Source organism: Acidisarcina sp., assembly GCA_035539175.1.
GTDB lineage: Bacteria > Acidobacteriota > Terriglobia > Terriglobales > Acidobacteriaceae > JANXZS01.
In genome coordinates this window covers 346,029-403,699 of the sequence record DATLIY010000008.1, presented here as the reverse complement: position 1 = coordinate 403,699, position 57,671 = coordinate 346,029, and the positions used below count along the sequence as shown (strand labels likewise).

Sequence of the window (57,671 nt, the reverse complement as noted above, 5' to 3'; positions counted from 1 at the left end):
GTGCCCTTTGGAGGCACTTGTCTAGGTTCGAATCCTAGTCGCCCAGCCAGTATTTCGCCCGGAACGGCGGTAGGGACACGGGCTCAGAGCAGATATCAGGGACGGGAAGTAGCGACCCCGGCCAATTGTTAATCGGAACATCCAACGCAAACCAGCTTGGGGGGTTCTTGTGGCGATAGAAGCAGTGGGAGTAGCAGGAGCGGACGAGGCGGCGGTTTCGCCTTCAACGCAAGAGACGTCGCGCGGCGGAGTCAAGCCGGCGGCAGAGCGCAAGCGAACGGGACGGCTGGGAGACGATAAGCGTTTCAAGCTCTTTTCCGGATCGGCCAATCGGCCGCTTGCCGAGCAGATTGCCAAGCATGTGGGCGTGGCGCTGGGGGAGACCAAGACGCAGCGCTTTGCCGATGGCGAAGTGTATTTCCAACTGCTGGAGAATGTTCGCGGCGTTGACGTTTTTGTTGTGCAGCCAACCTGCTATCCGGTGGATCAGCACCTGGTGGAGTTGCTGATTATGATCGACGCTCTGAAGCGTGCGTCGGCGGCCAGGATCACGGTGGTGGTGCCGTATTACGGATATGCGCGGCAGGATCGGAAGGACCGGCCTCGCGTGGCCATCTCGTCGAAGCTGGTGGCGGATTTGCTGACGACTGCGGGAGCGGACAGGGCTTTGTTTCTGGACCTGCATGCGGCACAGATTCAGGGCTTCTTCAATATTCCGGTAGATCACCTGTTCGCAAGCCCGGTTTTGGTGAGCTACTTCAAGGAATTGAACCTGCCGAATCTGACTGTGGTTTCGCCCGATGCGGGCGGTGTGGAGCGCGCACGGTTTTTCGCGCAGAAGATGGGTGCTCCGCTGGCCATTGTGGACAAGCGGCGCACGGACATCAACGTTACAGAAGTGATGCACGTGATTGGCGATGTGAAGGGGCATACCTGCCTGATCATCGACGACATGGTAGATACGGCAGGCACGCTGGTGAAGACCGTCGATGCGCTGCTGGGGCAGGGAGCTGCCAGTGTTTACGCCTGTGCGTCGCACCCGGTGCTTTCGGGGCCGGCCACGGAGCGAATCGTCAATTCTCGTCTTGAGCAATTGGTGGTGACGAATTCCATCCCTCTGCGGGAAGAGGCGCAGAAGGTCGCAAAGATCAAGGTGCTGTCGGTCGCGGGCCTGTTGGGCGCGGCGATTGAGAGCATCCACATGGAGACCAGCGTCAGCTCTCTCTTCAACTGAGGACTGGTCGCAAATTACCCGGCCGCGGAGGAATTCGCGGCCCGAAAAGGGAGTGGCCTGAGGCCGTGCCCGAAGGATAAGAGAAGATGACAACACCTGAAATCGTTACAGCCACGCCCCGCGAGGGCAAGTTCAACAAGAATGCCGCACGCCGGGTGCGTGTCCAGGGCAAGATTCCCGCCGTCATCTACGGCGCGAAGGAGCCGGCCCAGGCTATTGAGTTGGACCCCAAGCAGATGCAGAAGATTCTCTGGTCGGAGTCCGGCCACAACACGATCTTCGACGTTGAGATCGCCGGCAAGCGCACCAAGGCCATGATCGTGGACTGGCAGTATGAGCCGATCAAGGACAAACTGATCCACATCGACCTGAAGCGCATTGCGATGGATCAGACGATGAAGGTGGAAGTGCCGATTCAGCTGGTAGGCGTACCCGTGGGCGTCAAGGAGCAGGGTGGCATTCTCGATCAGGTTCTGCGCGAACTGGAGATCGAGTGCCTGCCGGGAGATATTCCGGCGCACATCGTCGTCGATGTAACCGGCCTGAAGATGAACGAGGGCATCCGCGTTGCCGATCTGGCGCACGATTCCAAGCTCAAGTTCCTGACCGACGAGGATGCGACCGTGGCTCACGTGGTCGCCATCCGCGAGGAGGTTGCACCTACCGCCGAAGAGACTGCTGCCGCCGCACCTGCCGAGCCCGAAGTTGTGAAGAAGGGCAAGCAGGAGACGGAAGAGGGCGAAGCCGGCAAGGGCGCGAAGAAGTAACCCTTGGCCGACGCTTTCGAAGGGCCGGAGCGGCTGGTTCGCTCCGGCACAGGTCAGAACGGGGATCAAGGCCGGGAGCGTCGCGGTGCGTTTCTGGTGATTGGCCTGGGGAATCCCGGACTGGAATACCAGTTCACGCCGCACAACGCCGGGTTTCTGGCGATTGACCGTATCGCGGAGCGGTGTGGGGTCACGGTCAACAATCGCCGCTGCCGCGCGCTGACGGCGACGGCAAGAATTGCGGGCCAGGAAGTGATTCTGGCTAAGCCTGAGACCTTCATGAACCTGAGCGGCATTGCCGTACAGGCTCTGGTGAAGGAGTTCGATGCTGACCCGCTGCAGGATCTGATCGTGCTCTATGACGATCTGGACCTGCCCCTGGGACGGCTGCAGATGAAGGAGCGCGGCAGTCCCGCCGGGCATAACGGAGCCAGGTCGGTGGCGGGAGCACTCAAGAGCGATGAGTGGCTGCGTCTGAGAATTGGAGTGGGTCCGGATATCACAGCGCCGGAAGCAGCGCGACGCGGCGGCAAGGATTACCTACTGACGCCGATGCGCAAGGCGGACCTGGCGGTGCTGGATGAGGTGCTGGATCGCGTTGCACGTGCCGTGGAAGTGGTGTTGTCGGCAGGCGTAAACGCTGCAATGAACGAGTTCAACCGTCGTGAGCGAAACAGCCCGGCGGAATAGGCAGGAAGAGCGAATGCGGGAGAAGCCCGGATTGGCATAGCAGGCCTGAAGAAGGCCCGCGGAAAAGAGAACAGAATGGATCGTGTTTATGAAGTCATGTTCATCGTTCGTCCCGACATTCAGGACGAAGAGCTGGACAAGGTAGTCGCCGCTCTGGAAGGGACGGTCACCAACGGTGGTGGAGTCCTCAAGTCGACCGAGAAGCTGGGTCGCCGCAAGCTGGCCTACACGGTGCGCAAGTTCAACGATGGCAACTACGTCCTGCTGACGGTGGAAGCTGATGGCAAGCTGATCGCGGAGTTGGAACGCCGCCTCCGCGTTACCGAGCCGGTCATCAAGTTCATCACCGTGCGCATGGACGAAGAGGACAAGCGCCTGGCGAAGGTTCGTGCCATTCGCGCCAGCCATAAGAAACTGAGCGCCCAGCCGGCTGCTCCAGTTGCCGCGCCCGTCCCGGCATCTGCGCCAGCGGCAGAGCCGATCGCACCAGCATCGGAAGTTGCCGCTCCGGCAGCGACCCCGCAGGCGACTCCCGCAACTGCCTAGAGCAGCTGCCGGAGCAGAAGATCCTGAGCGCGGGCAGTCTCCCGTGCCCTGAATTGAGGGTCTTCCCGGGTTTGGAAGACAAGATCGCGGCAGCAGGCTTTCGTGCCTGGCCGCCAAGAAGGAAGAAGAGCAAATGGCAGACGAGAACACTCCAGTAAGTGCGCCCCACAGTCCGGCGCCAGCATCCTCCGGCCCGTCTTCGGGTTCCGGTCAACGCAGCGGTGGTCGTCCCGGCGGTGGTCCCGGTGGCCGCAAGTTTTTCCGCCGCAAGAAGGTCTGCAAGTTCTGCACCGAGAAGATCGACGCGATTCCTTACCGCGATGTTCGCCTGCTGCAGGGCTTTGTAGCGGAGCGCGGAAAGATTGTGCCTCGCCGTCTGACGGGCGTTTGCACCACGCATCAGCGCCGTCTTACGCGAGCCATCAAGCAGGCCAGGAACATCGCCCTGCTGCCATTCGCAGCGCGCTTCTAGGTTTCAAACGGCAGTTGGAGTACTCCCGGTCCCGCGTCTGCGCGTTCCATCGGAGTTCCACTGCCTGCGGGACATTGGCATCCGGCCGCAGGTATGCGCCTGCGCTGACGCTGCAAGCGTTACCGCAATACTTTTTAGGTTTCTGGAGATCGCAATGGAAGTCATTCTGAAAGAAGACGTACTCAATCTCGGCCATCGCGGCGATGTCGTGAAGGTGGCCGACGGTTATGGCAGGAACTTCCTGCTGCCGAAGAAGCTGGCCATGGAAGCGAATGCTGCCAACAAGGCCGTAATCGAACAGATGAAAGCCTCGGCTGTGCGCAAGTCAGCCAAGGAGAAGGCGGAAGCAGAGGCACTTGTGGCCCAGCTTGATGCCGTGTCGCTCGCCTTCGAGCGCAAGGTCGGCGAGAACGAGCATCTCTTCGGTTCGGTTACCTCGGCGGATATCGCGCAACAGTTGGAGAGCAAGGGCTTTGCCATTGACCGCCGCAAGATCCACCTGGAAGAGCCGCTCAAGGCGCTGGGAGAGTTCCATGTTCCCATCAAGCTTCATCGCGAAGTCACCGCTCACCTCAAGGTAAGCGTCGTGCGCGAAGAAGGCGCTGCAGAGTAACGTCGTCCAAAGTCGCCATCAAGGCACTTGAGTGAATGGGGCGGAGGCGATCCGCCTCCTTTCCTACCTATATGGCTCAGGGGGCAATCTCCCGAGCTTCCGCTAGCGCCCCTCGCGCAGACGTGAGGCGAGACGATCCGGCAGGCCCGCACGCAGAATTCGCTGCTGGGCCATTTTTACGTCATAGGGAACGCGATAGAAGCTGACCGTCTTTCTGTCCCCATCGTAGAGAGCGTATGCGGCGCGCCAGTCGTGGTCGCGAGGCTGGCCGACCGAGCCGGGATTCAGCAGATACCGCAGGCCGTTGCGGAGGGGGATTTCGTATTCCTCGGCCTCGTTGCCTCCGTGGTACCGCGGCTCCAGCCGGAACCATTCCTCTTCGCTGGCGGCAAAGCCACCCTGCACATGCGTGTGGCCGAAGAATGTGATGCGGGAGTGCGCCTGCTTCAGAGGGAGCCATGCGTCCCGCAGAGACATGACATATTGATCCTCGTCGAGAACCGAACCATGGACGCAGCTCACCTCGGTTCCCTCCGATACCACGGGGCCCTCGGATAGCTGACGCAGCCAAAGAATGTGTTCGCTGGTGAGTGTGGTGCGCGTCCAGCGCGCAGCCGCCGTGGCGATGGGATTGAAGCCTACCAGAGAATCCAGACCACAGCAGGCACGATCATGGTTTCCCCGCACCATCACGGTGCCTAGACCTCTCACGCGCTCGATTACCTCATTCGGGCTTGCTCCGTATCCGACGACATCTCCAAGGTTCCACACGGTGTCGTGAGCCGGCGCGGAGGCAAGCACTGCTTCCAGCGCATCGAGATTGGCATGAATATCGGAGACGACGAGTGCGCGCATGGGCAGCCAGGGTAACCGGGGAACTCCATCGGATGATCGATCTGAAAAGAGCTCTATTCGACAATCTATCTAGGATTCATCCAGTTGCCAACCCTGCACGCGCTGGCATGCTCCGGGAAGAGGATCAACGCCCGGGATGCTGCCGAACCCAGTGGCCGGGGGCGCACTCCACCACTTTTGCCGAGGCGTCCTCCATCGACGCTGGAAGGGTGGCTAGCGGAAGGTCGCGGCTGGTTTGCATGGTGGGCACCGCGCCGAGCAGGCTCCGCGTATAGGGGTGAGCTGTCTCGCGGAAGATCTGCGATCGAGAGCCCTCTTCCAGCAGGTATCCGTGCCGCATCACCAGCACGCGGTCGGCGATACTTTGCACCACCGCGAGATCGTGCGAGATAAAGATCATCGAGAGGCCGAAGCGGGAGCGCAGGTCGCGCAGCAGCTCCAGAATCTGTGCCTGCACGGTGACGTCCAAAGCGGTAGTCGGCTCGTCGGCAATGAGCAGGCGCGGATGGCTGATGATTGCCATGGCGATGAGGATCCGCTGGCGCTGTCCCCCGGAAAACTGGTGTGGGTAGTCCGCATAGCGCGTCTCCGGCTCGGCGATCGCTACTGCCTCCATCGCCTCCAGCACCTGGCGGCGCACCTCGCGCTGGGCAAGCTCGGGATGGTGTGTGCGCAGCGCCTCGGCAATCTGCTCGCCGATGGTCATTACCGGGTTGAGCGCGGTCATCGGCTCCTGGAAGATCATTGCGATCTGCTGGCCGCGATAGGCGCGTATCTTCTCCTGGCTTAGACCGAGTAACTCATTCCCGTTAAACCGTACGGAACCCTCCACGCGCGCGGCGCTCGCCAGAAGCCCAAGGATCGCCAGCGTCGTTACGGATTTCCCTGAGCCTGACTCGCCCACAATCCCCAGCACGTCTCCTTCGGCAAGAGAGAAGTTGAGGTTGTGGACTACAGGGGATTCGCCGGTTTCTGTGCGAAACCAGATCGAAAGATTCCGAACTTCAAGGATTGCTGCCACGAGGATGATCCTAACGGAAGCGACGCCTTCGCCACAAAGGGAATAAAGATCAACAACGGACTCTGATTCACGCCATCCTAACCTCACCGACAAGAAGCGTTCATCTTCGATGGGCAGACTCGATTGCTAGAGCCACTGTGCCAATTGCAGTTCTTTATCAGATCGACCAGCACCCTCATTTCGGCCAGATCTCTCGGCCGCTGTTGGAACAGCAAGAGCCCTCTTTCGATGCCACCTTCTCTGGAGACCATGATGAAGCGAATACACCTTTCCCTCCTTCTTGCATTTGCGTTGTTGCTATGTATAAGTCCCACGCGGTGGGTGCTTGCACAGGACGCCCGAGGTTCTATCTCCGGAAGCGTTTCAGACATTAGCCAGGCCGTATTGCCGGGGGCTCTGGTTGAACTTCAGCCAATCGGCAAGCGCGTTGTCTCCGATGCCCAGGGGCAGTTCAAGATTTCAGACCTGGCGAGCGGGGAATACACCATCTCCGTATCGTATGTAGGATTCGCGCCGTTCACGACGACTGCAAAGATTGCCGCGGGACAGACGACCTATGTCAACGCCACGCTGCTGATTGCTGAGAAGGCAGATCAGGTGATTGTCTCAGGAGAGCGCCTGCATGGTGAGGCGGAGGCGATCAACATTCAGCGTACGGCGGAAGATATCGTGCAGGTGCTCCCGGCGAAGGTCATCACGAGCCTGCCGAACACCAACGTTGCGGATGCCGTGGGGCGCCTCCCCAGCGTGACGCTCGAGCGCGATGAGGGTGAGGGCAAGTATGTGCAGATTCGCGGTACGGAGCCCCGCCTGAGCAATACGACAATTGACGGGGTTAATGTGCCTTCCCCCGAGGGCAGCGTGCGCAACGTCAAACTGGACGTTCTACCTTCCGGCCTGGTGGATCGAATTGAAGTCAATAAGACCTTGTCTGCCAACCAGGATGGCGACGCCATCGGCGGATCCGTCAATCTTGTGACCAAAACCGCGGGCGAAAGACCGACCTACACCTTCGGTATCCAGGGTGGATACACGCCGATTCAGGATGGCCGCTGGGTTGATGGATTCGATGGGACTGCCGGCAGGCGCTTTGGCGCAACGAAGCGTCTGGGAGCACTGCTGGGATTTACCTACGATCATAACGATCGCGGCATTGACGATCTTGAACCATTGCCAGTGGTGGGACAGGATCCAGTAAGTGGAAAGAACCTCGCCTACTTTGCCACCGAGGACATGCGTACCTATAAGTACTACCGGACTCGCTATGGCTTTGCCGGTGGCCTTGACTACGTGATTCACCCGGGAACAAGCGCGTACGCGCGGGGATTGTTCTCTGATTTTCACGACTATGGCGATACCTGGGTCTATACGCCGAATGCCGGGGCGCTGGTCTCCCAAAACGGCTCCAGCACGCAATTTGATAACACCGGGAACATGCAGTATCGGCATTACATTCGCCGGCCAGATCAACAGATCTTCAGCATTCTCTCCGGTGTAACGCACGAGATCCGGTCCTCTATCCTCACGCTTGAGTTTGCGGGTTCCCGCTCCCATAACATTGGTGGCCAGGACTTTGCGACTTCCAACTTCAATGGACCCAGCAACGTTCAGTTCACGCTGAATGCCAGCGATCCATATCGTCCAAAGTTCAATGCCGTTGATGGCACCAATACGCTCGATCCTACGGCCTATTCAATGGTGGGCTTCAGCGCGCCCAAGTCGCACAGCACCCAACTGAACTTTCAGGGATCCGCGGACCTTGCGCAGCACTACAGCCTGAACTCGCACTATGGCACGCTGGCCGTGGGACTGAAGATCCGGAATGCGCAGAAAACGCAGAGCGAGTCAGATCTTGTCTACTCCAACCCGGATGGAAAATCCTCTATCCTGCTGAGCCAGGGACTGTCAGCGCAGTCGGCTCCAAACTACTATGACAACTCGTATAAATACGGAGCGCTTACCGACTATCGGAAACTGATCCGGCTCTTCCAGGCGAACTCTTCAGAGTTGCCCCTCGACGTCACAGCCAGCCGACTTCACTCTGACCCGGCAACCTACGATGCCAATGAGCGGGTGTATGCGGGCTATGTTATGAATAGCATTTCCTGGAGCAAGTTCCGGCTGCAGGCGGGGTTACGCATCGAAGCTACAGATGCCACCTATACTGCGAACCAGGTAATCCTGAATAACGGGGAATACCAGAGCACGCTTCCGGTCAAGGGAAGTTCGGGTTATATCAACCTGCTGCCAAGCGTGCAGTTGCAATACCAGATCGACCCCAACACCAATCTGCGCGCAAGCTACGGGCGTGGTATCTCACGGCCTAACTTCTCGGATATTGTTCCCTCGCAGCAAATCGATCCGAACACGACGCCCCCCAGCATCGTTGCTGGAAATCCTGGCCTTAGAGCGACGGGAGCGAATAACTTCGACCTGCTGGTAGAACACTTTACTCAGCCGCTCGGCGTGCTTCAGGGTGGATTCTTCTACAAGCAGCTCAACGATCCCATCTATCCCACAACTACGGCGACCACAGTTGGAGGAAAGCCGGGACAACTGAAGCAATCCGTGAATGGTCCCGACGCCTATATCCTTGGCCTTGAACTAGCCTGGGAGCAGAGGCTGTCTCGTTTGCCGGGCCTGCTGGGTGGCTTTGGCGTGTCGGCAAACTACAGCTACACGACGTCAGAGGTTACTTTCCCAAGCTCGTTCAATCGAACCGATCACGCGGCGCTGCAGCGCCAGGCTCCCAATACCTATAACGTCGGCGTGACTTATGACAAAGCGAGATTCTCCATGCGCTTTGGCCTAAGCCATAATGACGAGAATATCTACTCCTATGCTTATGGCGGAGGCGACGCAGCCACGAACAAAGATCCTATTCTTGGGTTGAAGGGACCTGGAGGAGACCAATACCTCTACGCCCACACCCAATACGATCTTCAGGGTAGCTATCGACTCTACAAGGGGCTCCAATTCGTAGCCTCAGGCCTGAATCTCAGTAATGAGGTCTTTGGGTTCTATCAAGGGAGCGGTATTTATCCAATCCAGCGGGAGTACTACCATCCCACAGCCAGCTTCGGTCTCCGCTGGACCTCTACCGCAGAGTAGGATTCTGCGAAGACACTCCAGACACCACGAGCCACTCGCCTGAGTGGCTCGTGGTGTCTATGCCGATGCTTCAACCCGCAGCCCGATGGGGTCTGAAAAAGAAGGTTGTGTGGATTATGGTGGGCCCACCAGGACTTGAACCTGGAACCAACGGATTATGAGTCCGCTGCTCTAACCAATTGAGCTATGGGCCCTTCTTGCGCGAGAAGTTCGCTTCAACAAGCATACCGAATCAGGAGTGCTCTGCAGAAGATCTTCTCTTCATCGCTGCATTCTGACTGGCGTGCTTTTAGTGTTGCACAGGCTTGCTGAAGCCGACAACATGCCTAGTCTGCCGCTCGCCGATGCCTGAGCCAGTCAAGGAGTGAGAGCAGTGTGATGGCAGCGATGATGCCTTGCGAAATCACGCAATAGAGGCACCACACCTGCAGGATATTTCGTTCAATGTATGTCAGGTACAACGCGAAGCCGAGTCCCGGCAAGGATAGCAGGAAGGTCCAGCGCCTGCGCCCGAGAAGCGAAAACAGGGCCAGCGCTGCATAGCCGACCATGCCGATTCCGGCGACGGGGACCTTTGCTATCTCAGCATAGGAACTGTGATTCACCACGCCACAATCCCAATGCTCATTGATGCTGCAGGGTTGCGTCTCATTGGAATAGTGAACGCGGAATGCGAGAAACGAAACGATGATTCCCGCAATGGCCAGGATTGCAATTCCGTAGCGCAAAGTAGCTCTCTCCTGAATTTCCAAAACTTATTACCGGCAGGGTCTGAGGGTATTCATCCCGACCAGCGGTTAATTTCTTCCATGTAGAAGTGGTATAGCCGGGCGTGCTGCTCCTCAATCCATTCTCCGTGGCGCCAGGCCATTCTGTCGAATCAATAGTGGAAGCGGTACCGAACCTCTGCATAGATCTGCCGCGGATCGTTGTAGTGAAATCCGCCGAAGGTAAAGCTGTTATCCAGCAGAACACGGTGATTCGAAAGATTAATTCCGGTTACGGAGACGGTGGCGCGCTCTCCAAAGTTCTTGCCGATGGAGAGGTCCACCGAAGTGTGCTGTGGTAGATAGTTTCCCGGGTATTGCTCATTCGGGTCTCCGTTGAGGAATCCCGATCCATAATTGACATTGATCGAACCAAATCCATTCCATGGCAGCGCGGCATGGAAGCCCACATCCAGGGTGTTGCGCTGGTCGTGATCCACCGGGGTATAGCCAGGCTCGACATCGCATTGCGGCGACGTGACGGGGTAGCAGATCAGTCCTCCAGTGATCGGGCCACGCTGCTTGGCAATCTGGTTGGAGTAGGCAAGATGTGCCTGCCCCAGCCGCCATAGCCGGGGGGATCGAAGAGATAGCTCCCATCCCTGGACGAGTGCACCATCGATCGTCACGGGGAAGTAGATGCTCGATGCCCCAACATTTGAGTGGTCGAGAAACTTGTTGATCCGCGTCTGAAAGTGGTCAGCGTCCAGCAGCCAACCGTAGAGCGGAATCTGCACGCCGAACTGATGCTCTTCATCGTGCTCGCCATGAATGGGCACAAAGGAAGTGTTCTGACTATTGGCGTATTGGATGAGTGGGCCGGAGGTAGTGAGCAAAGGAGGCGGCTGATAGAACCTGCCATAGAAACCGCGAAATACCCAGTTAAGCCTGGGGATCTGAAGCGCCGCACCGACACGCGGGCTTGTCACGCTCTCGGTAAAATCTCCTGAGAAAGTCGATTGGCGAAGACCGCCGATGAGTGTCAGCCACGGTGTCACTTTGAAGTTGTCGGAAAGATACTCTTCAATCACTCCACCAGACACTGAGTTCCGGAGGGCAAAGCTTGGAAAGCTTTGGTCATAAAACACGGAGCCATATTTGTCGTTGTCATGTTGTCCGAATGCATAGAAGCCAGCTTGAAAGGTGTTCCTCTTGATCTGGCTGCTAACAGAGGCCTGAATGCCAGCATAGTTGGACGCACGATCTGAGGTTGTTGCAATCGGAAAGTCGCTGGAACTCGGCTCGTAGTCGGCCTGGTTGTAATGGTAGAAAGGGGACACCTGAAGCAGCGTCGATGCGCTGAACGTATGCAGCCAGGAGAGAGTGACCAGCCCATCTTTTTCATGCTGCACGTCCCGTAATCGATTCGTGTCCGCAGGATTGTAAGGAATCTGAAAGAAGTCCTGGCGAAGCTGTGCTACTAGCCGGAATTGATCGCGGGGAGTGCGGTTATACAGCAACGATACAAAGCCGCCGTAGCCATTGGCGGCATCGTGATAGGTGCGATCGATCGGCGGCGCTAACCCATAGTTGCTTCTGTTGCCGGTTAAGCTTGCGTAGTAGGCAAACTTCTCCGAGTGGCTGCCGAAGTTCAGTTGATCGTTGGTCTGCCAGTAGTTTCCCGCGCTCACTACGAGTTCGGCTTGCCGGTTCCGTTCAAAGCCGGTTCTCGGCACGACGTTCATCACGCCAAAGGTTCGATCGCCGATGTCGGCGTTATAGCTTCCCCGCTGGACTTCAAGATAGTCAATGTCCTTGGGGTCAATCTGCGCTCCCAGATTACTCGCGATATTGGTATTGGGAATCTGTACGCCGTCAATCTGCCAACTGATCTGGTGGCCGCCACGCATGTGGAGCATGTCGTGAGTCATGTAGGCACCGGGAACATAGTCGGTGATCATAGCCAGACTGTTGGTTCGATCCGCGCCCGGCGTTTGGGCGATGTCGGCGCGACCTACCAGAGTGGTGGTCGTCGCGGAATCAATGTTCACTGTCTCCTGTGTCGAAGTGACGGAGACGGACTGCTGCACGCTTTCGAGTTGTAGCGCAAAGTGCAAATAGGGTGCGGTTCCGGAGGCGACCCTAACAGCTTGTCGAATGGTTTGGAATCCCGCCTGTGCAATTGTAATGGTGTACTTGCCGAGAGGCACCGCGGCGATCGAGAAGGAGCCTTCCTCGTCGGTGACGGTGCTCAGGGCGAAGGCAGAGTCCTCCGCGTGCAGCGTAATCTGGGCGCCCTTGATGGGCCTGTGTTGCGGGTCGTGCACAATTCCATTCAGCTTGCCAAAGATATTCGCGTAGGCAAGTGTGCCGTGCAGAAGCGCCGCAAGCAGGCAAAATCGAGCAAGTGTTCGCATCCGGTCTCCTCGTCGTTCCGTGCCGATCTATTTCCTTCTGCCCACGATTCCTCGCCAGGCGCATGATCGCCCGAGCGAATTGTGGTGTGCTGGCAGAGGTTCGAGTGGTTAGAGGAGGTCTGTGGGAGGGCCACGCTTCTGGCGAGAGCGGCTGAAGGAGATGCGACGCTTCGCCTGCGTTTGCGGGGAGGATGCAGGATGGGAAACTACCTGTGCATCGATAGCGGCTGCGACATCGAGTGCGGCAGGTACATGGCTGATGCAGGGCAGAGACCCTGGCCAATAAGGGCACTTTGTGTCCATTGCTGAGACGTTTGTTCCTGCGGCGGCGGATGCCTGCGAGTTTTGCAGCATCTTCATCATGCAATGGTGCTTGCCATTTTTGCGGCAGCAAGCCGGGATCTCGCCTGTGGAGTCTGCTCCCGAAGCAAACAGGGGAAGCATCATCGGAGCAATAAGAAACAGCAGGATCGAGATGGAAATCAGTCGTCTCAGACCGCGATTATAAAGCAGGTGTTGCGAAGTCATCTAACACATAGAACGGCCAGTCAAGGATAGGCATTGCCCGCCGGTTGCAACCGCCTGATTCCACTCCAAATCGAACTTTGGCATGCGTAGCTGAGGGTCTACGTCTCACCCAGCCAGACAAGAATCTGCTTCAGGTCGGTGGGCGAGGAAGAGGTGGTTCCGCGCGGTAAGGTTGGCCCGATAGCTAAAGCCTGATTGTGCCCTTCAAACCAGACGAGGAAGCCGGATTCCTTCGCGCCGGAAAGCCGTTGCTGATTCAGCCATGTGTAGTAGGCGCCCATATCGGCATCCAGCAGCGATCCGGCGGGGTCCAGTTCTCCCGGATGAGACGCGCTGGAGAGCAACTCGTTCATGGGCCTCTGACGTTGCCGGGGAGAAAAGCGCACCAGCAGCGATATGGGTTGAGCCCGCCGCATCACCTCCCGCGCGGCCCACTGCGCAAAGGTTGTGCTGAAGATCTGCGTGCCGGACCCTTCCGTCAGCAGGCTGATTTGGAAGCGGCTGAGAAGTGCTGCGGGGCCCTCCGACGGCAGGCCAAGGTCTTGCGGCTTCATCTGCGCAAGCATGGTGCGCAGAGCTTCCGGTCCGCCGGAGCCGGACTCGATGGTTCGCTGCATACGCGTCAGAAGCGCGTTCCGCGCCGGTTCCAGGCCGCTGTAAGAGACGCAGGTGACATCCGCGTTGGAGTGCAGCGAACTTTCTCCGCCATCGATATACCAGTGGGCGTAGGGTTCCGGATGAGCTGCGGCGCGCGCAGTTATCGCGCTTAGGAGCGTCTGAAGGCCGCGCTCCGCGCTGACCTGCGTGAAGTGTACCCCGCTCGGCCGCAGCTTGCGGAACAGAGGATAGTCCGTTGCATCGACGCCGGAGCCGATCACGACGATTCCCAGCCGCGGGATGGACGGAGATTCCTCCGGGATGGCGGCGTGCCATGCGCCGGCATACTCGTCGGCGGCTGCGCGGAAGCGGTCCATCTGATGAGTCGCCCACAATGATGCAGTCAGGTGCTCAAGGAATTCGCCGGGAGCATTGACCCAGTCAAGCTTCGCAGTTTCCTCCGGCAAGGTGACTGCCGAAAATCCGGCGAGGAGCCGATCGCGTTTCTCTTTTGGCAGCGACCGAAGATATTGGAACTGGTCCTCCAGCTCTTTGCGCTCGCGGGGAAACTTCCAGTCGTAGGCGATAACTTCGTGCAACAGAACCGGTACGAGGACGGCAGGTAGCTGTCGCAACAACTCAACCTGGCTCACGGCCAACTGGCGGGCCTGGGGAGGATAGCTCTTAAAGCTCTCCGGATTGAGGTTGGCAGGCAGCATCTTCAGCAGACCTCCACCAGCGGCTTGCCTTGCGCCAGTCGCGGGGAGAATCCGAAGATCGCTCCCAGCGTAGGCACCAGATCGATGGATTCGACGGGCCTGTCAAGAACAACACCCTGCCGGATACCCGGTCCCAGAACCATCATCCATGTTGTGCGGGAGAGGGGATCGCCGGTGCGATGATGCTGAAATCCATTTCCGCCTGGGTCGGTATCGGCGTCGCGACCGAAGTCCGGCAGGATGAACATCGTGGTCTTGCCTGCATACTCTGGCTCTGATTCGATGGTCTTCCAAATCTCCGCGCAAAGCCGATCCGATCTGCGGATGCCATCGATGTAGAGCGAATATGCGCCGGAGTGCGCAATATCAATATCGTGCAACGTGATCCAGAGAAGGCTTGGTGCGAGTTCGCGCATCAAGCGCCGGGCAATGTACACCGAGAGTTCATCGGGGCTTGCAAGGCTTCGAGCATGAGCGGAGAAATCCGTTACCGAGAGCTTTAGCAGATTCTGGAGCCTTTCCATCTCCACTTCGTTCCCAGCCAGGGCCGGTGTGTTAAAGGGTGCTTCATAGTTATCCCGCAGCAGATGCTCGTAATCGCCTGATTTTTTGGACGACATCGCAGAGGCCAGAAGATGCTTCGGGAGGATGACGCCCGCTCCGAGGCCCGCTCCATATCGCCGATTGTCACTCTCGCCGATACGGTTGAATCCATTGCTTGGAGCTACAACCCATGCATCCGTGGCACGACGGCCTAGATCCTTGCGGAAGTATTCAAAGACGGTTGGGTTATGCGGAGCTACGGCGGCAAAGTTATTGAAGGTCTCATACACGCCGGTAGCGAGGCTGGCAGTTGCAACATAGTGCCCCAGGATGCCGTGGTTCACCATCTGCGCATAGAACGTCGATTGAGGAAAGAGAGTTTGCACAAGATTGGGAATATTCTCCTGGCCCTCGGGCGCAAAGGTCTCCTCGTCGCGCGCTCCTCCGCCAAAGGTAACAACCACGGCCTTCGGATGCTTGCGAGCAATGGCTGCATGCATGGGGGCAAAGCTCGTGATAGCGCTTCCTGCCGCAATGCCAACGGCGCCGCGGAGAAATTCTCTTCGGCTGCACGCGACTTGGCGGGCAACATTGGCTGCGGTCCTGTGGATCTTTGAGTGCATATCTCTGCTCAATGCATGGTCACCAGGAACGTGGTGACTTCTTTGAACTTTGCGTTCAAGTCATCCTTTTCCTGCTGACTGTATTGCTTCTGGAGAGCGATCTCCTGGTGAGCCTTCTCTCGTTCTCCCGCGTGGGAGTAGGCAAGAGCAAGGCGATAGTGCGCCTTGGAGAATGCGGGTTTCAGCGCAATGGCCTTTTCCAGGGGCACGATGCTTTCGGGCCAGCGGGATTGATATTGTTCCAGCAAGCCCATCTGATAGTAGGCTTCCGGCGAGTGCGGATCGTCTGCGATAGCTGTCTCCAGCAGTTTGCGTGCCGCACTTGCATTTTCTGGAGTGCTGGGCCGATGCAGGATGTTCGCAGCGGCATAGGTGGCAACCATCGCATTCTTCGGATGCCGTTCGGCGAAGCTCTCCAGCTTGTCGCAGCCCTTGCTTGTCTCGGGCATCAGGCTGCAACTATGCCCTAGCAACTCAGCGTACAGTGCGTTGTCAGGATCGGATACCAGGAGCCTGGAAAAGATGGGAGCGGCAAGCCCAACATCGTTCATTGAGTAGCGAGCTACTCCCAAACCCAGCAATAAGCGTGTGCTTGAGGGATAGCGTTCCAGTCCAAACTGAAAAATCCTGATCGCCGGATCAAAGGTCCAGTGGCGCAGAAACTCGATTCCCAGGGCATACATGTTTGCCTCGCTGGGATCGAGTTTTGCGGCAGCCTGCAGGTGTGCAACGGCCTGTTCGTAATGTCCCTGCCTCTCCTCGATATCGCCGAGAAGCGACTGTGCCTGCGATGAGGAATCCTTATCCGATACGCGAGACAGGACTTCATTTGCCGTTGTCGTCTGGCCGGAGTTGAAGAGTGCCAGAGCCCAGTTATAGAGCAGGTCCGGATCCGACGGGTTCCGCGACGCAGCCTTGGCGAATGCGGCTGCGGCTTGTTGCGAGCGGCCCGTTTGCAAGAGCGCCGTACCCAGCGAAGACAGAGTTTGCGCATTGCCAGGGTCAAGCGCAACGGAGCGAGTGAGCACTGGCACCGCATCCTTCTCACGATTGACCTTGAGGTAGGCCGCGCCAAGATTTGCAAGCGCGATTGCAGAAGAACTGTTCAGCGAGCAGGCCTTTTCAAGAAAGGGAATTGCAGGTGTGAATTCTCCTGATTCGGCGTAGAGAAGGCCGAGCGTTTCGGCAACCTCAAAACTATTCGGATTCCGCCGTGCGAGATCTCTGAGAGTGGATTCGGCCTCACGGCGATCTCCGCTATCCTGCGCTTTGAGTGCGGCCGCGAACGCAACCTGGTCGCTGGCGCTTAGACTCCGCGCCTTTGATGAGCTGGTATGCGTACGCTGAGTCGCTTGCCCCGGAGAGGCGCACGGAATCAGGAGGTGGAGAGATAGCAGCACTGCTGCAGGAAGGCCACGGAGGATGGTCGTGCGAGCTGTCCTGTGGACGAGAGTCCTGTGAACGAAAGTCCTCTGAACTAGGGACACGGTGGGAGAAACCTCCGGCAAACGGAGATGTTTCCACCTCCGTCTGCCGCTGAGTGTAACCGCTTAGAAGTTGTACTTCAAAGCGAATTGGAAGAAGCGCGAATCCGGAGTGAAGCTCTGGAAGAAGCGCACATTGGTGATCTGGCCGCCATCCGTACCGGTCCCGCTGTTACTAGGTTGGGCATAGGCTGGCGTATTCAAGAGGTTAAAGACATCCGTGCGGAACTGTAAGGTTTGTTCGCGGAAGGTCTTGAAGGATTTGAAGAGGGACATATCGATACGCTGATACCCAGGGCCGGCCACCTGATTTCTACCGATTCCCAGATACCGGTATGCGGCCGAGCCCGTCAACAGAGCGCTGCCGATGCCATTTGCATCGAGCGGATTTGCAAAGGAGCAGGGGTTATACCAGTTTTGCGTTGTCCTCACCTTGGTGGGGCAAGTGGTGTTCGGATTGTTGGGAGTTCCGCCGGCCTTGAATGGATCCGCAATTCGCAGTGCGCGTGCGCCGGCTCCAGCAGGAGTACTGGTGTTGCTGGTGCCTACCGTGAACGGTTCGCCGGATTGCGCACGGAACACCATGCTCAAAGACCAGCCACCTACAACAACATCAGCCATTGTGCTGTTGGAAAGATACTTCTGCCCACGTCCGAAGGGTAACGCGTAGCTGCCGTTGAGAGTGAACCGATGACGCACGTCAAAGGGAGACGAGGCATAGTTCAGGCCAATGGGCACCACATTCGTTCCCTGGTATCCAAGGTCTCCAGTGCTGCCCAACGGAGTTGGCGCGTCATCCAGAGAGTGAGACCAGGTGTAGGTAGCCAGATAGCTCAACCCTTCCGTATAACGTTTTTCGAGCTTTGCCTGAAATGCGTTATAGCTGCTATCACCCGTGTACGACGTATAGGAGAGTCCGCCGAAATCCGGGAATGGACGGAGCGGATTTACATTTGTTCCCGGAGCCGCAATCGCAACCGGCGAGTTTGGATCAGGGAATACCTGCAGGTGACGAGATACGGAACCGACATACGCAACCTGGGCGACCAGGCTGTTGGACAGCGCATATTCGGTCGACAAGTTGTACTGCTCGCTATAGGGCGTCTTCACGTTCTTGTCACTGCCGCGCAGGGTTGGTGTTGAAATTGCATTTTCAAGTCCGACTGCGATCGCATGGGAGAAGCCCGTTGCCAGGGATAATCCGTTGGTCGGGCAATTGTTTGGCAGGCAGTCGCCGTTTGGATTGGATGGAGATCCCACCACGGGAAAGTTTGAGTCGAACTCAAACGGATAGTTCTCTCCCAGGTTGGGATAGTAGCCGGTGCTTTCTACTCCGCCGAAGAAGATTCCATATCCGCCGCGAATCACGGCCTTATCGCCCGCTTTGTAAGCAAAACCAAAACGCGGAGCGACGTTGGTGTTCTGGCGGTTCACCAGCGAATTGTTACTGGTGTACTGGATGGTGACGTTGTCCTTTGCCAATAGATCGAGGAACTTTGGAGCCAGTGCCACGCCCTTGCTCTTAGTCGGGATCAGGTAGATGCCCGATCCCTTGCCCGCTGCAATCGGCCCGGTAGGCAGGAGCGCTGCCTGGTGCCCATGGCGCTCGGAGTAAGGGTCGAACAATTCATACCGAACCCCGATGTTCAGCGTCAGGCGGGGGCTCGGCTTCCAATCGTCCTGCACGTAAAATGCACGGTCCCACCGTACATCGTCTGTGTTGAACAGGTTCGAAAGGCCTGCGCCATTCATGTTGTCCGTCAGAAAATCCGCAGCGCCATAGCCGGTGTTCGCGGTGCCCGGCTTGGAGGTGTAGAGTCCGTTGAAGTTGTAGGTGCCACGCGATGCCGTCGGCTGCATGGTAGAGAAACGGATGTGCTGGAAATTGACGCCCGCTCTGAGCTGGTGATTGCCGATCGTCTTCGTTACGTTGTCGAGAATCTGAAAGACATTCTCATACTCGTTGGATACATAGAAGGTAGGCGATCCGAAGTTCGATAAGCCTCCAATTGATACATTCGGCAATCCGCCGTTTAGCGGAGCAAAGGGAATTCCGCCGAGGCCAATGGTGGCCGCGATATTCGTGTTTGCGTTCTCCTGCAGGAATCCGAAGTGGCCATAGTTATAACCAAAACGAAATTCGTTGGTCAGACTCTGGCTGAAGATGTGCGTCTCGGACCCGGCAAAGTTTTCTCCCAGATTCTTGATGCCGCCATCATCGCTGAAGTTGCCGCCGTCGAGGATCGGACCAAGCGGCGAAGGGCGGTTGCCGGGATTATTCAGATAGCTGTACCGGCCAAAGATCTGATCTTTCGGGCTGATATTCCAATCCATACGGGCATCCCATTGCCACGTGTTATCCAGGTCATTGGTCAATATGGTGTAGTTATTGTAGGTTTGCCCGGGAATACCGATGTTTGGCTTTGGGTACAGGTTCAGTATGTTCTGCGCGACGGAACTGATCTGATCGGGACACAGCTTGTTCTGGACTCCATTGCACTGCTGTAAGGCGGTGCCGCCGCTGCCCGGTCGGTAAAGTGTGGTGGTGGAGCCGTTGACCAGCGCAGGATTCAACAATTCGCTGAAATCTCCTTGACGCATCAGGGCCGTGGGAACACTCAGCTTGGCGTGTGTGGTGCCAAAGATGATGCGGTTCGCCTCCACATCTCCAAAGAAGAAAAGTTTGTCTTTGAAGAGGGGAAAGCCCAGGGTTGCGCCAAATTGATTCTGCCGGTACTTCGGAACGATGTTTACAGGATCGCTCCATTGATGAATGTTGAAGGCATCGTTGCGCACATATTCCCAAAGATCTCCGTGGACGTTGTTGGTGCCGGATTTGATGGCTGCGTTGACGACCGCGCCTGCGGAGTGGCCGAACTCGGCGCTATAGGCACCGGTCTGCACTTTGAACTCCGACAGGGCATCCGGTGGAGGCCGCACCACGAAGCTTGCTCCGTTCAGAAAGTCGACGACGTTGTTGTTGTTGTCGACACCGTCGAGGATGTAGTTATTCTGCTCAGACCGCTGACCGTTGGCGTTGAAGTCGCCTTTTCCCGCACCACGCGAACCGCTGGGTGGAGTGATCCCGGCGGTAAGCTGAGCGACGAAAACCCAGTTACGACCGTTGAGCGGCGTGTCGTTAATGGTCTTGGTATCCAGCACCTGCCCGGTGGAACCCTCTTCCGTTTGCAGCAGCGGAGGGGCCGACGTTACTTCGATCGTCTCCGACGCCGCTCCCGGCTTAAGTTGAACGTTCACAGAAACGCGGGCCTGCATGTCGACGTGCACATTTTGCTGCGATGTCTTGGAAAATCCCTGCGCCGTTACCGAGATCGAGTAATTCCCGACTTTGATCGGCTGGAAGATGTACAGGCCGCTTTCATTGGTGTGTGTCTCCAGGATGAGATTCGTGTCGGAGTTCAGCAGGGTGACCGTTGCGTTAGGGATCGATGCCCCGGTTGTGTCTGTCACAACCCCGGTGATCGCGCCCTGGTCGGCCTGCGCAAAAGCGCGGCCATGGATGCCAACCGCAAGCATTGCGAGCATGGCGACAAAGAACAGGACCCTGTGAGGATGATGATTTTGCAGGTGACGTGTACTGCGCATTTCGGACCTCCCCGAAGTGTTGCGTTAGATGGACCTTATCCGCGGAAATACCACGATGGGAACGGCGAGCATTGTTTCTACTCTTTCCATCCACCACCGGCACCAATGGCCCATTGCAAAGTTCCGGGACTCGTTAGCGAATCGCCGGCTAGGGCTCTTCCTGGTACCACTTGTGCAATTGGATCTGTACCGCGTTTTTCGTTACGTCTTATCGAGCAATCGTTTTCTTGCGCGCCTTGGGCAGGCGTCTCAGACTGAAATCAGGTGGCTCGCACTGCGATGATCTTTAGACAGGAATCGCTTCCGCGGCGAAAAGCTTCATGAGCAAAAATGAATGAGCAACCGGCTGCATCATCCGGCATCATGGGACCCTAAAATCTCCGCATAGAGGCTGTCAACACAAAAAACAACTTTGGATGTACGCTCCGGAAGCTGGCCAGATACCCACGGGTGCGAGTACCTGAGCTGGGATCTATGGATGACAAGTGCTCCTCGGTTCCCGCGTCCAGCTTGTCATCCTGAGCGCAGCGAAGGACCTGCTTCTCCACTGCACAGGGTTTTCGCCTGCCTTGACGCGGCAGCATGCCGCAACTACAACAGATAACCATAGGCATAACCACGGACAAATTAGCAGACTGTCAGGTTGCGCTGCTCGCGCGAGCAGGCTGCTGCGATTCGCCTTGGAAGCCAACTCAGGCCGCTGAAAGAGAACAGGAGACTCATGTATAGGCGCGAATTTCTCAAGACTACAGGTACTTTGATTGCTGGCGCCACGCTTTCCAATGGCGCGTTTGCCTCGGAGTCTTCCGCGACAGCGCCCCAGGCGGCAGGCCGCTTGATCCTGCCGCTGAATCGCAATTGGCGGTACAGCCGCACTGCGACGGATGCGGCGCACGCCAGGGATTTTGATGACTCAAAATTTGAGCGCGTCGTGGTTCCACATACCAATATTCGCCTGCCGTGGCACAGCTTTGACGACAGGTTATACGAGTTTGTGTCGGTTTACCGCCGCCGCTTCAAGCTACCGCTGGAGGCGCGAGGCCACCGCGTCTTTGTCGATTTTGAAGGAGTCATGACCGCTTCCACGGTCTGGTTAAACGGGGTTCGGCTGGGTGAGTATAAGGGAGGATTCACGCCGTTCTCCTTTGACCTGACCCCGCACGTAGACTTTGACGGAGAAAATGTACTGGTCGTCGATGTCGACTCCACGGAGCGCGCAGATATCCCTCCCTTTGGCTATCAGATCGACTATCTGACTTTCGGCGGAATCTATCGCGAAGTGCAGCTGCGCATCGTGCCTGACGTCTTTCTGGAGAACATCTTCGCGCGTCCCCGGGATGTGCTCTCCGATCATCCGTCCGTGGATGTGAATTGCTACCTGCAGTATACCGCAGCCGCAAAGCAGCCTCTTACGCTCGAAGTCTCCTTGAAGGATGGGGAGAAGGTTCTGGCGACAGCGACACAGCGAGTTGCGCCTGCGGCTGCCGCAGATGAGCCGATCGCTCATACCGTGCAGCTCAACAAGCTCGGCGCGATTGAACTCTGGGATCTTTCGCATCCTCGCATGTATACAGTGCAGGTGCGGCTGCTGCGCGGGACGCATGTGCTGGACGAAGATGCGCGCGCCATAGGCTTTCGCGAGGCAACTTTTACCGATCATGGATTTGAATTGAACGGCAAGGTCATCAAGCTGCGCGGGCTGGACCGGCACCAGACCTTTCCCTTTGTGGGGCAGGCGATGCCCGCCCGCGTGCAGAAGCGCGACGCGCAAATCCTGCGAAAGAACTTGAAGTGCAATATTGTTCGGACCTCTCACTATCCGCAGTCGCGCCACTTTCTGGATGAGTGTGACCGGATTGGCCTGCTTGTGCTCGAAGAGATTCCCGGATGGCAGCACATCGGAGATGAGCCATGGAAGCTGATCGCTATCGACAATGTGCGGCGCATGATACGGCGCGATTGGAACCATCCCTCCATCATCCTGTGGGGAGTGCGCATTAACGAGTCCCGGGATGATCACAGCTTCTATACCCGGACCAATGCCGTGGCGCACGAGTTGGACCCCAGCCGCCAGACGGGAGGCATTCGCTACTTCCAGGAGTCGGAGTTTCTGGAAGATGTGTTCACCATGAACGATTTTGGCTTTCCGCTGAAGAAGCCGAACCACCCGCGTTACCTGAACACGGAGTTTGTCGGCCACACGTTTCCAACCAAAAGTATCGACGATGTGGAACGAAAGACGGAACACACGCTGCGCCATGTACGCGTGCACGACCAGCTGGCATCGGATCCGCAATACGCGGGCGGCATCGGCTGGTGCGCCTTCGACTACAACACACATTCAGATTTCGGCTCGGGAGACCGCATCTGCTATCACGGCGTAACCGACATCTTCCGCGAACCCAAACCGGCGGCGGGGTTCTATAAGTCGCAATGCGAGCCATCGGAAGAAGTAGTTCTGGAGCCGGCCTTCAACTGGGCAGCCGGCGATGAGTCGCTTCGCTTCAGCAAGGCGGTTGTGTCATCGAACTGCGACCACCTCAAGTTTTACGTCAACGGAAAGCTCGTGATTGAGGCCGACCCGGATCGGACACTCTACTCGCACCTGCGCTATCCACCCTTCATCGTCGACGCCACGAAGATGGGAACGTGGGGAGAACTGCGCATCGATGGCTATATCGAGGGCAAGCAGGTGATCTCGAAGAGCTTCTCGAGCAAGGGGATCGATCAAAAGTTCGCGCTGCTGCCGGATGACACGCAACTCATCGCGGACGGTGCAGATACGACTCGCGTAGTGATGCGAGTGACCGATGAGTTCGGCGCGATTCGACCGTATGCGAACGACGCCATCGTGTTTCAACTGGAAGGACCAGCAGAACTGATAGGTGACAACCCCTTCAGCATTGTCGGAGGAACCGGTGCGATCTGGATCCGGGCCAAGGAGGAGCCGGGTACGGTGCGCCTTGTCGGCCGCCATCCTGTTTTGGGCGAACAGGAGGTGCACATCGAAATTTCGCCGGCGCCTCCAGAGAAGGTATAGCCGTTGAGCAGGCCGCCAGTCTTCCGCATCACAAGTGCGCAAGACTGGTGGCCGTTCTGTGTGCCAACTCAACGGCGCGAGTTTGACAGCCGCTCCAGCGTCCTGTTTGTATCTTGCAGATCGAATAAAATTTTGGTGCGATCGACCATCTTGCGAGGAGAACCATGTCTTACGTACTTGCATTGGATCAAGGGACGACGAGTTCGCGTGCCATTCTCTTTGGAGTCGATGGCAAGATCGTCGCGCAGGCGCAGCATGAGTTCGAGCAGATCTATCCCGACTCTGGATGGGTTGAGCACAAGCCCTACGACATCCTCACGTCGCAGCTAAGTTCCGCCGTGGAGGTACTCGGCACCGCAGGGGTTCGCCCCCGCGATCTGACGGCGCTGGGTATCACGAATCAGCGGGAGACCACCCTTATCTGGGATCGCGAAACCGGAAAGCCGATTTACAACGCCATCGTCTGGCAGGATCGCCGCACTGCAGCAGAGTGCGACCGGCTAAGGGAGTCAGGCGCGGAGGATATGGTTCGTCAAACTACGGGCCTCAGGATCGACCCTTACTTCTCGGCAACCAAGATCGCATGGATTCTGGACAACGTCTCTGGCGCAAGGCAAAGGGCCGATGCAGGGAAACTGGCGTTCGGTACGGTTGATAGCTGGCTCATCTGGAATCTGACGAGCGGCACCAGGCATATCACCGACTTCACAAATGCATCGCGCACCATGCTCTTCAACATCGTGAAGGGGTGCTGGGATGCGGACCTGCTGCGGCTCTTCAATGTTCCTGAGTGCATGATGCCGGAGGTGGTGCCCTCAAGCGGTAAGGTGGGAGACGTTACGACCACGCTGGGTCTTGGCTCAGTGCCCATTGCAGGGATCGCAGGAGACCAGCAGGCTGCGTTGTTTGGCCAACTCTGCGTGATGCCGGGCGACACGAAGAATACCTATGGCACCGGCTGCTTCCTGCTGCAGAACATCGGCAGGAAATTTGTCTCATCCGAGCAGAAGTTGATCACGACGCTCGCCTGCAGCATGAACACGCAACTGGAGTATGCGCTTGAAGGGAGCATCTTCATAGGCGGTGCGGTGGTGCAATGGCTCCGCGATAATCTGAAGCTCATCCACACCTCGTCGGACGTGCAAGCACTCGCGCAGTCGGTGACGGACGCCGACGGCGTGGTGTTTGTTCCAGCGTTTGTGGGCCTGGGAGCGCCCCACTGGGATCCCTACGCCAGCGGGCTTATCATCGGTTTGCGCCGCAGCACGCAGCCGGGGCATATCGCTCGCGCGGCGATGGAGAGCATTGCGTTTCAAGTGGCAGACGTGCTGGAGGCAATGGCAGCGGATACTGGAACGGCACTTAAGGAGCTTCGTGTGGATGGCGGCGCTGCGGCGAATGATCTATTGTTGCAATTTCAGGCAGACGTGCTGGGGATCCCTGTCGTACGCCCCGCTCAGATTGAGACAACTGCGATGGGCGCAGCCTATCTCGCAGGACTGGCGGAGGGCTTCTGGGAGAGTCCCCAGGCCATTCGCTCTCTTCGCGGGCCGGATACGAAGTTCGAGCCTGCAATGAGCGATGCAAAAGTGAAGGCGGCCAGGGAGCGCTGGCACGACGCGGTGGAGCGTTCCAAGGGCTGGTTCAAGGAGCACGACAGAAGAGGCGGGGAATAGAGCGATGAATCGTGAAGCTATGGTTAAGCGAATCTCCGAACGCACAACGCCATGGGACATGGTGATTCTCGGAGGAGGAGCAACTGGCGTCGGCGTGGCTGTGGATGCCGCATCGCGTGGCTTCGATGTGCTGTTGCTGGAGTCGCATGACTTCGGCAAGGCTACCTCCAGCCGAAGCACCAAGCTTGTGCATGGCGGCGTGCGGTATCTGGAGCAGGGCAATATATCACTGGTAATGGAGGCATTGAAGGAGCGCGGTCTGCTTCGCCAGAATGCTCCTCATCTCGTACATGATCTGGCATTCGTTGTGCCGAACTATTCCTGGTGGGAGATGCCGTTCTATGGCATTGGCCTGAAGATGTACGACCTGCTTGCCGGCAAGTACGGGTTCGGCCGTTCCCGCGTTCTCTCGCTGGAAGAGACGTTGAAGATGCTGCCAAATCTGCAGCAGGATGGCCTGCGCGGTGGGGTCGTGTACTACGACGGGCAATTCGATGATTCGCGGTTGCTCATTCATCTGATTGCCACCGCTGCCGATCATGGCGCAACCCTGCTGAATTATGCGCCGGCGATTGCAGTGACCAAGGATGAAGAGGGCTATGTCAATGGTGTTCGCATGAAAGACGAGCTGAGCGGGAAGGAGTACGACCTTCCAGCACAGGTTGTGATTAATGCGACAGGCATCTTTGCCGATCAGGTTCGCCGCATGGCCGACACCACGGTTAAGAACATGATCGTTCCCAGCCAGGGCATTCACCTGGTATTCGAGCGATCCTTTCTTCCCGGCGATAGCGCAATCATGGTCCCTCGCACCAGCGATGGCCGCGTTCTTTTTGCGATTCCTTGGCATAGGCATACGCTGGTGGGAACGACGGACACGCCGATTCCCGAGGCTGTTTATGATCCGCTCCCGTTTGAAGATGAGATCAACTTTATTCTGGAGACTGCGGCAACGTATCTGACGCGTCCGCCAACACGCAAGGATGTACTCAGCGCGTTTGTGGGGATTCGCCCCCTCGTGAAGGTGCAGGATGAGTCCACCGCAAAGACCTCGTCGATTTCGCGCGACCATACCATTCACATCGATGCCTCTGGCCTGCTGACGATTGCAGGAGGCAAGTGGACAACCTATCGCTATATGGCGGAAGACTGCGTGGATCATGCGATCACGCTGGGCCGGCTGCGCGATGCGGAGTGTGTTACGCGGAACCTAAGGCTGCATGGGTATCGTGAGGATGCGGAAGAGCTTGGCAGTTTGTGGGTCTATGGCTCCGATGCGGAAGAGATTCGCGCGCTTGCGAAAGAGGATCCCAGCCTGCTCGAGCCATTGCATCCTGCGCTGCCTTATTGCGCTGCAGAGGTGATCTGGGCCGTAAGGCAGGAGATGGCGCTTACGCTGGACGACGTGCTCTCGCGCCGGACTCGCGCACTCTTTCTGAATGCTCGCGCGGCGATAGAGATGTCCGCGGCGGTGGCGGAGCTGATGGCGCGCGAACTTCACCAGCCGGACGCCTGGGTGCGCGATCAACTCGCGACATTCAGGCGTCTGGCGGACACGTATCTTGTAGCTTCGGAGGAAACGGCTTGATTCGCTCTCCTATGTTTGGTGAGTTCATGGGTACGATGGTGATGATCCTGCTAGGAGACGGTGTGGTGGCCAGCGTGCTGCTGAAGCGTACCAAGGCGGAGAACGCAGGTTGGATGGTGATTGTCACGGGATGGGCCTTCGCGGTCCTCGCTGGCATATTCACGGCCGTGGTGTGCGGCAGCCCCGACGCGCATCTCAATCCGGCCATTACTTTGGCCTTCGCGGTGAAGAACCACAATTTCAGCGTGCTGCTGCCCTACGCAACAGCACAACTTGCGGGAGCATTCGCCGGCGCCTGCCTGGTGTGGATTCACTTTTATCCTCACTGGCGGGAGACTTCGGACGCATCTGCGAAGCTGAGCATCTTCTGCACCGCGCCCGCGATTCGCTGCCTGCCGGCAAATGTCGTGAGCGAGGTGATCGGCACCGCGATTCTGGTGCTCGTGGTTGGCGCAATGGGCTCCAGGCTGGTGCTTTCGACGGGTGCCGCAGGAGGACTCTCGCCGTACCTGGTTTCCTGCGTGGTGTGGGGCATCGGTCTCTCGCTCGGGGCAACGACAGGCTACGCGATCAATCCTGCTCGCGATCTGGGGCCTCGTCTCGCACATGCGGTGCTTCCGATTCCCGGCAAGGGTGTCTCGGATTGGGGCTACGCATTTGTACCCATCGTCGGTCCGCTGATTGGAGGCGCGATTGTGGGCCTCTTCCTGCGTGTCCTTGGAGCGTGAGTTCCCGGAGTCCGGCGATCGGCGCGGGCTGGGGGCAGGCATTCTAAAATAAACCGTGGCCCTCGCCGCTCCGACGCTCCCGCAGTCTGCCCGCTGCTCCCGCTTCTTCCAGGTTCTGGAGGCGTGGCATTTGCTGAGCCTCGATGCGCCGACGGTTGCGGGTCTCTGGGCATGGTCCTTCGCGCGAGCCGTGCATCTCCACCTGCCCTGGTCCGCGCCTTTACTGCTGGCCTTGGGAACCTGGCTTATTTACGTGGCTGACCGAATCCTCGACGGTTTTCGCGCGGACGCTGCCAGTCTGCGGCCTCGTCATCACTTCTACGCACGCCATTGGTCGGCTTTCGTTGCCATGGCTGTCGCGGGGGGCACGGTGCTGCTCTGGCTGATCGTCGAGCGAATGAATCCACGTGCTCGTCGGGAAGATACGTTTCTCTTCCTGGCGGCGTTGCTCTATTTCCTTCTTATCCATCTGCCCCTCCATCGCCTGCCCCTCCATCGCATGGAGCGATGGCTCCCCAAGGAAATGGCAGTCGGCATTCTGTTTTCTGCCGCAACGGCGGTGCCCGCCTGGTCGCGTCTGTCTATCGAAGGGTCTGTGGGTAGCCGTGCATTGCTTCCCTCTGTGTTTGCTTTCGCGGTCCTCTGCTGGCTCAACTGCGTTGCAATTGAGGCGTGGGAGGATTTTGCTTTCTTTATTCCCGGCCACAACGGAGGCTCTATCCGAGCAAACCTGACCACTCGCTACGCTGGAACCCATCTACCCGTTTTTGCCAGCCTTCTAGTTGTGGTAGCCGTGATGCTCGGCCTGGCGACATGGGCCAACACCCGCTCGCTCGCCGCGCTGGACTTTGCCATTGCCGCTTCTTCCATCCTGCTTGCGCTCCTCGATGGGCAGCGCTATCGCATCTCCCCCATGGGCCTGCGCATCGCAGCGGACGCGGTTCTTCTGACGCCGGTGCTGGTCATCCCTCTGCTCTGGTAACTCCTATGGCAGCCGCTCTCCCCAACTTCGACCCTATCGCGCGAGCGTACCGGTGGCTGGAGTATCTCAGCTTCGGGCCCATGCTCGCGCACTGCCGCTTCTCTTCCTTGCCGGAGCTGGTCCACTCCAGACGCGCCCTGGTTTTCGGAGATGGCGATGGCCGGTTCCTTGCTCGACTGCTTACATTGAATCCTCATCTGACGGCGGACGTTGTGGATTCGAGTGCCGAGATGTTGCGCCTTCTCGAACAGAGAATCTGCTCCATCGGCGCGGAGGCCCGCGAGCGGATCACGCTGCATCATGCGGGCGCTCTCAGCTTTGCTCCGCCGAAGTTCGGCTATGATCTCGTCGTCACTCACTTTTTTCTTGACTGCTTCAGCACGGAGCAGCTTGCTGCATTGTTTCGCATGCTCAGGCCGCACCTCTCCGCGGGAGCACTCTGGGCGCTCTCTGATTTCGCGATTCCTCCGGGGCCGATCGCCGCTGTTTGCGGTCGTCTCCTCGTGGCGGGGCTTTACCGCAGCTTTGGCCTGCTTACCGGGCTTCGCACTCGCACTCTGCCGGAGTATCGAGGACTTTTCGAGGACAACGGATTCACGCTCTGCCAACGCAAGACGTGGCTCCGCGGCCTGCTGGCTGGCGAAGTATGGCGCCTTACGGAACCTCCTCCGGGGCGTGGCATTACACTCATCTAGACATGCGGCAGCCGGTCTTCGCGTTGCTGCGCCAGGAGAGGCCTTGAGGATTGTCCGGTTTTGTGGAAAGTGGAGCAGTCGTGTAGCCCTTGCCGTTGCGATGGCAGGAGCTCTTTTGTCGTCTTCGTATGCGCAGGTTCAGGCTCCCGCCGCTGCCTATTCCGCCGTGGATTCCTATTCCGTCGTCGATCCAAGGATCGGCACTGGGCCGGAGGGGCACACGTTTCCCGGAGCCACGATTCCGTTTGGCATGGTGCAGCTCAGCCCGGATACGCAGATCCGCCCCTTCAAGCAAAGCTACAAGTGGGCGGCGGGCTACCGTTACGAAGATACGACGATCCTTGGTTTCTCCCATACGCATTTTTCGGGTGCAGGCCACTCGGACCTGGGAGACTTTCTGATTCAGCCAATCTCCGGGGATGTCCGTTTGGAGCCCGGCGACATCGATACGCCGAACTCCGGCTATCGCTCGCGCTTCCGCCACGAAACAGAGAAAGCGGAACCGGGATACTATGCGGTCACTCTCGAGGACTACGGCGTGCGAGCCGAGCTGACATCGTCTTCGCGGGTTGGCGTGCACCGCTATACCTTCCCTGCGGGAAAACCCGCACATCTGCTGATGGATCTGCGGTCGTCCATCTACAACTATCCCGGCAAGATTCTGTGGTCGCGAATTCGGCTGCGGGCCGACGGCACGGTAACCGGCATGCGGGAGACGCGTGGTTGGGCTCCGGGACGGCAGCTTTATTTTGCGATGCGCTTCTCGCAGCCGCTGACGGGGCATGAGCTGTATGACCGGGAAGCATTGCCAATCGAGTACAAGGGGTTCAAGACTCCGGGAACGACGGCGAGCGATATCCAGGCTATCGAAGGACGCGGCCTGATGGGCGTCTTTGACTTCGGGGCAGTCACGCAGCCCGTGGTCGTCAAGCTGGCCCTCTCCCCCACCAGCGAAGAGAACGCCATCGCGAACCTGAATGCGGAGGTTCCCGGCTTTGATTTCGACAAGGTGCGCGCCGCTGCTCGCCGGGCGTGGGAGCAGGCTCTATCGGTGATCGACATTGACGCTGCGCCGGCAATGCGGAAGAACCTTTATACGGCTCTCTACCACGCGCTGTTGGCGCCCAGCATCTCGATGGATGTGGCCGGAACCTATCGCGGCCCGGATAACGAGGTTCACAAAGCGGAGGGATTCAACTTCGTTTCCAGCTTCTCGTTGTGGGATACCTACCGCGCGGAACAGCCGCTGATGACGCTGATTGAGCCGCCGTCGCGCACCGTCGATGTGGTGCGCTCGCTGGTGGAGTCGCAGAAGGAAAGTCCCTTCGGCATCTTGCCCGTGTGGCAGTTCCAGGGCATTGAGACGTGGTGCATGATCGGCTACCACTCCGTGCCCGAGATCGCGGATGCGTATATGAAGGGCATCCGCGGCTTCGACGCCAACCAGGCGCTGGATGCCATGGTGGCAAGCGCAACCTATGCGCCCTATGGGCATCTCGACGAGTACATGAAACTCGGGTATGTGCCGGTGAACGGCGATGGCGAAGCCGCCTCGAAAACGATGGAATACGCGTTTGACGATTGGACGATTGCGCGCATGGCTCGTGCGATGGGCAGGGACGGCGTTGCGGCCACCTTCGAGAAGCGTGCCGGCTACTGGCGGAACGTCTTCAACCGGCAGAGCGGATTTGTGCAGCCCAGGCTTGCGGACGGCAGCTTTCGGGAGCCGTTCGACCCGGCCCGCGCGGGTGCGGACAGCGGCTTTACCGAAGGCAATGCCTGGCAATACTCGTGGTATCAACCGCAGGACGAGGCTGGCCTGATTCAATTGCTGGGCGGCGACGGCAGACTGGTGGCCAAGCTCGATGCCATGTTTGACGCGAAGGTGGATCCACACCAATATGCGGATGTGGAAGACATTGCAGGGATGATCGGGCAGTATATCCACGGCAATGAACCCAGCCATCACCTCGCCTATCTCTACAACTACGCTGGCCAGCCGTGGCGCACGCAGGAGCGGCTCAAGCAGATCATCGACACGCAATACAAGCCCGCTCCCGATGGACTGGTCGGCAACGACGATCTTGGGCAGATGTCGGCCTGGCTGCTCTTCAGCGCGATGGGCTTCTATCCGGTGGCGCCTGCCTCGAACGAGTACGTCATTGGCCGCCCCTTTGTAGAGAAGGCTACCCTGAACCTGCCGAGCGGGAAGCACTTCCGGGTGGTCGCCGAGAAGATGAACGAGCAGAACCGCTACGTCTCCCGGGTGTTTTTGAATGGCAAGCTCCTTACCCGCAGCTTCCTGCGCCACCAGGAGATCCTCGATGGAGGCGAATTGCGATTCATCATGGGGCCCTCGCCCAACAAGGTGTGGGCGACCGGGAAGAGCGAGCGCCCGTTTTCCCTCTCACAGGAGGCCCGCTGAACTGGCGCGCAGAACCAGCGCGCGGAACCGGTCGGCTGAACCAGCCAGCTTTCGCTGCTGTCGCAAGAGTCCCTGCCAGGCTGTTGCGGAACTATTTTCTCCGGCTGGGGTTGAACAACATGGAAAAGGCTGTCCGGGTCACCCGTTCGAGGATGCAGCAGCGGTGTCCCCTGTGGCTTGTTGTTGACGAGAGAGCAGGAACTCCTATGGCATTTCTCATGAAGAATGCATTGCTTCGCGGCGGATCGGTTCGCGGTGGATTGGTTCGCAGGGCAGTGGTTGCTTTGGCACTTTTCTCCCTCCCCCTGTTTTTATCCATTTGTCTGGTGAGTCCCGTGGCTGCGTCCGATCAGGAGACCGCGCAGGCCTCCACCCGTTCCGACGAGGCGATTGAGAGGGACGTCGTCGGGGCCATCACCGCCTCGCCAGTCCTCAACGTGCAGCCCATAACCGCTACCACCGTTTCAGGAGATGTGACGCTCGCCGGCTCCGTGGACGATGCGGCGTCAAAGGAGCTTGCTCAACTGGTGGTCTCCAAGGTGGATGGAGTGCGGTCGGTGGTGAACAACCTCGACATCGTGCCGATTGGCGCACCTGCCTCCAACGAGCCCGCGCCAGACAACCAGCAGCAGCAGCCGGCGCAGCAGGCGCAGGATAGCCAGCAACAGCCAGCGCAGCAAGATAATCAGCAGCAGCCAGCGGCAGAGCCCTCCCCCACGTATCCAGCTCGGCGCCCGCCATACGGTGCGCCTCAGCAGGCTCCCTATCCTCCGAATCAGGCCAATCAGGATGGCCCCGTGCAGATACCGCAGGGCACTCTGCTGACGGTGCGACTCATAGAGCCCCTCGATACAAAGAACCTCGGCCAGGGCGCGATGTTTGAAGTGCAATCTGCCCGGGATATCTACGTCGGCGGCGCCCTTGCGATCCCTCGCGGAGCCACTCTCGACGGGCAGGTTGTCGATATCCGGTCGGTCAAAGGTTCGCTGAGCGGGAGTTCCTCTATCTCGCTCCGGCTGAACACGCTTGTGCTGGAAGGGCGCACCTATCCCCTGGAGAGCGATGTGTGGGTTAGCAATGGACCCGGCAAGGGCGGCTATACGGCTGGCAACACCATAGCTGGCGCGGGCGTCGGAGCGGTCATCGGAGGCATCGCTGGTGGCGGCCCAGGAGCAGCCGTCGGAGCCACTGTGGGCGGCGCAACTGGCGCAGTAGCTTCGTCCGCGAGTTCAGGGCCGCGTGTTGTCCTGCGGCCGGAGACGGTTCTGAACTTCCACCTTGCCGCACCGGTAACCGTGGTTCCCGTCTCCTACCAGGAGGCGCAGCGTCTAGCCGCTTCGCAGCCACAGCAGCGTACGCCTTATGCGGATCGTCCTGGATATCCAAGGCCACGCGTAGTCTATGGCTATCCTTACCCGTATCCCTATGCATACGGCTATCCGTATCGCTACTACTATCCTCGCTACCGCGGATATTACCGGCCCTACCCAGGCTGGTAAGCCCGACCTGTTAAGCCACGCAGGGCAGGCCGCACCGCCTTGCACGTACATTCGCGAGCGTGGGGCCCGTTTCTGCCGGGCGGCCCACGCCGTATCGCGTTAGCATCCAGCCGAGGACGGGACGCTTTTGTGGATCCATCCCGCATCCCATAAACATGTGGCATCCATTGCTGATTCAGTCGCGCAAGTCGCTTTTTACTTGGTGGTCAACGTGTAACAGAATTGGTTACAAATGGCAGGCCGCGCCGAACCCAGATGCGGAAAAGACAATTGCAACTTATCTGCAGCTATGGCACATCTCATCTGTTGGATCGCTTGAACACAACGCGAACACAACTCACCGCCGGGTCTGCAAGGATGCACCAACAAAAACCGGGAGGTCTCCATGAGTGCCTTTCAGGACGTTCCCCGCATCATGCCATTTCTCTGGTTCGACTCAAATGCGGAAGAGGCAGTCGAGTTTTACCTCACCATCTTCAAGAATTCGCGCCGTCTCGGTGAGATGCGCCTGCCCGACGACAGTCTTGGGCCGAAGGGCCGCGTCCTCACCATTGCTTTTGAGCTCGATGGGCAGAAGTTTACCGCGCTGAACGGTGGTCCGATGTTTCAATTCACTGAGGCCATCTCGTTCGCGGTGCGCTGCGATTCACAGCAGGAAGTGGATGAGTATTGGTCGAAGCTTTCCGCCGGGGGCAACGAGGGCCAGTGCGGCTGGCTCAAAGATAAGTTTGGCCTCTCCTGGCAGATTGTGCCCGCGCGCCTGCCAGAGCTTCTTAAGCAGCCTAAGGCGATGCAGGCCATGCTGCAGATGAAGAAGCTCGACATCGCTGAGTTGGAACGCGCCGCGCAATCCTGATCACCGGTAGCTGCACGCCACCGGCAGTCGTGAGCATGTGGCCTGCTTCGTCCGCTAGTCTGGAAGCATCACCGTTGAACCTTCGATTTTGAGAGGCGCAGAAGCACCTGCGGCCGAGGTTCCGGGTTGGCCGCCGCCTACCCACACGGAGTAGCTGCCCGGTACAATGCTGCGACTGCCATCGGGACTGACGAGGCTGAAGGCACGCGGGTTCAGTTCGAACTTCACATCCTGTGTCTCTCCCGGCTTGAGAGAGATTCGCTGGAAGCCGAGAAGCGACCGAAGCGGCGCTCCATCGATAACACCCTTGCTCGAAAGATACAGTTGCACCACCTCGGCGCCAGCGACCTTGCCGGCATTCTTTACCGAAACCTGCACTGTCAGCGGCTGACCAGCCTGTACACTTGGCTCCAGCTTGAGACTCGAGTAGCCAAAGCTGGTAAAGCTCAGTCCGTAGCCGAAGGGATAGAGCGGCTCGCCGGTGAAGTAGCGATAGGTGCGGTTCGCCATGCTGTAGTCTTCAAACGGCGGAAGCTGCTCGACGGATTTGTAAAACGTGACCGGAAGACGGCCACTGGGATTAACGGTTCCCATCAGGACGTCTGCTACTGCGTTGCCACCTTCTTCGCCGGGATACCATGCTTCGACAATCGCAGCGGCCTTCTCGTTGATCTCATTCACGGCGAGCGCACTTCCGTTCTGCAGAACAACGTAGATCGGCTTGCCGGTCGAAGCAATGGCGCGAAAAAGATCCATCTGCGCGCGCGGAAGACCGATGTCGATGCGATCCCCACCATTGAAGCCCTCGACCGCAACCGGCATTTCTTCGCCTTCCAGTTGCGGAGAGATGCCCAGCGCCAGGATCACGGCATCCGCGCCCCTGGCTGTTTCCACTGCTTCCTGCAGCAGTGCATCGGCAGGAGGCGTCCAGAAAAATGTTATGGCGCCTCGGTCCATCGTCTCGACGTATTCGATCTTCAGCGTGTAGCGATGGCCTTTTTCAAGCTGGATGGCGGCGGTTGTGTCGAGGTCATGGCCTTTCAAGGTGCCCGTATCATGGATCAGCAGCTTGCCATCGAGATAGACCTGCACGCTGTCACCCGGTTTGCAATCCCGGCAGGCATCCCACCGTACTCCGAACTTCGTAGTGCCTGAAACTGTGGGGATCAGCGTGCCTGTCCAGCGCACGGAGTAGCCCTTCTCCGGCAAGCCAGCCGCGGGAGCCGAGTCTCTCCAGTCGAAGTCGATGTGATCGTCCACCCGCACCAGCTTTGGACTTCCGCTGAAGGTGGCATTGTCAAAGTACTCTCCCTGCAGGCCCTGCTTCTCGCCGGAGGAGCCCGGCGCGTGCAGCATATAGCTGGGCACGGTCACACTCATCCCCGTCGCCAGCACCGAGCCCTGCCGGAAGGTGACTCTGGTGTGGTTGAAGTGGGATCGAATTCCATCCAGCACGGTTACATATTGCGAGGGCGTCCCGTTATAGTTGCCCTCCAGCGTATCCAGTTGATCGGCATTTGGACCAATCACGGCTACAGATTGAAGGTTTGCCGATAAAGGCAGTGCATGATCTTTATTCTTCAGCAGGACGATGGATTCGCGTGCAACGTCGAGAGCAAGCCTGCGATGCGATGGAGAGTCGTTCTCCGAAAGAGGAATCTGGTTGAAGGGAACCATCGAAGGCGGATCAAACATGCCCAGTTGAAACCGCGCCTTGAAGAGCCGCGTGAGTGCCGCATCGAGGTCGGCCTCCTTCAGCAATCCTTGTGCAACGGCCTTGGGAAGGCTCGAATACTCGCCGCCGCAATCGAGATCGGTGCCCGCTTTCACGGCAACGGCGGAGGCCGCTTCCATGTTGCTCGCAAAGTGGTGCCCCTGGGCAATATCCCCTACAGCTCCGCAATCGGAGACGACATAGCCCTTGAACTTCCAACTCGAGCGCAGCGTCTCGCCCAGCAGCAGGTCGCTGGCACAAGCGGGCTTGCCCAATACGGAGTTATAAGCACACATCACGGATTGCGCGGAGCCATCGACAACCGTCGTCCGAAAAGCGGGTAGATAGGTGTCCTCCAGATCGTGACGGGAGACGGGCACGTCGAAGACATGGCGTAGCGGTTCGGGTCCGCTGTGCACCGCGAAATGCTTCGAGGTGGCCACCACCTTCAGATATTTCGGATCGTCTCCCTGCATGCCTCGCACGAAGGCAAGTCCCATCTGCCCCGTCAGGTAAGGATCCTCACCATAGGTCTCTTGACCGCGTCCCCAGCGAGGGTCGCGAAAGATGTTAATGTTCGGCGACCAGAATGTTAGTCCCCGGTAGATGCGGTGGTCGTTCCGCGCCAGGGCCTCACGATGCTTGACCCGCGCTTCGGTGGAGATAGTGTCGCCCACCTGCAGCATGAGCGGCGCATCCCATGTCGCGGCCATGCCAATGGCTTGCGGAAACATCGTCGCATGGCCGGCACGTGCAACGCCGTGGAGCGCTTCATTCCACCAGTTGTATGCAGGTACGCCGAGGTGATCAATTGCTGGTGCGTAGTAGATCATCTGCGCAGCTTTTTCCTCGAGCGTCATCCGCGAAATCAGATCGTGGACTCGTTCGTCAACCGGAAGCTTCGGATCGCGAAAAGGAAAATCGCCGGAGCTTTGCGCCCATATAGGTGCCGCCAGAGCGGATAGGAGCAGCGAGAGAGCCAGCACGCAGGTGGTCTTAACGTAGGTGGTCCTGGCGGTTGAAAGCCTGCGACGAGCAAGGAAATCGTGTCTCACGGAAGTATCTCCAGAAGTCTTGAAGCGCTGCACCCGCAACGCTATCAGAAATCGCTGCAATTGGGAGCGATTTCTTGAGCAGAAAATCGTTTTATCGCGAACCATGATTTTCAACAACGCAGGGCCGATGCCTTCAACAAGTACTGTGTTCCACGTCACAGGTGCTGCGGGCAGGGACGCAGATTTCTCTGCTGCGCGATGGGCCCGCAAACGCAGTCAGGACGGCCCTTTGCGGCATGTTTGACACCATTCGAGGGAGAGGACTCTAGACCAAAGTGTCATGGACGTCACCCGGAGCAAAGGTGTGTATTGCAGTTCTGAGCCATTTTCTATCCTCTGGCCAGAACCATTCCGCATCTCCGCGGAGTAGCTCGGGCCGGACGATGGCTGTGGCTGCAAAAAAAACAGAAATACGAGAACGCAGGTTTGCGGGTGCCGTCACGTTCTCATGCGTTTGCTTTTGGGTGGCCGGATGACGACCGCTGTTGCATTACTTTTGCGCCGTCTTTCCGGGACCTGCACAGTTGATCCACCTCTTCGCGCTACTCGATCGCGCATGAGGGCGAGTGCTGTTGTTCGTGGATAGCACTTAACGAGAACAACTTTTTTCTTGATTGAGAGTGCACATTATGTCGCGTAAGAACGTGAGTCTCCTGTCCTGTCTTCTTCTGCTGGCCGTCTCGGGAATTAGCTATTCCCATGCTGAGGTCAGGCAATCCCCGGCAACAAAAAAGATCAACGAACAGAACGTGGTAGCTCTTCCGGGGCACATTCATCCGCTTGCCATTGCTCGCTATGATCGCGGGCGGGTCGCGGACAGCCTTCAGCTTCCGCACATGGTGCTCGTGCTGAAACGCTCCGACCAGCAGGAGCAGGCGCTCACGACGCTCATCGATCAGCTGCATGATCCAAAGTCTCCGATGTACCATCGCTGGCTAACACCGCAGGAGTTTGGCCAGTTCTTTGGCCCGTCCAATGAGGACCTGCAGAAGCTGACCAACTGGCTGGAGGGAAGCGGCTTCAAGGTGGATGAGGTTTCGCCCGGCCGCACCACCATCATTTTTTCGGGGAATGCTGCAGAGGTCCATCACGCGTTTGGAATCGAGATCCACGCCTTCCAGGTGAATGGCGTCAGACATATTGCGAACGTAACCAATCCGCAGATTCCGGCAGCGCTTGCGCCGTTGGTTGCGGGCTTCCGCTCGTTGAACGATTTCCAGGCGAAGCCCATGCACCACGTCGTTGGCGGATTCACGAGGGATAAGGCGACCGGCGAGTGGAAGCAATCCTCCACGGTCGCGCCCAACCTCACCAGTCTTTCCGGGCCCATGGGAGACGCCCGGCTGGTTGGTCCGCAGGATTTTTACACCATCTACAACCTAAAACCGCTGCTGCAGTCGGGGATTAACGGAGCGGGCCAGACTATCGCGGTCATCGAGCAAAGCGACGTCAATCCAGCCGATGTCACTGCCTTCCGGTCGCAGTTTGGGCTGCCTGCTTATCCTGCTGCGCCCAATGCGGCCGAGGGTGGAGTCAATTACCTCAAAGGCGTTTCAGGGTATTGCGTTGATCCGGGAATCGTCGCTTCCGGTGACGAAGCAGAGGCGATTCTTGATGTTGAGTGGGCCGGAGCCGTCGCGCCCAACGCCACGATTGATGTAGTTTCCTGCGCCAGCAGCGGATCGTCGCAGGGCACGGATCTCGCTCTTACCTACATCGTGAACCACCTGGCATCCAGTGTCTCCGCCATGAGCTACAGCTATGGCGCATGCGAAGCTGCGTTGGGTGGCGCGAGCAACGCGTTCTACAGGAACACCTATCAGCAGGCTGTTGCCCAGGGGCAGACGGTAGTTGTCTCTACCGGCGACGGTGGAGCTCCGGGCTGCGATAACTTCGCTGCGAGCGCACCCAATCCTGCTACCCAGGGGAATGCGGTCAATGGCCTTGCCTCTACACCCTACAACGTTGCGGCAGGCGGTACCGATTTCAGCGATGTTTATCAGAACCTGACGAGTGCGTATTGGGATACCGCAAATGGTCCTGGCTATAGCTCGGCCCGCTCGTATATTCCTGAGACGGCGTGGAACGGCAGTTGCGCCGGTCCCGTGCTTCGTTCCTATGCTGCGGAACTCGGCCTGAATCCCGGAGCGACTCCGGAAGCCTGGTGCAACAACGCCAACTTCAAAGCGAAGTATGGCAGCTTTGTCTTCCTCGATGGTGGAGGCGGAGGCGTCAGCACTCTCTACGCCAAGCCCAATTGGCAGAGTGCTTATGGCGTTCCCAATGACGCAAAGCGCGACCTGCCGGATGTCTCGCTGTTCGCCAGTAATTTCATCTACAACCACGCGCTCGCTGTCTGTCAGTCAGACAAGGGATACTCCTGCGACATGTCCAACAGCACCGCTGCCCAGACGATGGCGGCTGGTGGAACCTCCTTCGTCGCTCCGCAGGTTGCCGGTCTGATCGCGCTGGTGAATCAGAAAACAAATGCGCGGCAGGGTCAGGCAAACTACACGCTCTACGCACTGGCCGCGAGTGAGTATGGTGCGCCTGCAACGCCCAACTCCAGTTTGCTGAGCGCCTGCAATGGTTCGCAGAAAGGGAATGGGGTGGGCACGAGCTGCATGTTCTACGACGTGAATGCCACGCCAAATCCCAGCGGCGGCACGGTCACGGATAGCATCTCGCAGCCCTGTGCAGCCGGCACGCCGAACTGCGTGGCAACTCTCAAGAAGGACGCTTACGGTCTCCTCTCCTCGTCGAGCGGCACTCAGAATACAGCGTATCCGGTGGGCAAGGGATACGATCTGGCCACCGGGCTGGGCAGCATCAACTTCACCAACCTGGTGAACAACTGGACAGTTGGATCCTCCGCTGGAACCACCTCATATCCGACAACGACCACGCTCACTGCCGCGCCCAGCACCATTCCGTGGGCGGGTGTGACGACTCTTATCGCCAGAGTTACGAACTCGACGTATGCCTCTCCGAGCGGTGTCGTGAACTTCTACAGCGGTAGCGCCAATGGCAAATTTCTAGGTACGGCGACGCTGGCTCCGGGCAAGGCTCCCATCGCGATCGCAACCTTTCAGGTCACCGGAGCCATGTTGTCTCCCGGCGCCAACAGCTTGATCGCAGTCTTTCCTGGAGATGGGGCGAATGATGCAGCCTCCACCTCCGCGGCCGCAACGGTCAACGTGGGCCTGGCTCCCGCCGCTTTGACGACTCCAACCATCACCCTCACATCGAGCGCGGCGAGCCTTTTTCTCATGCAGTCTGCGAACGTCCGCGTTACGCAGCGCGATACGTTAACTGCAACGCTGTCTCCCAGCGACGCTACCGGTACGGTGCAGTTCTTCCTGGGCTCCACTTCGCTGGGGACAGCCGCGATCTCCGGCGGCACGGCTACGCTGGGGATTGATTCCTCCCTGCTGGCGTTAGGGGCAAACAACCTGACGGCGACGTATCTCGGCAGTGCTCAATACAATCCCGCGTCTACGTCCATGCCTACGATAGTGATGGTTCTGAATAACACCGCCAGCTTTGGTTCTGTCGCGGTCGGAAGCACTTCGCCGACGCAGCAATTCCAGGTCACTTTCCTCGCAGCAACAGCGGTTGGCGCCATCAATGACCTGACCGTGGGCAGTTCGAATCAGGACTATCTGGACGGCGGCAGTACCACCTGTGCTGCGGGATCCTATGCTGCTGGAGCCAACTGCGTAGTTTCCCTAGCCTATGCGCCCAGCGTACCGGGCACCCTGCTGGGTTCCGCTGTCTTGTACGACGCAGCGAACACTCCCATAGCTGCGATTCCGCTTACCGGCCTGGGTATGGCCGCCCGCCTGTCCTTTGGGTTTGCGGCTCCTGCGGCAATCGCAAGCTCGCTCAATGGCCCATCGTCTGTCACGGTAGACGGCCGTGGGGACATCTTCATTACCGACACGCTGAACAACCGGGTCGTAGAGATTCCCAATGGCGGTTCGGCGGTAAATGTGGGAACCGGATTTATGGAGCCCGTCGGGACGGCAGTGGATGGCGCAGGGAATCTATACGTGGCGGACACCGCTTTCGGGGTTTCAAAGATTCCGAATGAGCACGGAAACCTCAATGCGGCACATCAAGCTCCTCTGGCGATCGCCGGTGGTGTCTTCCTTCCAGCGGAGGTAACGTTTGATGCCATTGGCAACCTCTATATCGCAGACACGATGAACAACCGAATCGTCAAAGTGCCTGCGGTGAATGGAGATCTCGACGTCGCTCACCCCACATACCTTGGCACCGGATTGACCAGTCCAAATGGAGTCGCAGTAGATGGCGCAGGCAACGTATTCATCGCGGATACCGGCTTTCCATCGAATCCGGCAAACGCCATCTATGGAAGGATTGTCGAGATTCCCGGAGGGACCGGAGCCCAGCAGACGCTGAACATCCAGGTGAGCGCGCCTTCTTCCATAAAGATCGATGCATCCGGTCAGCTCTTCATCGCCGACACCAATAACTTGCGGGTTCTCCAGGTCTCACCGGACCTGACGACGCAGACTCCGCTGAACCTGGCGATCAACGCCACAAACCCACAATACTTCGGTGGCATTGCCATCGATCTCAAAGGAAATCTCTGGGCGCCTGACTTCCTGAATAATCAGATTGTCAGCGTGGCTCCAAACATGCCGTTGCTCAATTTTGGGAATCAGGCAGTTTGTCCTGCGTGGTTATGCGGAGCGTTCCAGACTACGTTCGGGCCATTGACCGCGACGCTAACCAACGTCGGAAACCAGACAGCACAAAACTTCAGCGCGAACCTGCCACAGTATTTCTCGGTACAGGGCGGCACATGCAACGTTATGACTCCCGGCTTCACGCTGAATGCGGGCGGCAACTGCTCGCTCTCCGTGGTCTTCACCGTTACCGACTGGTTCCAGGGGCAAGCTTATAACCAGCCGGCGAGTGTATCGGCGACCGGAACTACTGCGAACTTCCTGGTTTACGGCTTCACCTTGTAAACCCTCGGGGCCTGCTCCAACCAGGGTCGGCCCCGGAGATTTCAGTTCGCCGCACTGTCAGGCTGCACCTTCTAGGCTGCCCCTTCGAAATGCTGTCTTCCCCGTAGGGCATCGAGGACTCCGGCGCCCCAGCGCAGCCAGCGCTTAGGAATCCGCAGGGACCATTGGGAAGCGGCACGCGGCGTCTCTGCCATGGCAGGCAGGCTGCAGGGAGCCAGATTCGGCTTGGTGTTGGCTGCGCGGATCTCTGCCAGCACCGTCTCCACATGCTCGCGCAGCAAGTCCACATCGAGCGCGCATTGGCGCACGTAAGCCGAGACGCTGATCCCGGCTTCGCCAGCACGTGCCTTCACCAGCGCACACTCCTCCGGAGCCAGCCGGACGGTGAGCGAGACGCTGCGAGCAGGCGAGGCGAGATCCCCGGAGAGATTCTTAGACGGATTTCTGGCGAGATCTCTGGAGTCGCGTTCTAACTCCCGCGCCATCTCCCGATGCACCTCTTGTCTCATCACTCCGGCAAATGTCTCTCGCGGCTCTGGGGCTTTGGCTATTAGGAGCTCTGCGGCTTCGTCTGTTGGGAAATTCGGGTGGCCCGCCACGGGCTCTTTGCAGGCAGCGTCTCCTCGCACAATGTCTTCGGCGGCCAGGGTCGAGTGTGGCCGAGGCTTCTTTCTCGTCCTCGCGGGCGCTGCTGCTTGCGTTGTCTTCTTCCTGCGCCTTGCAGGGGGCTGTGGAGCGCTTGCGGAGGATTCGACTGCGGGAGCTAGGTCCGCAGCGATCTCGGGGCTTGGGATAGCCTCAGGAGAGTTGCGGCGGAAGCGGGTTGCGTGCAGCGCCTGCTCGTAGCTCACTTCAGAGACGCGGGGCTGTGGTCCAGAGTTGACGCCCTGCGAGGAAGACCACGCAGAAAACTTCCCCAGGATGGCGTCGATATCTTCCATAGGCCGCCGCGGTGAGGTTGTAACGCGCGTCGTGGTGTTGGTCCCCATCATTCCCCTCTCGTCCGACTCGGGGATAGCATAAGTCGCACCGGGCGCGGGCTTGAAGAGAAATATCGAATAGAGACAAGTCCGTTTCCCATTCCTGCGTAAAGGAACCGCATGGACCGGAATGGGAATCAGCGCGCTACGGCTTCGCTGTCTCCGTCCAGAGGAAGGCTAATTCGTCAGCCTGGTCCTCGACCAGTTGCTGCAGAGAGACGCCGCTGCTGTGGCCGCCCTTCAGGCTGTAGTGCAACAGTACCGGCCTTCCGCTCCGGCTGGCAGCTTGCACCAGCGCCGTCATCTTGCGCGCATGCAGCGGATCAACCCTTGTATCGGAATCCCCGGAGAAGAACATGACGGCGGGATATTGGCTGGAGGGCCTGACATTCTGGTAAGGAGAATAGGCAAGAAGATAGCGGAAGTCGCTCGCGTTCTCTGCCGACCCGTATTCCGTCGTCCAAAGCCGGCCGAAGAGGAAGTCCTGGTAGCGCAGCATGTCCAGCAGCGGATAGCCGCACCAGATGGCTCCAAACAGTTCGGGCCGCTGGGTCAGCGCAGCACCCATCAGCAGTCCGCCGTTCGAGCGTCCCCGGATTGCCAATTGCCGCGCAGTCGTGTAGTGGTTGGCAATCAGGTATTCGGCAGCGGCAAAAAAGTCGTCGAAGACATTTTGCTTTTTATCGAACATACCGGCCTGATGCCAGCCCTCTCCATATTCGCCGCCGCCCCTGAGATTCGGCTGCGCAAAGAGTCCTCCCTGTGCCATCCACCAGGCATACTCCGGGTTCCATGCCGGAGTCAGGCTGACGTTAAAGCCGCCATAGGCCGTCATCAGGACTCGAGCTTTCCCGTCGAGCTTCCAGCCTCTCTTTCCCGCGACAAACATCGGAACCCGCGTCCCATCCTTCGACGTGTAAAAGACCTGCCGGACCTCATATTTTTGCGAAGGGAAGGGAACCACGGTGCGGGCGAAGATGCTGCTTTTCCCGGTCACCGTGTTGTAGCGGTAGATGGTCGGCGGCAGATTGAAGGATTCGAAGGAGTAGAAGCCCTCGCGATCGTGGGAGCCACCGTGAACCGCAGACCCCGCGCCGATGCCCGGGTAGGGAATCGAACCGATGCGTCTGCCATTTCGCGCATAGATCGAGGTCTCCAGGCGAACGTCATGGAGCCGCGAGACAAACAGCTTTCCTCCCACCAGGCTGGAGTTCTCGATCACATCCTTGCCTTCGGGAACGATGGTTCTCCATGCTGCCGGCTTCTCGCCGGGCGTGAGTTCAACGATGCGTCCTTTGGGCGCCTCGAAGTCGGTCTGCACATAGAAGTGGCCGTCCATCTCCATGGGCTGAAAACGGGCTTCCACGCCAAATACCAGGGGAAGAATCGGAGAGCCGGGCTGACGAAGGTCCTTGAGCAGAATGTCTTCGCGCCGGGCGGGCACGCCGTGAGAAAGCGTGAGGATTAGGTAGTGTCCGTCGTCGGTCACGGTCACCCGCACCAGGTCCATTTCGCCAAGCGCTTCGCCACGGTACGCGCCGCCTACGAGCCGTGTATCCGCATTGTTGCCGAAGACGTGGAAGTACACCGTCGTGGCTTGATGCTCAAAGCGCGCATAGTAGAGCCCGTTGCCCTCGGGGCTAAGCTGCACGCCGAAGTAGCGCGCGGCGGGCAGTCGGTCGGCGTAGTCCTTGCGGGTTCGGACATCAAGAACCCGCACCTGCTCCTCATCCGCACCGCCAACACGCACTCCGTAGACCAGTAAATTGCCATCCCGCGAAACATCTAGGATGTCCACCGAAGTATTCTGGTCGGGGCTCAAGCGGGTCGCGTCCACCAGCCGCTCTTCTTTTGCGGCAGCGCCTCTGCGGACATAGATGGACGCCTGATTCTCGCCTGCGAGCCGTTTCTGGTAGTAGTAGCCTCCAGCGCGCTTGCGCGGCACGGAGTAGGTATCCGTCCGCTGCAGGCTGGTGAGTTGGCGCAGGATCGCGGGCCGTATCGCCACCTGCGACAGATAGGAAGCGGTGTAGGCGTTCTGTGCTGTAATCCAGGCCCGCGTCTCAGGGCTGGTGGCGTTCTCCAGCCAGCGGTAGGAGTCGAGGATGGTCATGCCGCTGTAGCTGTCGCTCACCTGCTCGATGCGAGTCGAGGGTGGGGCGGGAAGCAATCTTCCGTCGCCGCTGTGGATGGTGGAGGAGGCGTTCTGCGAAGATGCCGACGTGCTCAGCAATGTTGTGCTCAACAATACCGTGCCCAGCCATGCCAGAGCGGACATCCATGGTCCCCGTTGCATGTTCCTCCTTGGTCCGCGGAACGCTCGCGTCTTCTGCGCGTCTTCCACGAATCCCTTCGCGGGAGATGCAGGCGCACATTCCTGCTGACCCAGCGTACACCGGACGATTCGGGCGTACATCGGGGCGATTCGGCCGGTGTGCTGGCGGATGGGCCAGACTGCTCGCATCCCGCGCTCCACATTTGCTCCTTGCGGCACCTTATAATCGGGGCTTGGACACAATTTCTCAGCGAGAATCCGGCAGCAGGGCATCTGCGCTTGCCGTGGCTGCGGGCATTCTGCTCAGCCGCCTGGTGGGACTGGTACGCGAGCGCGTCTTTGCCCATTACTTCGGCAACTCCGATGCCGCCGATGCCTTCCGCGCTGCTTTCCGCATTCCTAATTTTCTGCAGAACCTTTTTGGCGAGGGTGTCCTTTCGGCGTCGTTCATCCCGGTGTATGCGCGATTGAACGCGGAGCAGCGGCACGAAGAATCCTCGCAACTGGCCGAGGCCGTGTTTGCACTGCTCTTCTTCGTGACCTCGCTGCTGGTTGTCGCGGGAGTCTTTGCCACTCCCTGGCTCATCGACCTGATCGCTCCCGGCTTCCACGGGGAGAAGCGGTTGCTGACGATCCGGCTGGTCCAGATCCTCTTTCCCGGGGCGGCGCTGCTGGTTCTCTCCGCGTGGTGCCTGGGAATCCTCAACAGCCATCGCAGATTCTTTCTTTCGTACGCGGCTCCCGTCATCTGGAACGTTGCCATCATCGCGGCCTTCTTCTGGCAGGGAGGGCGTCAGTCCCAGAATCGCCTGGCGGTGATCATCGCTCTGGCCTCGGTCGTGGGCAGCGGATTGCAGTTTCTGATTCAGTTGCCGACCGTGCTGCGATTTCTGTGGCCGCTTCGCCTGCAACTCAAGTTCGCGTCAGAGCATGTGCGTACCGTAGCCAAAAACTTCTTTCCCGTCTTCCTCAGCCGCGGAGTGGTACAGATCAGCGCCTACATCGATTCCTGGCTTGCCAGCTTCCTGGGTACGGGAGCCGTGTCGGCGCTGGGCTACGCGCAGACGCTGTATACCCTGCCCGTAAGTCTCTTCGGCATGGCCGTCTCCGCTGCTGAGTTGCCAGCCATGTCCAGCACTCTGGGCACGGAGGACGAGATTGCGGCCACTCTGCGCCAGCGGCTTGCCCTGGGCCTGCAGCAAATTGCTTTCTTCGTGGTTCCTTCGGCTGCCGCCTTCCTCTTGCTGGGAGATGTGGTGGTGGCGACCATCTATCGCTCCGGCCACTTCAGCGGGGCAGACGTGGTCTTCGTGTGGGGCGTGCTTGCTGGTTCCGGCGTGGGGCTGTTGGCCAGCACCTCCGGACGCCTGTACTCCTCGGCATTCTATGCGCTGCGGAATACGCGTACGCCGCTCAACTTTGCCATGGTGCGGGTGGCGCTCACGCTGGGCCTGGGATATTTCTTTGCGCTGCCCTTGCCGCGACTGCTGCATATCGACCAGCATTGGGGTACTGCTGGGCTGACTCTATCTGCGGGGATTGCCGGCTGGCTGGAGTTTCTTCTGCTGCGCCGGGCACTGCACAAGAACATCGGCAAGGTGCCCTACTCCGGCAGTCGCATCGCGCGGCTGTGGATCGCGGCGGTTCTGGCCGCAGGGGTGGGATATGGCATCAAACGCGTGCTGCCCTTCCACTCCGCTTTGCTGATTGGGCCATGCGTTCTCGTCCCCTTTGGACTGGTCTATCTTGCGGTTACCCATCTCCTGGGCATTTCCATGCCTGGGACACTCTCCCGCATTCTGCGCCGCCGATAGAGGAGCGGCTGAGACTTGTGGTGCTTTCTAGCAACGGTGCAGCCAAAAAACGTAAGGCCCCGTGGCGGACGGGGCCTCATACGATTGTCAGAACGCCCTGAATTTACAGGACCTTGACGGGTTCTGCTGCTGGGGCGGAGGCGTTTGCCGCGGCCTTCTCTGGTGCACCGGGCTTGCGAATATCAATGCCGCCCTTGAAGAAGGCGCCATCCTCGATGCTGATTCGTTGCGCAATGACGTCGCCAGAGAGGGATCCCTCACTGCGGATGTCCACGCGGTCGGAGGCATTCACGTTGCCCCGCACTTTCCCAAGAACCACAATCTCCCGGGCAGTGATGTTGGCGGTTACCTGGCCATTTCGGCCAACCGTAACGCGATTGCCGGGCAAATTGATGGTGCCGTCCACCTTCCCGTCGATATACAGCGACTCCGAGCCGGTTACCTCGCCTTTAACCACCAGGCTCTTGCCGATCGTAGCCTGGTCGGCAGCGGCTGGCGCAGCGGCGGGCGTGCGGACGCTGGGTGCCTCATACGTGGGTGTTGGTGGCACAGCCGGGCGTACTGGCTCAGTGCTCGGTGGCTGGGAAGAATTGCCGGATTGGTTCGGTTTCCACATCTTTATCGTATTTCCTTTCTTCTTCTCAGAATGGCTCCTGCACTCCCCGGGAAATCTTCGCCCGCTCGGGACATACATTCAATGGAAGCCCAAAAACTGGATACAATCATTGCGTTCCAGAGTCAACCCCGGGAACCCTATGGCAGGATGGTACTCCTACCCGGCCGTGCTTTAGGTGCCGTTATCTGAATCTTAAACACTCATCGCGCCAAATTGCACGCGGAGAGGAATCTTTTCTGGTTCCGGGTGCCCGCGTACCATGGAGTAGACAGCCCTCAATTTCCCATGACCGATCGTGAACTGATTCACCGAATCCAGCGATCCGCAGGCCAACGCGCGGGTTACAAACAACTTGTACGGGAGATGGGGCTGGGCGGTGGCCGGGAACGGCGCCTGCTGCTGGAGCATCTGGCCCGTCTGACGGCCAGCGGACAATTAATAAAGCTTGATCGCGAACAGTGGGGCCTTCCCCGCGAGGTGACGACGCGGGAAAACCTGGCCGCCGGGAAGCTCGATCTGCATCGCGACGGTTACGGCTTCGTTCGGCCGGAGGTCAGGCAGGCCAGCGGCAACGAGGATATCTTCATTCCTCCGAATGAGATCAACGGAGCCATGCAAGGGGACCAGGTGCTGGTTGAGGTCGCTCCCCCGAAGCAGGATGGCCGCCGCATGGGGCGCATTGTCCGCATCCTCAGCCGCAAAAACCCAACCGTGGTCGGAATTTTCCACTATGGCGGAGGTTTCTCCGAGACGCGGCGCGGCTCCTTTCGCGGAAGCTATGAGCCGCGTGTTCCCGGCAACTACGTCACGCCCTTCGACGACCGGATGACGCAGCCCATCCTGATCGCGCCTGGCGACGAAATTATGGCAACAGCACCGGCGGATACGCCGAATCGCGTGCTGGGAAAAGAAGCGCATCTGCTGCTGGAGGAAGAGGAGGGCGATCTTGAGGGGCTGGTGGTCGACGTCGAGATCACGGACTGGCCTACTCTCTCGAAGCCTCCGCGCGGACGCGTGATCGAGGTGCTGGGCGAGCGGGATGCCTTTGGCGTCGACGTCGAAATCATGATCCGCAAGCATCATCTGCCGCACGTGTTCCCGGCAAATGTGCTGGCAGAGGCGAAAGCTGTTGCTCATCTCGATGTGGCAGAGATAGCGCGGCGCCGCGATTTTCGCGAGCTTCCCATCGTCACCATCGATGGCGAGACTGCACGCGACTTCGACGACGCTGTGCTTGTGACGGAACGTAACGATGGCGGTTACGAATTACAGGTGCACATCGCGGATGTCTCCGAATACGTGCGGGAGGGGACTGATCTGGATCTTGAGGCCCGTCTGCGTGGCACCTCCGTGTACTTCCCGGATCGCGCAGTCCCTATGCTGCCGCAGGAGCTGTCTACCGATATCTGCAGCCTGCGCCCCAATGAAGACCGGCTGGTGCTCTCCTGCCTGATGCAGATCGATGCGCAGGGCGAAGTCGAGAGCTACGAAGTCTGTAAAGGAGTCATTCGTTCTGCGCAGCGCATGACTTATACGCAGGTGCACGCGATTCTCGAGGGTGATCATGCCGTGCGCGCGCAGTTTGCTCTGCTGGTCGAGGACTTCGAACGCATGAAGACCCTGGCTCTGCTGCTCAATCAAAAGCGGCAGCGGCGCGGTTCGATTGACTTCGATCTGCCGGAGCCAATCATTGAATTTGATCAGTTTGGCGCGATGAAGAGCATTGTCCGTGCCGAGCGCAACTGGGCTCACCGCTTGATCGAGGAGTTCATGCTATCCGCCAATGAGTGTGTTGCAAGCTGGCTGGAAGATCTCGGTGTGCCGTCGATCTATCGTATTCACGAGAAGCCGGAGCCGCGGCGCGTGGTGGAGTTTGAAGACGTCGCGGCGGGCTTTGGTTACTCGCTCGGCTTCGGCGCACTGCCCGTCAAGCGAGTTCAGATGAAGTCCGATCGCCGCCAGCAGCACGGGCGAGGAAAGAATCCGCGTATGCATGAGATTCCCGAAGACATTCCGGTAACCCCGCGGATGTATCAGAAGCTGGCGATGAAGATAGCAGGCACTCCGGAGGAACGCATCGTCTCCTACCTGATGCTTCGCTCGCTCAAGCAGGCTCGCTATAGCGAGAAGAACGAAGGTCACTTCGCGCTGGCTGCCCCAACGTATACGCACTTTACCTCGCCGATTCGCCGCTATCCTGACCTGATCGTGCATCGCATCGTCAAGGCCGTTCTTACCGGCGTGGAAGGCCACGGCAGCATGGAGAAGAAACGCGCGTGGAGTCCATGGACCCATCCCAACGAAGGCGCTGCGCCGCGTCCCCACGCCAGGCCGCGGGAGAGTTTTGTCTTCGCGCACAATCCTCCGATTCCGGAGCCGGAGCTTGCGGCCATCGCGCAGGAGTGCAGCCAGACCGAACGCCGCGCCGATGACGCCGAGCGTGAGTTGGTGGAGTGGAAGAAGATCAAGTTCATGCAGGATCGCGTGGGCGAAGACTTCCACGCCATGATCCTCAACGCGACCAAGTACGGATTGTTCGTCGAGCTGGATGATTTGTTCATCGAGGGCCTGGTGCCCATCGACACGCTGGCCGGCGATCGCTTTACGTATAACGAGAACACGCGCCAGATTCTTGGTGACCGCAGTGGGCGGCGTTATTCGGCTGGGGATCGCGTACGCGTCGTGCTCGACCGTGTAAATGCAGTCGAGCGCAAACTGCAGTTCGCATTGCTTGAAGAGGGCGGAGGTGCAGGTTCCGCCAAGCCCAGCCGTGGCGGAAAAGCCAAGGCCAAGCCGAAGCGCAAGTCGCGGAATGAAAAGCGCCGCTCGCCATCGGCGCGGGGCAGCGTGAATCGCAAGGGAAAGCCCGAGGGCAAGAGGCCCAAACGGCGCAAGGGATAGCGGAGGTTCGAGCCGGGTTTCGCCTGTGAGCCGTACCTCTCTTACAATGGGGAGGAAGAACCAATCACCGCAAGTTCCGATCCGCACGACGCTGCGGGCTGGCGCTGCATCTTGAAAGGATTCCGATGGCACACATGGTTGTTTGCGCGCGTTATAAACAGGAGATGGAGGGGCTGGATGAACCGCCCTTCGACAGCGAACTCGGCAAGAAGATCTACGAAAATGTCTCCAAAAAGGCGTGGCAAGATTGGGGCGACCACCAGAAAATGCTGCTGAACGAATATCGCCTCCAGCCCTGGACCAAGGAAGCACAGTCTTTCCTGGTGGATCAGATGCAGGAGTTCTTTTTTGGCGGCGGCGGAGCAAGGCCGAAGGAATACGTTCCTCCCAGCGCGTAGTTTGCTTTTCGGGCCATTTTTGTCGCTATCAGGGCATGGCCCCTATAGCGGCACCATCGCGAAACGGCGTTTGTGGAATCGCAGGATGCGGCACCGGGATCGCGGAGAGCAGTACCGGAGACCGGGCCGCTCGTGTACACTTAGCAGAAGAACCCCGCGCGTTTCGAGCGCGGTGTCGGGACGTGGCTCAGCCTGGTAGAGCGCACCCTTGGGGTGGGTGAGGTCGCTGGTTCGAATCCAGTCGTCCCGACCATTCATTCGACGCGACCCCTGCAATATCCGGTCGAATGGCTTCCAATCCAATGACCGTATCTGCAAGCTGTGGCAGTTTTCCTGCCCTGATTTCTTACTGATACCCCATCCTCGTCTCCTGCAAAACCAGTACCTTCCATCCGGCGGATCTCCGCTGGCTTGCCATGCGATGCTTCCTCGTGAAACTTATTGGAGTGGAACAAATCCTCGACGGAGAGACCGTTCGCACGGATGGTCGTATCCACACGTCCAATGTCCTTCGCCTGGGAAGAGGAGCTTTGAGCGCTATGGGTCTACGCAGGTGCGTGAAATTTGTGTTTCTTGGCGCGATTCTTGCCTTCGCGGCGGTCCCCGGCCAGTGCCGCTCCGCAGGGCAGGGTCCTACTGCGGCGCTCTCAACCCGCTATCAGCAACTGAAAGAAGCAAGCCGGCTGATTGCGGCGGGACAACTCGCCGCAGCGGATTCTCTTCTGCTGCGGATTCTGCGGGATTACCCGAATGAGGCCCGGGCAATTGATCTTCAGGGGGTGATTCGCGCCGAGCAAGGCGATCTCTCTCAGGCTGAAGAGCGCTTTCGCCGCGCCATTGAAATCGATCCGACAATCGCAGCGGCGCATGGGAACCTCGCACACTTGCTCCATACAGAGCATCGCGATCAGGCTGCGATGGAAGAGTATGAAGCAGCACTGACACAGGAGCCTGCGAACACTGCGGCGAAGGCCGGGCTGGTGGAGATTGCCGAGCAGCAATCGCTGGCTGCTCGTAAGGCGGGAGACAATCATCAGGCGCTGGCCGTCTTAATCGAAGCCAAAAAGTACGCTCCTCATGAGCCGCGCATCTTGTTTGATTTTGGCCTGATGGCACTGGAAACGGGATTCAACCGCGATGCCGAAGCTGCCTTGCGGGAGGCGCATACCCTGGAGCCTGAAAACCTGAATTATCTCTACGGACTTGCCCGCGCAGAGATCGAGCTACAGCAGATGCCGGAGGCGGAACGCCTGATGCGCCAGTATCTGAGCCGCATGCCAGACGACGCGACGGCTCACTATGGGCTGGGACGTGTTCTCCAGATGCTGGAACGAAATGCGGAAGCAAAGCCGGAATTCACGCGTTCCATTGCTCTGCAGCCCGAGCAGACCGAGGCATACTTCCAACTGGGACAGATCGATCTGGACGAGGCAAACTTTGCGTCAGCGACCCAATACTTCGAGAAGGCTCTCTCCTTCAATCCCAAGCATGCCGGGGCTCTCACGAGTCTTGGCATCGTTGCTTACCGGCAAAAAGACTATGCAAAAGCCGAAAAATATCTGAAACCGGCTGTGGAAGCGGCTCCCACCTATCAGCTTGCGCACTACTACTACGGGCTCGCGCTGGGAAAGCTCGGCGAGAAAGAAGCTTCGGAGAAGGAGTTGAGCATCTCCTCCCGGCTGATCGAGGAAGAGCACGCGCAGAAGAAGAGCTACCTGCAGCTACAGACCGCTCCTTAGAACCTAGGCCAAATTGGCAGACGGTTCCGGCTCTGGTGGGGAATTTTTAAGTGGAGGCTGCGGCGGCTGCATTATTCCGTTGACGAATGCTGGTCTCGCATCTTAGCATCCATTCCGCGCCAAAATCGCGCAGTTTCACCTCTCAAAATAGACTCACTGTCTCCAAAAAATGCGGTTTTTTAGGGGGATCTAAGGATGACGACAAAAAATTATCAAGCGATGGTAAACGTTTCCTGCGTAAATGTTTACCCGAGCGCCACCATGGCACCGGAGCATGGCGCGCGTGGCAGCACAGGCGGGAGACTGCTGGCTAGCCCATTTCAAAACTCTTCCCGGAAAGGAAAACGTTTACATGCCGCAGCCCGAGTCCTGGCAATAATTTTCTGCCTCCTCGCAACCTTCGCCACCGCCAATGCTCAGGTCAACCAGGGAGCAATCTCGGGTGTGGTGGAAGATGGCACCGGAGCGCTGATCCCGAACGCCAAGATCACCGCGGTTGAGGTCAACTCCGGCAGCAAATATGAGACGGTTTCCACCAGTTCGGGCTCATACCGTCTCCCCAACGTCAACATTGGCACGTACAACATCACCACCGTCGCGTCCGGCTTCAGCACAGCGAACAACACGGGAGTGGTGGTGCAAGTGGGAACGACCACAGCCTTGACCATCAGCCTTCGCGTCGGAGCTGTGAATGAAACAGTCACCATCGTCTCCGACGCTCCGACGATTCAGACCGAGAGTTCGGATGTGGGCGGCGTCATCACGCCAAAGCAGGCGTTAGATCTTCCTCTCAATCTGAATGGCAGCGTCGTGAGCGGCATGCGTTCCCCGGAAGCGTTTGTCTTCCTGATTCCAGGAACGTCCGGACCTGGGACAGCCAACGGCAACGGCGGAACCTTTGAGTCAAAGATTTCTGGTGGGCAGAACTATTCAACGGAAGTCCTATTGGATGGGGCAAGCACCTTCCGTTCGGAGAATGGTTCGTCTTTTGACGAGACATCTCCCTCCGTTGAAGCTCTCTCCGAATTCAAAGTCACCACCTCGACCCTACCCGCAGAGCTGGGGCGTACAACCGGCGGTGTGGAGAGTTTTAGCACCAAGGCGGGAACCAACTCCTATCACGGAGTTATCTACGATCTCTACAAAAACGAGGCGCTCGACGCCAACAACTGGGGAAACAATCTCTATCTGGCGCATTACACCACGGCTGCCGCACGGGCTCCGTACCAACGCCCCAAGGACAAGAAGAACGACTATGGGTTAACCATGGGCGGCCCCCTGGTCATCCCCAAGCTCTACAACGGCAGGGATAAGACTTTTTTCTTCTTCTCCTGGGAGCAGTATCGGCAGACGACTGGCGGGACCACCATCTCCACGGTACCGACGGCTCTGATGCGCCAGGGCGATTTCAGCGAGACACTGACCAACCACATCGTAGACACGAATCCATGCAATGGTCAGCCGGTATATCAAGGCCAGATATTTGACCCGAAGACGACGACAACGACGGCCAGCGGTGCACTCTGCCGTACGCCTTTCCCGGGAAACAAAATTCCCGCCGGCTACGTGCTGGATAGCAACTCCGCAGCCGTCGCAAAGAATATCCTCGCGTTCTATCCGGCCCCCCAATCCTCGGGATTGACCAACAACTTCGCGTATAGCTGGTCCTTCCCCATTCTCGATACTTCGATGACGGTTCGCGTCGACCAGAATCTGACATCGAAGCAGAAGTTGTATTTCACCTTTAACTCTCGTGACAACACGCGCACCTCGACTACGCCTGCATTTCCTTCGGCGGCTGGCGCCGGGCGCTCGCAGGATTTCTTTACCCACTACATTCGCGTTGGTTATGACTACGCGGTGACACCTTCCATGCTCAACCACCTGAATGTTGGTTACAACCGTACCAACAGCAAGAACACAGGAGCGGGCGTACGATACGGCGGCGGGTGGGATGCGAAGCTGGGTATCGCTAACGGTGGCGGAAGAACATTCCCTGCGATCAATGTCGATGGAGTGCATGGCCTGGGGGATAACGTAGACGGTGACACCATCGACAACGGCTACCGCCTCAACGACACCTTCAATTGGGTGAAGGGGAAGCACGACTTCAAGTTTGGTGTTGATCTTCGATATCAGATTTACAATCCCCTCTCGGATGCCGGAGCAAGCGGAACCATCAACTTCAACAACTTCACCACCGCTGGAACGGTTCCGAGCAATGGTCTTAGCGGAAACGGTTTTGCCAGCTTGCTCCTCGGCCAGCCCGGGTTCGGTGGGTTGACGGCCTATGCCGGCCAGCCCAAGTTCCTGTCGCCGTACTATGGAGTCTTTTTCGAGGACAGCTACAAGCTCACTCCGACGCTCACGATTAACTACGGTCTGCGTTGGGATGTTGATATCAGCCGGCGTGAATCGCACGACAACATGTCGAATATCGATCTTAAGGCGACCAATCCGGATGCTGGAGGTCTACCCGGCGCGCTGGTATTTGCTGGCAAGGGAGCAGGGCGGACCGGCAGGACCAGCGAAAGATGGGTTGACACCTGGTACAAGGACTTCGGGCCGAGACTTGGTTTCGCCTGGTCTCCGAAGATGTTCGATAACAAGACCGTCATTCGCGGTGGTGGCGGCATCTTCTATGCTGGCCTGCTCTGGGCGGATTTTGGTGGTTTTCTCCGGACAGGTTTTCAGGGGAATCCGGCTTTCTCCAGCCCTGATGGCTTCAATCCGGCGTTCAACCTGGGAACAGGATTTCCCGCCTATACCAAGCCGCCAAACCTGAGTCCGTCTCAGGTCAATTTCCAGACTCCTGGCTATGTCGATCGTTCCTATGGCCGGCCTGGAATGGTGAATAACTGGAGCCTGGAAATTCAACAACAGGTGGCAACGGATTTAATCCTCGACGTTGCTTATGTTGGCCAGCGTTCCACGCATCTGCGCTCTACGTTTGACAATGTCAACTCCATTACCCCAGACAAATTTGCTCTGGGCAATCTTCTCGCTGCTCCTGTGGGCTCGCCTCGTGCCATTGCGGCAGGCATCAAGCTGCCCTATCTGGGCTATCCCACGGGACAATCCGTAGGTCAATCGCTGCGTCCCTATCCGCAGTTCTTCAACTTCAACACCGATTGCTGCCTGGAGAATCGTGGACAGGCCGGCTTCAATGCACTGGAGACGTCCTTGCAACGGCGTTTCCGCGATGGCCTCAACCTGCTCGCGTCCTATACCTGGTCCAAGACTCTGACCAATGCGGACAGCGCGCTGCCTGCCTTCTCTTCGTTCCACGGTGGCGGGCAAATCCAGAACCCCTTTGATCCCAAGGGAGAAAAGGCCATCAGCAATCAGGACACTCCGCATACGTTTGTCCTGAGCTATCTCTACGAATTGCCAGTTGGAAAGGGAAAGAAGTTCCTCTCGAAGGGTGGCATCGTGGACAAGGTGGTTGGTGGATGGCAGGTAAGTGGCGTCCAACGCTATCAGTCGGGACAACCGCTGTCCTTCTACTGCGCAACGGGAGTGCCGGCTTTTGATGGGTGCATTCGTTACAGCCGCGTGGAGGGGCAACTGCTCACCAGTAAGGCTGTACGCGCAGGGCACTTCAATCCTGCTCTGCAGCCCGCGGTGTTCGGTGCAGATCCCTATAACGCTCTAACCAACCCGGATCCCTATCGCTACTTCAACTATCAAGCGCTGATCGATCCAAATACGCCAAGTACAGTCACCAGTCGCGGTTCCTATGCCTTCGGAACGCAACCTCGAACTACGGGTGAGGTCCGAAGCTTCCGGTATCTGAGTGAGGACTTCAGTATTCAAAAAACCACGCACATCACAGAAAAGGTCAATGTCCGTTTCCAGATGGATATGATCGATGCCTTCAACCGTCACATCTTCAACCGACCGAACTCTGGGGGGCCGAACGACATCTTCAGCTTTGGATATGTCGATCCAACCTCCATGGTCAACGGTCCGCGAAATATCCAGTTCCTGATGAAAATACAGTACTAACCGCATGTACTTCACCCATGGCCGCCTCGAAAGTGGCGGCCATTTTTTTGGCGCTCCAGTGTGCGATTGAATCTGGACACCACACCTGCAACTGCTCAGAGTTACCATGCTTGCTGAATCGAATGAAAACGGAGGCAGCCAGGGAATGCAGCGAATGCGACGAATGTTTAGAAAAGGGCGTTTCTACACGAGAGCTGCGTATCGTCTGCGCCTCTTCCAGGCTCTGTGCCTGCCCTTCCTCTTGTTGCCTCTGATCGGGCTTGCCCAATCCCGCACAATCACCCCTGCGGCTGAACAGGAGATGCGTCTTGGCACCGACGCAATGCACCAGGGCAATCCGGATGAAGCATCCAGGCATTTTGCCGAAGTGACGCGGCTATCTCCCCAGTTCGCAGGAGGGCATTTCAATCTTGGGCTGGCTCGGGAGCAGCAGGGTAAGTATGAAGAATCGATCAGCGCCTTCCACTCCGCGCTGAAGTTGAACCCCGGCCTGCGAGGCGCCCACATGTTTCTTGGGATCGCCTATTACCGGTTGAATGATTACCCTCATGCTCTTGAAGCAATCCAGCGCGAAGTCAAGGTCAGTCCCCATGACCCTAAGGCTTTTATGTGGGAGGGAATTATTGAATTAGGAATGGACAAGTCGGAACTGGCAGCCGAGTCTCTCGACCAGGCAGCCAAGCTGGCGCCGCAGGATATCGACATCCTCTATCATCGCGGCCGCGCTCATCTGCTGGTCTCCAAAGACAGCTACGACGAGATGTACAAGGTAGACCCGAATTCTTTTCGAGTACACGAGGTATTGGCTCAGGCCTATGCAGAATCCGGCCGCTCGATGGATGCCGTGGCCGAATACCAGGCGGCGATCAAGCTCGCTCCCGATGAGCCTGGACTCTATCTCAAACTGGGAGACGTGTATCTGGAACTGACCCAGCTTGAAAAGGCAGAGGACGCCTATGCAAGCGAGGTTCACCGGGACCCGCATAACATGACAGCGCTCTATAGCCTGGGCAGCGTGCGGGTCCAGCGAGCTCACTACGAAGAGGCTGTCCCCCTTCTGCGAGAGGTTCTCGCCAGCATTCCTGAGAATACCGGGGCGCACTACTATCTCGCGATCGCCTACACCAATCTTGGGCAGAACATTCCTGC

The 57,671-nt window shown here is 58.5% G+C and carries 36 protein-coding genes and 3 tRNA genes (2 of these 39 cut by a window edge); 25 read left to right on the top strand and 14 right to left on the bottom strand.

What is annotated here, in order from left to right:
- The 7 genes from VM554_09715 to rplI all read left to right on the top strand — a co-directional run.
- A tRNA-Gln gene (locus tag VM554_09715) sits at nt 1-49 on the top strand (it extends 25 nt beyond the left edge of the window).
- 120 nt (nt 50-169) lie between these two features.
- A complete protein-coding gene (locus VM554_09710) occupies nt 170-1,234 on the top strand; it encodes a ribose-phosphate pyrophosphokinase (GenBank protein ID HVJ08649.1) in 1,065 nt (354 codons plus the stop codon).
- 86 nt (nt 1,235-1,320) lie between these two features.
- Nucleotides 1,321-2,001 carry a 50S ribosomal protein L25 gene (locus VM554_09705; protein HVJ08648.1) on the top strand — a complete coding sequence of 227 codons (681 nt, stop codon included), beginning with the start codon at nt 1,321-1,323 and terminating at the stop codon, nt 1,999-2,001.
- Nucleotides 2,002-2,004: 3 nt separating this feature from the next.
- Nucleotides 2,005-2,691: an aminoacyl-tRNA hydrolase gene (pth, locus tag VM554_09700; protein ID HVJ08647.1), complete on the top strand. Its 687-nt coding sequence runs from the start codon at nt 2,005-2,007 to the stop codon at nt 2,689-2,691.
- A gap of 75 nt (nt 2,692-2,766) precedes the next feature.
- Nucleotides 2,767-3,237 carry a 30S ribosomal protein S6 gene (rpsF, locus tag VM554_09695; protein HVJ08646.1) on the top strand — a complete coding sequence of 157 codons (471 nt, stop codon included), beginning with the start codon at nt 2,767-2,769 and terminating at the stop codon, nt 3,235-3,237.
- A 133-nt stretch (nt 3,238-3,370) separates the two neighbouring features.
- Nucleotides 3,371-3,709, top strand: coding sequence for a 30S ribosomal protein S18 (gene rpsR / locus VM554_09690; GenBank protein ID HVJ08645.1), 339 nt, complete (start codon nt 3,371-3,373; stop codon nt 3,707-3,709).
- A gap of 154 nt (nt 3,710-3,863) precedes the next feature.
- The gene (gene rplI, locus VM554_09685) at nt 3,864-4,322 is read left to right on the top strand and encodes a 50S ribosomal protein L9 (GenBank protein HVJ08644.1); all 459 of its coding nucleotides are present in this window, start codon (nt 3,864-3,866) and stop codon (nt 4,320-4,322) included.
- 102 nt (nt 4,323-4,424) lie between these two features.
- Here rplI and VM554_09680 read toward each other — a convergent pair whose 3' ends face one another.
- Nucleotides 4,425-5,177, bottom strand: a complete 753-nt coding sequence (locus VM554_09680; protein HVJ08643.1) for a metallophosphoesterase family protein — start codon at nt 5,175-5,177, stop codon at nt 4,425-4,427.
- 124 nt (nt 5,178-5,301) lie between these two features.
- Complete coding sequence (locus tag VM554_09675) at nt 5,302-6,198, bottom strand: ABC transporter ATP-binding protein (protein ID HVJ08642.1); 897 nt, start codon at nt 6,196-6,198, stop codon at nt 5,302-5,304.
- A 249-nt stretch (nt 6,199-6,447) separates the two neighbouring features.
- Here VM554_09675 and VM554_09670 point away from each other — a divergent pair, with 249 nt between their 5' ends.
- Nucleotides 6,448-9,309, top strand: coding sequence for a TonB-dependent receptor (locus VM554_09670; GenBank protein HVJ08641.1), 2,862 nt, complete (start codon nt 6,448-6,450; stop codon nt 9,307-9,309).
- A gap of 117 nt (nt 9,310-9,426) precedes the next feature.
- Here VM554_09670 and VM554_09665 read toward each other — a convergent pair.
- From VM554_09665 to VM554_09630, 8 genes are all read right to left on the bottom strand, one after another.
- A tRNA-Ile gene (locus VM554_09665) sits at nt 9,427-9,503 on the bottom strand.
- Nucleotides 9,504-9,635: 132 nt separating this feature from the next.
- Nucleotides 9,636-10,037, bottom strand: a complete 402-nt coding sequence (locus VM554_09660; GenBank protein HVJ08640.1) for a vitamin K epoxide reductase family protein — start codon at nt 10,035-10,037, stop codon at nt 9,636-9,638.
- A 152-nt stretch (nt 10,038-10,189) separates the two neighbouring features.
- Nucleotides 10,190-12,433: a TonB-dependent receptor gene (locus VM554_09655; protein ID HVJ08639.1), complete on the bottom strand. Its 2,244-nt coding sequence runs from the start codon at nt 12,431-12,433 to the stop codon at nt 10,190-10,192.
- Nucleotides 12,434-12,541: 108 nt separating this feature from the next.
- Nucleotides 12,542-12,787, bottom strand: a complete 246-nt coding sequence (locus VM554_09650; GenBank protein ID HVJ08638.1) for a hypothetical protein — start codon at nt 12,785-12,787, stop codon at nt 12,542-12,544.
- 272 nt (nt 12,788-13,059) lie between these two features.
- Nucleotides 13,060-14,277, bottom strand: coding sequence for a hypothetical protein (locus tag VM554_09645; protein HVJ08637.1), 1,218 nt, complete (start codon nt 14,275-14,277; stop codon nt 13,060-13,062).
- 2 nt (nt 14,278-14,279) lie between these two features.
- A complete protein-coding gene (locus VM554_09640; GenBank protein ID HVJ08636.1) occupies nt 14,280-15,320 on the bottom strand; it encodes a hypothetical protein in 1,041 nt (346 codons plus the stop codon).
- A 131-nt stretch (nt 15,321-15,451) separates the two neighbouring features.
- Nucleotides 15,452-16,843 carry a tetratricopeptide repeat protein gene (locus tag VM554_09635; GenBank protein HVJ08635.1) on the bottom strand — a complete coding sequence of 464 codons (1,392 nt, stop codon included), beginning with the start codon at nt 16,841-16,843 and terminating at the stop codon, nt 15,452-15,454.
- Between the two features lie 150 nt (nt 16,844-16,993).
- The gene (locus tag VM554_09630) at nt 16,994-20,533 is read right to left on the bottom strand and encodes a carboxypeptidase regulatory-like domain-containing protein (protein HVJ08634.1); all 3,540 of its coding nucleotides are present in this window, start codon (nt 20,531-20,533) and stop codon (nt 16,994-16,996) included.
- Nucleotides 20,534-21,254: 721 nt separating this feature from the next.
- On the opposite strand from VM554_09630, the gene VM554_09625 reads away from it, so the two are divergent.
- The 9 genes from VM554_09625 (at nt 21,255) to VM554_09585 (ending at nt 34,022) form a co-directional block, all read left to right on the top strand.
- Nucleotides 21,255-23,573: a glycoside hydrolase family 2 TIM barrel-domain containing protein gene (locus VM554_09625; protein ID HVJ08633.1), complete on the top strand. Its 2,319-nt coding sequence runs from the start codon at nt 21,255-21,257 to the stop codon at nt 23,571-23,573.
- Between the two features lie 164 nt (nt 23,574-23,737).
- On the top strand, nt 23,738-25,249 hold the full coding sequence (glpK, locus tag VM554_09620) for a glycerol kinase GlpK (protein HVJ08632.1): 1,512 nt from the start codon (nt 23,738-23,740) through the stop codon (nt 25,247-25,249).
- Between the two features lie 4 nt (nt 25,250-25,253).
- Nucleotides 25,254-26,837 (top strand): glycerol-3-phosphate dehydrogenase/oxidase, encoded by a 1,584-nt coding sequence (locus VM554_09615; protein ID HVJ08631.1) that lies wholly within the window; start codon nt 25,254-25,256, stop codon nt 26,835-26,837.
- The gene (locus VM554_09610) at nt 26,834-27,565 is read left to right on the top strand and encodes an MIP/aquaporin family protein (protein HVJ08630.1); all 732 of its coding nucleotides are present in this window, start codon (nt 26,834-26,836) and stop codon (nt 27,563-27,565) included. Before VM554_09615 ends, VM554_09610 begins: the two co-directional genes overlap by 4 nt.
- A 55-nt stretch (nt 27,566-27,620) precedes the next feature.
- Nucleotides 27,621-28,547, top strand: a complete 927-nt coding sequence (locus VM554_09605; GenBank protein HVJ08629.1) for a hypothetical protein — start codon at nt 27,621-27,623, stop codon at nt 28,545-28,547.
- Between the two features lie 5 nt (nt 28,548-28,552).
- A complete protein-coding gene (locus VM554_09600; protein HVJ08628.1) occupies nt 28,553-29,242 on the top strand; it encodes a class I SAM-dependent methyltransferase in 690 nt (229 codons plus the stop codon).
- 115 nt (nt 29,243-29,357) lie between these two features.
- Nucleotides 29,358-31,667: a GH92 family glycosyl hydrolase gene (locus tag VM554_09595; GenBank protein ID HVJ08627.1), complete on the top strand. Its 2,310-nt coding sequence runs from the start codon at nt 29,358-29,360 to the stop codon at nt 31,665-31,667.
- 206 nt (nt 31,668-31,873) lie between these two features.
- The gene (locus tag VM554_09590; GenBank protein ID HVJ08626.1) at nt 31,874-33,166 is read left to right on the top strand and encodes a BON domain-containing protein; all 1,293 of its coding nucleotides are present in this window, start codon (nt 31,874-31,876) and stop codon (nt 33,164-33,166) included.
- 385 nt (nt 33,167-33,551) lie between these two features.
- The gene (locus VM554_09585; GenBank protein HVJ08625.1) at nt 33,552-34,022 is read left to right on the top strand and encodes a VOC family protein; all 471 of its coding nucleotides are present in this window, start codon (nt 33,552-33,554) and stop codon (nt 34,020-34,022) included.
- Nucleotides 34,023-34,076: 54 nt separating this feature from the next.
- Here VM554_09585 and VM554_09580 read toward each other — a convergent pair whose 3' ends face one another.
- Complete coding sequence (locus tag VM554_09580; GenBank protein HVJ08624.1) at nt 34,077-36,791, bottom strand: glycoside hydrolase family 3 C-terminal domain-containing protein; 2,715 nt, start codon at nt 36,789-36,791, stop codon at nt 34,077-34,079.
- Nucleotides 36,792-37,420: 629 nt separating this feature from the next.
- Here VM554_09580 and VM554_09575 point away from each other — a divergent pair.
- On the top strand, nt 37,421-41,791 hold the full coding sequence (locus VM554_09575) for a protease pro-enzyme activation domain-containing protein (protein HVJ08623.1): 4,371 nt from the start codon (nt 37,421-37,423) through the stop codon (nt 41,789-41,791).
- A 71-nt stretch (nt 41,792-41,862) separates the two neighbouring features.
- Here the strand turns inward: VM554_09575 and VM554_09570 are convergent, their stop codons facing one another.
- The gene (locus tag VM554_09570; GenBank protein ID HVJ08622.1) at nt 41,863-42,783 is read right to left on the bottom strand and encodes a hypothetical protein; all 921 of its coding nucleotides are present in this window, start codon (nt 42,781-42,783) and stop codon (nt 41,863-41,865) included.
- A 133-nt stretch (nt 42,784-42,916) separates the two neighbouring features.
- On the bottom strand, nt 42,917-45,067 hold the full coding sequence (locus tag VM554_09565) for a prolyl oligopeptidase family serine peptidase (GenBank protein HVJ08621.1): 2,151 nt from the start codon (nt 45,065-45,067) through the stop codon (nt 42,917-42,919).
- Nucleotides 45,068-45,279: 212 nt separating this feature from the next.
- Between VM554_09565 and murJ the strand changes: the two genes are divergently transcribed.
- Nucleotides 45,280-46,860 carry a murein biosynthesis integral membrane protein MurJ gene (gene murJ / locus VM554_09560; GenBank protein HVJ08620.1) on the top strand — a complete coding sequence of 527 codons (1,581 nt, stop codon included), beginning with the start codon at nt 45,280-45,282 and terminating at the stop codon, nt 46,858-46,860.
- A gap of 103 nt (nt 46,861-46,963) precedes the next feature.
- On the opposite strand, the gene VM554_09555 is transcribed toward murJ, so the two are convergent.
- Nucleotides 46,964-47,476: a polymer-forming cytoskeletal protein gene (locus tag VM554_09555; protein HVJ08619.1), complete on the bottom strand. Its 513-nt coding sequence runs from the start codon at nt 47,474-47,476 to the stop codon at nt 46,964-46,966.
- Between the two features lie 285 nt (nt 47,477-47,761).
- Here VM554_09555 and VM554_09550 point away from each other — a divergent pair, with 285 nt between their 5' ends.
- The 6 genes from VM554_09550 to VM554_09525 form a co-directional block, all read left to right on the top strand.
- Nucleotides 47,762-50,377, top strand: coding sequence for a VacB/RNase II family 3'-5' exoribonuclease (locus VM554_09550; protein ID HVJ08618.1), 2,616 nt, complete (start codon nt 47,762-47,764; stop codon nt 50,375-50,377).
- Between the two features lie 125 nt (nt 50,378-50,502).
- The gene (locus VM554_09545) at nt 50,503-50,775 is read left to right on the top strand and encodes an oxidative damage protection protein (GenBank protein HVJ08617.1); all 273 of its coding nucleotides are present in this window, start codon (nt 50,503-50,505) and stop codon (nt 50,773-50,775) included.
- A 176-nt stretch (nt 50,776-50,951) separates the two neighbouring features.
- Nucleotides 50,952-51,028 (top strand) — tRNA-Pro (locus VM554_09540).
- 286 nt (nt 51,029-51,314) lie between these two features.
- On the top strand, nt 51,315-52,514 hold the full coding sequence (locus VM554_09535) for a tetratricopeptide repeat protein (protein HVJ08616.1): 1,200 nt from the start codon (nt 51,315-51,317) through the stop codon (nt 52,512-52,514).
- A 195-nt stretch (nt 52,515-52,709) separates the two neighbouring features.
- Nucleotides 52,710-56,522 (top strand): carboxypeptidase-like regulatory domain-containing protein, encoded by a 3,813-nt coding sequence (locus VM554_09530; GenBank protein HVJ08615.1) that lies wholly within the window; start codon nt 52,710-52,712, stop codon nt 56,520-56,522.
- A gap of 154 nt (nt 56,523-56,676) precedes the next feature.
- Nucleotides 56,677-57,671 carry the 5' portion of a tetratricopeptide repeat protein gene (locus VM554_09525; protein HVJ08614.1) on the top strand. 232 nt of this gene lie beyond the right edge of the window, so the window shows 995 of its 1,227 coding nt (coding positions 1-995); its start codon is at nt 56,677-56,679; the stop codon falls past the right edge of the window.

Excerpts from the sequence above, each read along its gene's own strand:
- VM554_09705 (HVJ08648.1), top strand. The coding sequence starts at position 1,321 with ATGACAACACCTGAAATCGTTACAGCCACGCCCCGCGAGGGCAAGTTC.
- rpsF (HVJ08646.1), top strand. The coding sequence starts at position 2,767 with ATGGATCGTGTTTATGAAGTCATGTTCATCGTTCGTCCCGACATTCAG.
- rpsR (HVJ08645.1), top strand. The coding sequence starts at position 3,371 with ATGGCAGACGAGAACACTCCAGTAAGTGCGCCCCACAGTCCGGCGCCA.
- rplI (HVJ08644.1), top strand. The coding sequence starts at position 3,864 with ATGGAAGTCATTCTGAAAGAAGACGTACTCAATCTCGGCCATCGCGGC.
- VM554_09680 (HVJ08643.1), bottom strand. The coding sequence starts at position 5,177 with ATGCGCGCACTCGTCGTCTCCGATATTCATGCCAATCTCGATGCGCTG.
- VM554_09670 (HVJ08641.1), top strand. The coding sequence starts at position 6,448 with ATGATGAAGCGAATACACCTTTCCCTCCTTCTTGCATTTGCGTTGTTG.
- VM554_09655 (HVJ08639.1), bottom strand. The coding sequence starts at position 12,433 with ATGCGAACACTTGCTCGATTTTGCCTGCTTGCGGCGCTTCTGCACGGC.
- VM554_09650 (HVJ08638.1), bottom strand. The coding sequence starts at position 12,787 with ATGCTGCAAAACTCGCAGGCATCCGCCGCCGCAGGAACAAACGTCTCA.
- VM554_09645 (HVJ08637.1), bottom strand. The coding sequence starts at position 14,277 with ATGCTGCCTGCCAACCTCAATCCGGAGAGCTTTAAGAGCTATCCTCCC.
- VM554_09640 (HVJ08636.1), bottom strand. The coding sequence starts at position 15,320 with ATGCATGCAGCCATTGCTCGCAAGCATCCGAAGGCCGTGGTTGTTACC.
- VM554_09630 (HVJ08634.1), bottom strand. The coding sequence starts at position 20,533 with ATGCGCAGTACACGTCACCTGCAAAATCATCATCCTCACAGGGTCCTG.
- VM554_09625 (HVJ08633.1), top strand. The coding sequence starts at position 21,255 with ATGTATAGGCGCGAATTTCTCAAGACTACAGGTACTTTGATTGCTGGC.
- glpK (HVJ08632.1), top strand. The coding sequence starts at position 23,738 with ATGTCTTACGTACTTGCATTGGATCAAGGGACGACGAGTTCGCGTGCC.
- VM554_09615 (HVJ08631.1), top strand. The coding sequence starts at position 25,254 with ATGAATCGTGAAGCTATGGTTAAGCGAATCTCCGAACGCACAACGCCA.
- VM554_09600 (HVJ08628.1), top strand. The coding sequence starts at position 28,553 with ATGGCAGCCGCTCTCCCCAACTTCGACCCTATCGCGCGAGCGTACCGG.
- VM554_09590 (HVJ08626.1), top strand. The coding sequence starts at position 31,874 with ATGGCATTTCTCATGAAGAATGCATTGCTTCGCGGCGGATCGGTTCGC.
- VM554_09585 (HVJ08625.1), top strand. The coding sequence starts at position 33,552 with ATGAGTGCCTTTCAGGACGTTCCCCGCATCATGCCATTTCTCTGGTTC.
- VM554_09575 (HVJ08623.1), top strand. The coding sequence starts at position 37,421 with ATGTCGCGTAAGAACGTGAGTCTCCTGTCCTGTCTTCTTCTGCTGGCC.
- VM554_09570 (HVJ08622.1), bottom strand. The coding sequence starts at position 42,783 with ATGATGGGGACCAACACCACGACGCGCGTTACAACCTCACCGCGGCGG.
- VM554_09565 (HVJ08621.1), bottom strand. The coding sequence starts at position 45,067 with ATGCAACGGGGACCATGGATGTCCGCTCTGGCATGGCTGGGCACGGTA.
- VM554_09555 (HVJ08619.1), bottom strand. The coding sequence starts at position 47,476 with ATGTGGAAACCGAACCAATCCGGCAATTCTTCCCAGCCACCGAGCACT.
- VM554_09550 (HVJ08618.1), top strand. The coding sequence starts at position 47,762 with ATGACCGATCGTGAACTGATTCACCGAATCCAGCGATCCGCAGGCCAA.
- VM554_09545 (HVJ08617.1), top strand. The coding sequence starts at position 50,503 with ATGGCACACATGGTTGTTTGCGCGCGTTATAAACAGGAGATGGAGGGG.
- VM554_09535 (HVJ08616.1), top strand. The coding sequence starts at position 51,315 with ATGGGTCTACGCAGGTGCGTGAAATTTGTGTTTCTTGGCGCGATTCTT.
- VM554_09530 (HVJ08615.1), top strand. The coding sequence starts at position 52,710 with ATGACGACAAAAAATTATCAAGCGATGGTAAACGTTTCCTGCGTAAAT.